At 50.7% G+C, this 55,646-nt stretch carries 58 protein-coding genes and 3 pseudogenes (2 of these 61 running past the window's edge); 24 read left to right on the forward strand and 37 right to left on the reverse strand.

The window, feature by feature from the left end; translation table 11 throughout:
• Positions 1-677, forward strand: partial view of a radical SAM protein gene (locus tag MV421_RS10230; RefSeq protein ID WP_297417955.1) — the 3' portion only. It extends 409 nt beyond the left edge of the window; 677 of the gene's 1,086 nt are visible here — the last part of the coding sequence; its start codon lies off the left edge, out of view; its stop codon occupies positions 675-677.
• Between the two features lie 54 nt (positions 678-731).
• On the opposite strand, the pseudogene MV421_RS10235 reads toward MV421_RS10230, so the two are convergent.
• Positions 732-1,783, reverse strand: a pseudogene (locus tag MV421_RS10235) (ATP-binding protein).
• Between the two features lie 94 nt (positions 1,784-1,877).
• Between MV421_RS10235 and MV421_RS10240 the strand changes: the two are divergent.
• The 6 genes from MV421_RS10240 to MV421_RS10265 all read left to right on the forward strand — a co-directional run bounded on the left by MV421_RS10240 (position 1,878) and on the right by MV421_RS10265 (position 5,355).
• Complete coding sequence (locus MV421_RS10240; protein WP_297417953.1) at positions 1,878-2,108, forward strand: antitoxin VapB family protein; 231 nt, start codon at positions 1,878-1,880, stop codon at positions 2,106-2,108.
• Positions 2,078-2,449: a type II toxin-antitoxin system VapC family toxin gene (locus tag MV421_RS10245; RefSeq protein WP_297417869.1), complete on the forward strand. Its 372-nt coding sequence runs from the start codon at positions 2,078-2,080 to the stop codon at positions 2,447-2,449. The genes MV421_RS10240 and MV421_RS10245 overlap by 31 nt, the downstream gene beginning before the upstream one ends.
• Before the next feature lie 554 nt (positions 2,450-3,003).
• A complete protein-coding gene (locus tag MV421_RS10250; RefSeq protein ID WP_297417866.1) occupies positions 3,004-3,447 on the forward strand; it encodes a hypothetical protein in 444 nt (147 codons plus the stop codon).
• A gap of 211 nt (positions 3,448-3,658) precedes the next feature.
• Complete coding sequence (locus MV421_RS10255) at positions 3,659-4,636, forward strand: halocin C8-like domain-containing protein (protein ID WP_297503143.1); 978 nt, start codon at positions 3,659-3,661, stop codon at positions 4,634-4,636.
• Positions 4,637-4,687: 51 nt separating this feature from the next.
• Positions 4,688-4,999: a hypothetical protein gene (locus MV421_RS10260; protein ID WP_297417860.1), complete on the forward strand. Its 312-nt coding sequence runs from the start codon at positions 4,688-4,690 to the stop codon at positions 4,997-4,999.
• 71 nt (positions 5,000-5,070) lie between these two features.
• Positions 5,071-5,355 (forward strand): hypothetical protein, encoded by a 285-nt coding sequence (locus MV421_RS10265; RefSeq protein ID WP_297417857.1) that lies wholly within the window; start codon positions 5,071-5,073, stop codon positions 5,353-5,355.
• On the opposite strand, the gene ileS is transcribed toward MV421_RS10265, so the two are convergent.
• On the reverse strand, positions 5,352-8,552 hold the full coding sequence (ileS, locus tag MV421_RS10270; protein ID WP_297417853.1) for an isoleucine--tRNA ligase: 3,201 nt from the start codon (positions 8,550-8,552) through the stop codon (positions 5,352-5,354). The genes MV421_RS10265 and ileS overlap by 4 nt on opposite strands.
• A 215-nt stretch (positions 8,553-8,767) precedes the next feature.
• Here ileS and MV421_RS10275 point away from each other — a divergent pair, with 215 nt between their 5' ends.
• Positions 8,768-9,841, forward strand: a complete 1,074-nt coding sequence (locus MV421_RS10275) for a DUF835 domain-containing protein (protein ID WP_297518317.1) — start codon at positions 8,768-8,770, stop codon at positions 9,839-9,841.
• On the opposite strand, the gene MV421_RS10280 is transcribed toward MV421_RS10275, so the two are convergent.
• Together MV421_RS10280 and MV421_RS10285 are read right to left on the reverse strand one after the other, a co-directional pair.
• Entirely contained in the window at positions 9,838-10,665 is an 828-nt protein-coding gene (locus tag MV421_RS10280) for a DMT family transporter (protein ID WP_297417847.1), read from the reverse strand. The genes MV421_RS10275 and MV421_RS10280 overlap by 4 nt on opposite strands.
• Positions 10,666-10,696: 31 nt before the next feature.
• Positions 10,697-11,002, reverse strand: coding sequence for a hypothetical protein (locus MV421_RS10285; RefSeq protein ID WP_297417844.1), 306 nt, complete (start codon positions 11,000-11,002; stop codon positions 10,697-10,699).
• 125 nt (positions 11,003-11,127) lie between these two features.
• On the opposite strand from MV421_RS10285, the gene MV421_RS10290 reads away from it, so the two are divergent.
• Entirely contained in the window at positions 11,128-12,867 is a 1,740-nt protein-coding gene (locus MV421_RS10290) for a glycoside hydrolase (RefSeq protein WP_297417841.1), read from the forward strand.
• A 244-nt stretch (positions 12,868-13,111) separates the two neighbouring features.
• Here MV421_RS10290 and cca read toward each other — a convergent pair whose 3' ends face one another.
• From cca to MV421_RS10350, 12 genes are all read right to left on the reverse strand, one after another.
• Positions 13,112-14,485, reverse strand: a complete 1,374-nt coding sequence (gene cca, locus MV421_RS10295; RefSeq protein WP_297417838.1) for a CCA tRNA nucleotidyltransferase — start codon at positions 14,483-14,485, stop codon at positions 13,112-13,114.
• A gap of 9 nt (positions 14,486-14,494) precedes the next feature.
• A complete protein-coding gene (gene thpR, locus MV421_RS10300; protein WP_297417835.1) occupies positions 14,495-15,049 on the reverse strand; it encodes an RNA 2',3'-cyclic phosphodiesterase in 555 nt (184 codons plus the stop codon).
• Between the two features lie 57 nt (positions 15,050-15,106).
• On the reverse strand, positions 15,107-15,424 hold the full coding sequence (locus MV421_RS10305) for a hypothetical protein (RefSeq protein ID WP_297417832.1): 318 nt from the start codon (positions 15,422-15,424) through the stop codon (positions 15,107-15,109).
• A 10-nt stretch (positions 15,425-15,434) separates the two neighbouring features.
• A complete protein-coding gene (locus MV421_RS10310; protein WP_297417829.1) occupies positions 15,435-15,920 on the reverse strand; it encodes a hypothetical protein in 486 nt (161 codons plus the stop codon).
• Positions 15,898-16,152, reverse strand: a complete 255-nt coding sequence (locus MV421_RS10315; protein WP_297417826.1) for a hypothetical protein — start codon at positions 16,150-16,152, stop codon at positions 15,898-15,900. The genes MV421_RS10310 and MV421_RS10315 overlap by 23 nt, the downstream gene beginning before the upstream one ends.
• Positions 16,142-16,474: a hypothetical protein gene (locus MV421_RS10320; protein ID WP_297417823.1), complete on the reverse strand. Its 333-nt coding sequence runs from the start codon at positions 16,472-16,474 to the stop codon at positions 16,142-16,144. Before MV421_RS10320 ends, MV421_RS10315 begins: the two co-directional genes overlap by 11 nt.
• A gap of 5 nt (positions 16,475-16,479) precedes the next feature.
• Complete coding sequence (locus tag MV421_RS10325) at positions 16,480-17,154, reverse strand: hypothetical protein (protein ID WP_297417819.1); 675 nt, start codon at positions 17,152-17,154, stop codon at positions 16,480-16,482.
• Between the two features lie 207 nt (positions 17,155-17,361).
• Positions 17,362-17,826 (reverse strand): phosphoribosyltransferase, encoded by a 465-nt coding sequence (locus tag MV421_RS10330; RefSeq protein ID WP_297417818.1) that lies wholly within the window; start codon positions 17,824-17,826, stop codon positions 17,362-17,364.
• A 152-nt stretch (positions 17,827-17,978) separates the two neighbouring features.
• The gene (locus MV421_RS10335) at positions 17,979-21,857 is read right to left on the reverse strand and encodes an adenosylcobalamin-dependent ribonucleoside-diphosphate reductase (RefSeq protein WP_297503141.1); all 3,879 of its coding nucleotides are present in this window, start codon (positions 21,855-21,857) and stop codon (positions 17,979-17,981) included.
• Between the two features lie 189 nt (positions 21,858-22,046).
• The gene (locus tag MV421_RS10340; RefSeq protein ID WP_297417812.1) at positions 22,047-22,481 is read right to left on the reverse strand and encodes a ferritin family protein; all 435 of its coding nucleotides are present in this window, start codon (positions 22,479-22,481) and stop codon (positions 22,047-22,049) included.
• Positions 22,459-23,286, reverse strand: coding sequence for an HAD-IIA family hydrolase (locus MV421_RS10345; protein WP_297417950.1), 828 nt, complete (start codon positions 23,284-23,286; stop codon positions 22,459-22,461). Before MV421_RS10345 ends, MV421_RS10340 begins: the two co-directional genes overlap by 23 nt.
• Positions 23,287-23,334: 48 nt before the next feature.
• Positions 23,335-23,934: a TasA family protein gene (locus MV421_RS10350; RefSeq protein ID WP_297417809.1), complete on the reverse strand. Its 600-nt coding sequence runs from the start codon at positions 23,932-23,934 to the stop codon at positions 23,335-23,337.
• Positions 23,935-24,116: 182 nt separating this feature from the next.
• On the opposite strand from MV421_RS10350, the pseudogene MV421_RS10355 reads away from it, so the two are divergent.
• From MV421_RS10355 to MV421_RS10365, 3 genes and pseudogenes are all read left to right on the forward strand, one after another.
• Positions 24,117-24,574: pseudogene (locus MV421_RS10355) on the forward strand (oligosaccharide flippase family protein); the annotation flags it as partial.
• Positions 24,575-24,979: 405 nt separating this feature from the next.
• On the forward strand, positions 24,980-26,050 hold the full coding sequence (locus tag MV421_RS10360) for a glycosyltransferase family 2 protein (RefSeq protein ID WP_297417947.1): 1,071 nt from the start codon (positions 24,980-24,982) through the stop codon (positions 26,048-26,050).
• Complete coding sequence (locus MV421_RS10365; protein ID WP_297417806.1) at positions 26,010-27,125, forward strand: glycosyltransferase; 1,116 nt, start codon at positions 26,010-26,012, stop codon at positions 27,123-27,125. The genes MV421_RS10360 and MV421_RS10365 overlap by 41 nt, the downstream gene beginning before the upstream one ends.
• Before the next feature lie 18 nt (positions 27,126-27,143).
• On the opposite strand, the gene MV421_RS10370 is transcribed toward MV421_RS10365, so the two are convergent.
• On the reverse strand, positions 27,144-28,115 hold the full coding sequence (locus MV421_RS10370) for a glycosyltransferase (RefSeq protein WP_297417803.1): 972 nt from the start codon (positions 28,113-28,115) through the stop codon (positions 27,144-27,146).
• Positions 28,116-29,231 (reverse strand): glycosyltransferase family 4 protein, encoded by a 1,116-nt coding sequence (locus tag MV421_RS10375; RefSeq protein ID WP_297417800.1) that lies wholly within the window; start codon positions 29,229-29,231, stop codon positions 28,116-28,118.
• Between the two features lie 73 nt (positions 29,232-29,304).
• Here MV421_RS10375 and MV421_RS10380 point away from each other — a divergent pair, with 73 nt between their 5' ends.
• Positions 29,305-30,438, forward strand: coding sequence for a site-2 protease family protein (locus MV421_RS10380; RefSeq protein ID WP_297417797.1), 1,134 nt, complete (start codon positions 29,305-29,307; stop codon positions 30,436-30,438).
• 25 nt (positions 30,439-30,463) lie between these two features.
• Here MV421_RS10380 and MV421_RS10385 read toward each other — a convergent pair whose 3' ends face one another.
• Positions 30,464-31,234, reverse strand: coding sequence for a hypothetical protein (locus MV421_RS10385; protein WP_297417793.1), 771 nt, complete (start codon positions 31,232-31,234; stop codon positions 30,464-30,466).
• A gap of 68 nt (positions 31,235-31,302) precedes the next feature.
• On the opposite strand from MV421_RS10385, the gene MV421_RS10390 reads away from it, so the two are divergent.
• The 3 genes and pseudogenes from MV421_RS10390 (at position 31,303) to MV421_RS10400 (ending at position 33,639) form a co-directional block, all read left to right on the forward strand.
• A complete protein-coding gene (locus MV421_RS10390; protein ID WP_297417943.1) occupies positions 31,303-32,274 on the forward strand; it encodes a TIGR00269 family protein in 972 nt (323 codons plus the stop codon).
• An 89-nt stretch (positions 32,275-32,363) separates the two neighbouring features.
• Positions 32,364-32,513 (forward strand): hypothetical protein, encoded by a 150-nt coding sequence (locus MV421_RS10395; RefSeq protein ID WP_297417790.1) that lies wholly within the window; start codon positions 32,364-32,366, stop codon positions 32,511-32,513.
• A gap of 4 nt (positions 32,514-32,517) precedes the next feature.
• Positions 32,518-33,639 (forward strand): annotated as a pseudogene (locus MV421_RS10400) (ATP-binding protein).
• 131 nt (positions 33,640-33,770) lie between these two features.
• On the opposite strand, the gene MV421_RS10405 reads toward MV421_RS10400, so the two are convergent.
• A complete protein-coding gene (locus tag MV421_RS10405) occupies positions 33,771-34,514 on the reverse strand; it encodes a hypothetical protein (RefSeq protein WP_297417787.1) in 744 nt (247 codons plus the stop codon).
• 116 nt (positions 34,515-34,630) lie between these two features.
• On the opposite strand from MV421_RS10405, the gene MV421_RS10410 reads away from it, so the two are divergent.
• Complete coding sequence (locus tag MV421_RS10410) at positions 34,631-35,248, forward strand: hypothetical protein (RefSeq protein ID WP_297417784.1); 618 nt, start codon at positions 34,631-34,633, stop codon at positions 35,246-35,248.
• Between the two features lie 4 nt (positions 35,249-35,252).
• Complete coding sequence (locus MV421_RS10415; RefSeq protein WP_297417782.1) at positions 35,253-35,549, forward strand: transcriptional regulator; 297 nt, start codon at positions 35,253-35,255, stop codon at positions 35,547-35,549.
• Here MV421_RS10415 and MV421_RS10420 read toward each other — a convergent pair.
• Positions 35,536-37,530, reverse strand: a complete 1,995-nt coding sequence (locus MV421_RS10420) for a DUF460 domain-containing protein (RefSeq protein WP_297417777.1) — start codon at positions 37,528-37,530, stop codon at positions 35,536-35,538. The genes MV421_RS10415 and MV421_RS10420 overlap by 14 nt on opposite strands.
• 90 nt (positions 37,531-37,620) lie before the next feature.
• On the opposite strand from MV421_RS10420, the gene MV421_RS10425 reads away from it, so the two are divergent.
• Entirely contained in the window at positions 37,621-37,947 is a 327-nt protein-coding gene (locus MV421_RS10425) for a hypothetical protein (protein WP_297417774.1), read from the forward strand.
• On the opposite strand, the gene pcp is transcribed toward MV421_RS10425, so the two are convergent.
• A complete protein-coding gene (gene pcp / locus MV421_RS10430; protein ID WP_297417771.1) occupies positions 37,920-38,555 on the reverse strand; it encodes a pyroglutamyl-peptidase I in 636 nt (211 codons plus the stop codon). The two genes, MV421_RS10425 and pcp, sit on opposite strands and share 28 nt — an antisense overlap.
• 62 nt (positions 38,556-38,617) lie before the next feature.
• On the opposite strand from pcp, the gene MV421_RS10435 reads away from it, so the two are divergent.
• Complete coding sequence (locus MV421_RS10435; RefSeq protein WP_297417940.1) at positions 38,618-39,730, forward strand: NAD(P)/FAD-dependent oxidoreductase; 1,113 nt, start codon at positions 38,618-38,620, stop codon at positions 39,728-39,730.
• 15 nt (positions 39,731-39,745) lie between these two features.
• Positions 39,746-40,099 carry an ASCH domain-containing protein gene (locus tag MV421_RS10440; protein ID WP_297417768.1) on the forward strand — a complete coding sequence of 118 codons (354 nt, stop codon included), beginning with the start codon at positions 39,746-39,748 and terminating at the stop codon, positions 40,097-40,099.
• Between the two features lie 80 nt (positions 40,100-40,179).
• Here MV421_RS10440 and MV421_RS10445 read toward each other — a convergent pair whose 3' ends face one another.
• The 4 genes from MV421_RS10445 to MV421_RS10460 all read right to left on the reverse strand — a co-directional run bounded on the left by MV421_RS10445 (position 40,180) and on the right by MV421_RS10460 (position 43,155).
• Entirely contained in the window at positions 40,180-41,679 is a 1,500-nt protein-coding gene (locus MV421_RS10445; protein ID WP_297417937.1) for a carboxypeptidase M32, read from the reverse strand.
• A 157-nt stretch (positions 41,680-41,836) separates the two neighbouring features.
• Positions 41,837-42,226 (reverse strand): CGP-CTERM sorting domain-containing protein, encoded by a 390-nt coding sequence (locus MV421_RS11095; RefSeq protein ID WP_367271146.1) that lies wholly within the window; start codon positions 42,224-42,226, stop codon positions 41,837-41,839.
• Positions 42,223-42,915: a hypothetical protein gene (locus MV421_RS10455; protein WP_297417762.1), complete on the reverse strand. Its 693-nt coding sequence runs from the start codon at positions 42,913-42,915 to the stop codon at positions 42,223-42,225. Before MV421_RS10455 ends, MV421_RS11095 begins: the two co-directional genes overlap by 4 nt.
• Positions 42,916-42,939: 24 nt before the next feature.
• Positions 42,940-43,155, reverse strand: coding sequence for a hypothetical protein (locus MV421_RS10460; RefSeq protein WP_297417760.1), 216 nt, complete (start codon positions 43,153-43,155; stop codon positions 42,940-42,942).
• A 183-nt stretch (positions 43,156-43,338) separates the two neighbouring features.
• On the opposite strand from MV421_RS10460, the gene MV421_RS10465 reads away from it, so the two are divergent.
• On the forward strand, positions 43,339-44,163 hold the full coding sequence (locus tag MV421_RS10465; protein WP_297417758.1) for a carbohydrate kinase family protein: 825 nt from the start codon (positions 43,339-43,341) through the stop codon (positions 44,161-44,163).
• Here MV421_RS10465 and MV421_RS10470 read toward each other — a convergent pair.
• The 5 genes from MV421_RS10470 to MV421_RS10490 form a co-directional block, all read right to left on the reverse strand.
• A complete protein-coding gene (locus MV421_RS10470) occupies positions 44,160-44,582 on the reverse strand; it encodes a hypothetical protein (protein WP_297417756.1) in 423 nt (140 codons plus the stop codon). The two genes, MV421_RS10465 and MV421_RS10470, sit on opposite strands and share 4 nt — an antisense overlap.
• The gene (locus MV421_RS10475) at positions 44,579-45,805 is read right to left on the reverse strand and encodes a DUF58 domain-containing protein (protein ID WP_297417934.1); all 1,227 of its coding nucleotides are present in this window, start codon (positions 45,803-45,805) and stop codon (positions 44,579-44,581) included. The genes MV421_RS10470 and MV421_RS10475 overlap by 4 nt, the downstream gene beginning before the upstream one ends.
• Before the next feature lie 88 nt (positions 45,806-45,893).
• Positions 45,894-46,847 carry a MoxR family ATPase gene (locus tag MV421_RS10480; protein WP_297417753.1) on the reverse strand — a complete coding sequence of 318 codons (954 nt, stop codon included), beginning with the start codon at positions 46,845-46,847 and terminating at the stop codon, positions 45,894-45,896.
• On the reverse strand, positions 46,837-47,268 hold the full coding sequence (locus MV421_RS10485) for a hypothetical protein (RefSeq protein ID WP_297417750.1): 432 nt from the start codon (positions 47,266-47,268) through the stop codon (positions 46,837-46,839). The genes MV421_RS10480 and MV421_RS10485 overlap by 11 nt, the downstream gene beginning before the upstream one ends.
• On the reverse strand, positions 47,258-48,118 hold the full coding sequence (locus MV421_RS10490; protein ID WP_297417748.1) for a DUF4129 domain-containing protein: 861 nt from the start codon (positions 48,116-48,118) through the stop codon (positions 47,258-47,260). Before MV421_RS10490 ends, MV421_RS10485 begins: the two co-directional genes overlap by 11 nt.
• Before the next feature lie 67 nt (positions 48,119-48,185).
• Here MV421_RS10490 and MV421_RS10495 point away from each other — a divergent pair, with 67 nt between their 5' ends.
• Positions 48,186-48,680, forward strand: coding sequence for a DUF2118 domain-containing protein (locus MV421_RS10495; RefSeq protein ID WP_297417932.1), 495 nt, complete (start codon positions 48,186-48,188; stop codon positions 48,678-48,680).
• On the opposite strand, the gene MV421_RS10500 is transcribed toward MV421_RS10495, so the two are convergent.
• A complete protein-coding gene (locus MV421_RS10500; RefSeq protein WP_297417746.1) occupies positions 48,681-48,971 on the reverse strand; it encodes a hypothetical protein in 291 nt (96 codons plus the stop codon). It lies immediately after the preceding gene.
• 132 nt (positions 48,972-49,103) lie between these two features.
• Here MV421_RS10500 and MV421_RS10505 point away from each other — a divergent pair, with 132 nt between their 5' ends.
• On the forward strand, positions 49,104-49,601 hold the full coding sequence (locus tag MV421_RS10505) for a peptidylprolyl isomerase (protein WP_297417929.1): 498 nt from the start codon (positions 49,104-49,106) through the stop codon (positions 49,599-49,601).
• Here the strand turns inward: MV421_RS10505 and MV421_RS10510 are convergent.
• The 5 genes in view from MV421_RS10510 to MV421_RS10530 are tightly spaced (at most 9 nt apart) and all read right to left on the reverse strand, a layout consistent with a single transcriptional unit that may run on beyond the window.
• Entirely contained in the window at positions 49,569-50,480 is a 912-nt protein-coding gene (locus MV421_RS10510) for a type II secretion system F family protein (protein WP_297417744.1), read from the reverse strand. The two genes, MV421_RS10505 and MV421_RS10510, sit on opposite strands and share 33 nt — an antisense overlap.
• Before the next feature lie 5 nt (positions 50,481-50,485).
• Positions 50,486-51,550: a type II secretion system F family protein gene (locus tag MV421_RS10515; protein ID WP_297417742.1), complete on the reverse strand. Its 1,065-nt coding sequence runs from the start codon at positions 51,548-51,550 to the stop codon at positions 50,486-50,488.
• Between the two features lie 9 nt (positions 51,551-51,559).
• Positions 51,560-53,563 carry a CpaF family protein gene (locus tag MV421_RS10520; RefSeq protein ID WP_297518322.1) on the reverse strand — a complete coding sequence of 668 codons (2,004 nt, stop codon included), beginning with the start codon at positions 53,561-53,563 and terminating at the stop codon, positions 51,560-51,562.
• Between the two features lie 3 nt (positions 53,564-53,566).
• Positions 53,567-54,574, reverse strand: a complete 1,008-nt coding sequence (locus MV421_RS10525) for a hypothetical protein (protein ID WP_297503432.1) — start codon at positions 54,572-54,574, stop codon at positions 53,567-53,569.
• A gap of 4 nt (positions 54,575-54,578) precedes the next feature.
• Positions 54,579-55,646, reverse strand: the 3' portion of a protein-coding gene (locus MV421_RS10530) for a DUF515 domain-containing protein (protein WP_297417737.1). The gene runs 387 nt beyond the window's last position; only the last 1,068 of its 1,455 coding nucleotides appear in the window; its start codon lies beyond the right edge, outside the window; its stop codon occupies positions 54,579-54,581.

The raw sequence follows: 55,646 nt of genomic DNA on the forward strand, positions 1-55,646 counted from the left end.
TCCATCCAGACCTATTTAATCCGAATTCAAAGTTTTTTAACATTGAAATAGAGAACATAAAGAACGCCTTCGATTTCAACTGGGACGTTGGGGGTGAGATTCCCTCGATTCCCGGTCAGTTCGAGAGGATGAGATGGTACGCGGAGTTTTTAGACGGTCTCGGCGCGAAGTTCCTCAACGTCAATGAGCTTGAGTACAGCGAGACGACCCTCAAGACGCTCCTGGAGAGGGGCTACCAGCCTGTCAGCGATGAGAGCGCGGCAATAAAAGGCTCCCTCGAACTCGGCCTTAAGCTACTCCAGTGGGGTGAGGAGAACACCTCCCTTAGTTACCACCTCTGCACGGCGAAGCTGAAGGACGCTGTCCAGCTCAAGAACCGCCTTAAGAGAATGGCAAGGAAGGTCGCAAGGCCCTACATGGGGATGACAGAGGAAGGAACACTCCGCTTCGGAATAGCTGAGTACGATGACCTGGATGAACTCTACAGCTTCCTCGTGGAGGAGGCAGAGGTTCCACCTGAGTGGCTCTACATCAACCGCGAGAGGGGCAGGATAGAGATGCCTGAAGAGGTTGCCGCTGAGCTGGCGGAGGCAATAGAAGGGAACGTTAAGTTCTTTATCATAGAGGAGTATCCCACTTGGGACCACCTTGAGGTGGAGAGGATTCCACTTCCGTAATTTTGATTTTCTAAGTTGTTTCTGGGGACGTAAGTAAACTTACGGGGGCATAAGTCAGTCGAGGAGGGCAGCCTTTGTCAGGGGATCCGTTAGCTTGTATACCCCTTTCTTTTCTGTAATCCAGCCATCTTTCCCAGGTTTTTGAGGAGTTCATAGAGCCTCAGCTCCGGGGTTCGCATGCCTTTTATATCAAGGTAGTCCCTTAGGATGCTCCACCTGTTGTATCCGAGAGCGATTGCCCTGAGGATCTCAACATAGCGGAGGGGTTCTCACCTCAAGTTCCCGAAGCTCCCCCAGGATTAACCCTCTGGCCGTCTCGAGGGTTCTATTGATGGCCTTTTCAAAGTCCCCCCTTCTTAAGTATTCAATCCCAAAAAACACGAGCCAGCCGGGGATACCGCCCAGTGTCTCAATGGCACGGTCTATGACTTCTTTCGGGACATCAACACCCGCTTCCGTAAACCCTGTCCTTAAGAATTCCTTCGATATCTCTGGCTCGAAGGGTTCAATGTAGACCTCCCCAGTCGCCCTTCCATAGAGGGGGCTCTCGTAGTTTCCTATGCCCAGAAAATCATGGAGAAGGCCAACCTCCGAGCCGGTGAGAACAATCCTGAGGTTCGGAAGGCTGTCGTATGCGTGGGCGAAGAGTGCCAGCAGTTCCCTTCCACCTCTGGAGCCGTAAAAACGGAGGTACTGAGCCTCATCAAAGGCGATGATAAATCTCCCTGTTTTTTCACCGATTTCGTTGGGCTCCCTGAAGATCTCTCTCAAGGACGCTTCCTTGGGTTCCATTTTGAGAAACTTCAGATCAAGGGGAACCTTAAACTTTGAGAGGATTCTCTGTAATAAGTTTCCTTTTGACTGAAGCTCCCTGATGAGGGCCTCCTTTGTGATGTGGCCGCTCTCCGCGTAGAGTTCCCTGCAGTCGATCAGTATTCCAGGGTTCCCGCTGAGATATGCCCTGAGAACCGAGCTTTTGCCAACCTTCTGATGCCAAGGAGGAGGGTCATCGGATAAGTACTAATGCTCCTTTCAAGCTCCTCAAATTCTTTCTTCCTGTCAAAGATGTCTTCCCGCCTCTGCTTGGGTCTCAGATCGAACAGCACTTACGCCACCGTAAGTAACTTACGGGGACATAAGTTACAAGGGTTTCGAAAGGTTTATCTATTTCGTGCATGCATGCATGAATAGGTGGTGTCCTTGGGCAAGACGATAACCATAGCCGATGACGTCTACTATGAACTCGTGAAGATGAAGGGCAAGAAGAGCTTTTCAGAACTCCTCAGGGAGCTGATAGGTAAGAAAAAGAAAGGCAACCTCGACGTGCTCATGATAGCCTTCGGAACAATGAGTGAGGAAGAAGCCAAGGAGTTCGAGAAGGAAATGAAGGAGGTTGAGGAATGGCTCAACTCCTGGACACCAGTGTCGTAATTGAACTGTTCAAGGGGAACATGAAGGTTTTCGCCCAACTCCCCTCAGAGGGGGAGTATGCTCTCCCCTCTATAGTCCTCTTTGAGCTCCTCTGTGGCAGACTTAAGCCCAGACAGAGACTTACCCTCGAAAAGATGCCCGTTGTAAACTTCGACAGAGCAAGCGCGGAAGTTGCAGGGGAGATATTTAAAGATTCGGCCTCAAAGGGGCAGAGGCCTCCAACGAAAGACCTGCTAATCGCGGCAACTGCAATAGCCCACAATATGACCCTTTATACCTGCGATAGGGGCTTTGAGAGGTTCAAGGAATACGGGCTCAGGGTGAAAACCTTGGAAAAGTAACCCCTGTGTTCCCGTTTGCATGATGATGAGTTTGGCCTTCCGAGGTGGTGGGGGTTGAGATTGGGGAAATTTCTCCTTCTTCTAAGCTTCTTTGTGGGGACGGTCTTTCTGGCAATGCTATTTGGCTATGCACTCTCACTTTCGCCGGAAGAAAGCCTCTCATTCGCGGTTATTCTGGCTCTTCTCTATACTCTGGCCCATGTTATTCGGGAGGAACCAGATAAATGGAGAAAGTCTAGCTCTTAAAATCCAAGGGTTTAAGGTATCTCATCTTTTTCCTAGGCTCGTTTGGGTTCAGTGTGCTCTTATTCGGGCTTATATATCTGGTCTTTGCAAAACCGGGAACTTCGTTCGTTTCCCTCGTCAAGGTGCTTGGCGCTCTCTTTGCAGTCGGTTCTTTTCTGATGTTCCTCGCCTCGGTGTTTTATAGCAAGAATAAGACGTCTGAGAAAATCACTTACTCCTAGCAGAACTTTCTGAGAGAACTTTCGGCGTCTCTCCTCCTCTTTACAGTTGCGTACCTCTCTGGTGTTGAGCTGGAGAAAAGCATCTCGATGGCGTTTTACGTTTTTGTTATGGCCGGGTGGTACTACTCCATGATGGCGCATAGATATATCATACCCGAGCGGATACTTAAAATCCGGACAGTTGTCAATTTCGTGGCCATCAGCTCGGGACTTTACCTTTTTGTAATCAAAAACGCGCTCATAAGTGTTTTAATGGGAGTGCTGTTTGCGTTTGCCTCAGAAAAAGGCTACAGGATAACCAAGAAGCTCGTGGAAACGGGACTGCTGGAGAGGAGATACGCCGAGAGCGGGGCGGGGAGCTTGTTTTACATCATCTCTTATGGGTTTGGAGCTATGGTAGCTTTGATTATGGTCACCGGAAATTATGACACCTCTTTCATCAGGGAATCCCTGTTAACGATGTTCAGGCTACTTTATCTGTTCACGGCGATTTTCCTTCCCTTTGGGACGCTTCTCGGGTGGGTTAGTTGAGGGTTCATGGGGAATGAACTGGAAAATAGACTTTTGTGTTCTTTTGTTCGCTCTTTTACTCTCCCTTCTTTTGGCCCGTTCTCATCGTGTTGATACGGTTGTAAATTGAAAATCCTACGAAAAAAAAACGTTAGTTAATCCAACTAGTAAAAAGAAAGATTTATATAGTTTCATATACTATTAAGAGTGACCAACTGGTCAGGTGGTAGCCATGAATTGGAGGAAGACTGCTTTCGGGGTTTTTCTTGTGGCCATGGTGTTGAGCCTGCAGTTGATTGTGGCTCCCCAAGCAATGGCGATGAGCACGAATAACGCCAGCATTACCTTCCGCAGGGCTGTTGTTGCCTGGTATGACGACAGGGGCAGGCTCCAGATGAACGTTACATGGGTGAATAAGGTCGTTAACTTCACTAACCTGACTAAGGGCTGTCCGCTCCACAAGTCCAACGTTACTCCCAAGGTCAACGTTTCAATAGTTACGCTTTACAACATGAGCGAAAAGCACGAGCAGTTGCTGTTCTTTAGACTGAACTTCTACAACAGCACGTTCAATTACACAATGTACGCGCTCGTTTACCGTGCCGAGCGGAGCCAGTACAACTTTACTCTCGTCACGAGGATATTTACTGACCTTAAGACTGGTGAGTACAGGGCTTACCTGACTGGAATGAACATTGCTCCTGATGATAAGAACAAGGCAGTTCCTGTTGGGGATGTTATACTCATTGCTAACAACTTGACTCTCTCGCAGTATTACTGGACTCTTAACAGGGTTCTCATGAAGCTTAGAAAGCACGATGAGACGAACTGGATTTGGGGCAGGAGTGCTTACGAGCTGAGGCACTTATCGCACTTGGTGAGGCTCAAACTGCCAGAGTACAACCAGGAAAAAGCAGTGGGAATGACAGCAACTATGGACCTTAACATCGGTTGTAGCGCTTGTGTCGCATTGGCTGGTTATTTATGTGGTGTTTTAGCATCAGGGGTATCAGGGTATGTAGCATGCACAGAAGCATGCGGAGAGTTTTGTGTAGTATTTATCGAGGCTGGAGGCATTGGGTATTTTATATGCTTGGGAACATGTGAAGTGACTTGTAACGCCCTGTTAAGAATTATTGTTGGAGCAGGGACATATACAGCATGCGCATTAGGAGGATATTACATATGTGAAAAAGCAGGTTTGTGTTAGAATAGTAGCTTTTTAAAATTTTTATTTCGACAAATTTCAGGGGGTGTTAACATGGTTTATTGTTTAGTAGTTTTCGCTTCCCTGCTAGGTCTCTCTTTGGCTTTGCTTACCATTGGGACATACAAGTACTACTCAAAACCAAGGATTCGTAGGAGTGAAGGAGTCATTATGTTAAACCCTAATAGTACAAACTTTGAGGGAATACATGAACTTCCAGAGGATTTCAAACGTACTGCTGATGTAGTGGAACATGAATTGGCTTTGAAATTCAAACAAAAACAACAAAAGAGTGCAATTTTGTTGATAAAAATTGCTCTTATCGGGATTATTATATCAATTATAGGATTGTTTTTGTTTGACTGAAGACTAAATTCAGGGAATAAAGAGAATGGTGAAACCATGGACATAATAACTAGATTTTTCCAATCCCATTCATGATCTCGGCGGTTGCATACGGCATATATGCAAAAGAGTTGTTACCTATTATTGCTGGGGTAGTGGGTATGGCGATTTATGTTCTAAGCCTTAGGAATGATAAAGAGGAGACCTTAATAAAACTAACAGGCCTTGTCGCTATGTTTTCCTCAATCTTCGCCCTCTGGGAGAATTCGATCAGATACCTCTCAATAGTGGGGGTCGTAGTAATGGCAATCCTTGAATTTTTAGCAGAAACGAGACGAAGAGAAATAAAAAGGGCGACAGGTGGAGTTCAAAATTAGCTATCAACCTTCTCAATCCCTATCTTCGCCCGAACCTCGGGCCACTCAACGACGTAGCCCTTGGCTTCGTCAAAGACCACATCCACAGCCCTTGTTTCTCCCTTTATGTAGTCGAGGTTCTCCCCGAGCAGCTCACGGTTTTCTTCGCTCGTCTCTATGGTAACCTTAATGCGGTCGTTGACGTCTAAATCCAGGCGCTTGCGCATCTCCTGTATTCTCCTCACGAATTCTCTGGCGAGGCCTTCCGCTAAAAGCTCCCTTGTTAGTGTCTTGTCGATAAAGACTTTTCCACCCTCGAACTCCTCAGCGACAAGGAAGTCTGGTAGTTTCTCCTCTACGCTCAGGTGCTCCCTCGTGAGGTGGAAAGTCTTGCCCTCAATTTCGACATCCCTCTCCCCGACCTCGTAGAGTTCCCTGCCATGTTCACCTATCCAGGCTATGACCTTCTTTGCGTCGCCCTTGAACTCCGGACCGACCTTGGCGAAGTTCGGCTTTATGACGAGTTCGCGCTCGACCTTGCCAACGGCCACTTCCTTGGCGTTGAGCTGGTCCTTCAGCAGGCGGTTAAGCCTCTCGACGGCCTTCGCGACGGTATCCCCCCCGGTCTCAATGATTATCTTCCTTACCGGGTAGCGGAGCTTTATCCTGGCCCTCTGCCTCGCTGATGAACCGGCCTCGACGATCCTCCTGACATACTCCATCTCGCGCTCAAGATCCACGTCTATGGCCTTCTCATCCGGCTCGGGCCAGTCGAGCATGTGGACGCTCTCCACTCCAAGGAAAGGTCTCAGAAGATTCTGGTATATCTCCTCGGATATGTAGGGTGTAAACGGTGCCATCAACCTCAGTAGCACGTCGAAGACCTTCCAGACGGTGTAGTAGGCCGCTAACTTGTCCGGGTCGTTACTTTCAACCCACATGCGCTTCCTGATGAGCCTCACGTACCACCTGCTGAGGTCTTCAACCACGAAGTTGTAGATTGCCCTCGTTGCCCTCGTGAGCCTGAAGGTCTCTACCCCCTCCGTGACCTCCCCTATGAGGCTGTTGGCCCTGCTGAGTATCCATTTGTCCTCCTCTCTGAACGGAAGTTCCTCTGGAACCTTCGTCGGGTCAAAGCTGTCGAGGCTCATGTAGGTGGAGGAGAGCACGTAGACGTTCCAGAGTATGTTCAACATGCGCTTGACCTGTTCAAGGCCCTTCCAGCTGAAGCGGAGGTTCTCCCAGGGGTTGGTGGCCCAGAGCATGTAGAACCTGAAGGGGTCGCGCCCTTCCTTCTGGACGACCTCCTCCGGGCGGATGATGTTGCCGAGGCTCTTACTCATCTTGTCGCCCTTTTCATCGAGGACGTAGCCGTGCATGGCAACCTTCCTGTAGGGGACGGTGTTGAAGGCTATAACCGAGGCGGCCTGCTGGGAGTAGAACCACTTGGTGACCTGGTCCTCACCCTCAACTATGAAGTCCGCCGGCCAGAGCTTTTTGAAGTTCTCCTCAGTCCTCGGATAATCAAGGGAGGCCCAGCTGGCTATTCCGCTGTCAAACCACACGTCCACGACGTCCTTAACACGGCGCATCTCCCTGCCGTTGACCTCTATTATGAACGCATCAACGTAGGGTCTGTGTAGATCTTCAGGACCGAGCTTCTCCTCGATGACCTTGAGCTTCTCTTCGTAATCTTCCGGGAGTTCAATGCGCTCGCTGCCCACCTCAATGGCGACGCTCTTCTCGACCAGCTCTCTGAAGGAACCAACGACGTATATTTCGCCGTCATCGGCCTGCCATATCGGGAGCGGGATTCCCCAGTAGCGCTGCCTGCTTATGACCCAGTCGCCGCTGTTCATGACACCGTTGTCATAGCGCACCTTGACCCAGTCAGGATACCAGGTGACCTTCTCGTCGTTCTCCTTTATGATATCCTCTTTGACCTTGCTTACCTTGAGGAACCACTGGTCTGTGGCGCGGAAGATGAGCGGGGTCTTGCAACGCCAGCAGTGGGGGTACTTGTGTTCTATCTCGCCGGCCTTGAGGAGGTAGCCCTTCCCGCGAAGGTGCTCTATTACCTCTCTATCGGCGTCTTTAACGTAGGTTCCCTTCCACTTCCCCTCAGTATACCTTCCAGCTTCGTCAACGGGGCTGTATATTGGCAGTCCGTAGCGCTTTCCGACCTCGAAGTCCTCCTCACCATGGCCCGGAGCGGTGTGGACGAGGCCAGTTCCATCCTCAAGCGTTACGTGCTCGCCGAGGATAACCCTGTGCGCCCATTCATACTTCTCGCGGAACTCCTTTTGAGCCGGATACTCGTCCATGAGGATATGAACGTAGCGGATTCCCTCAAGCTCTTTGCCCTTGAACTCCTCAATGATTTCACCCTTGACGCCTGCCTCACTGAGAACGCGCTCGATGAGGGCTTTCGCTATTATCCAGTACTCCTCACCGTTATTGGTCTTCACTCTAACCTTGGCATAGTCGTACTCCGGGTGGACTGCTACGGCCAAGTTCGCCGGGAGCGTCCAGGGTGTTGTTGTCCAGATGATGAGGTACTCGTTGGTTTTTCCTTCCACAGGGAACTTGACGTAGATGCTCGGGTCCTCCCTGAGCTTGTACTCGCCGCGGACCTCGTGCTCTGCCAAAGCCGTCTGACAGCGCGGACACCAGTGGAGGACGCGCTTGTCTTTTTTGAGTAGACCCTTCTCGTAGGCCCGCTTTAGAGTGAACCAGCCGGACTCGATGTACTCGTTCTTTATGGTCATGTAGGGGTTGTCCCAGTCCATCCATATGCCCAGTTGCTTGAACTGCTCTGTCATAACCTTGAGGTTGTTGAGGGCGAACTCCTTGCACTTCTTTATGAAGTTGTCCACTCCAATTTCGGTCTCTATGTCCCTCTTTGTCTTAAGGCCGAGGGCCTGCTCGACCTTAACCTCTATCGGAAGGCCGTGCATGTCGAAGCCCGGCTGTCTGCGCACGTTGTAACCCTGCATCGTCCTGAAGCGTATTATCATGTCCTTGATTATCTTGTTCCACGCGGTTCCAAGGTGTATCGCACCGCTGACGTAGGGCGGCCCATCAAGGAAGTAGTACTTCGGACCGTTGGTCCTACTGGCTTTGACCTTCTCGTAGGTGCCGTTCTCCTTCCAAAAGCGCTCTATCTTCTCCTCAAGCTTACCCGGGTCATACTCTCTGAACTCAGGCTCTTTAATCATTCAAATCCCTCCAGAAATGATAGTAAAGACTAACCCAGAACAGGGAAGACTAAGCCTCGAAACGGGCGAAGCGACGGATAAAACACTCCCCCCTCATGGGTATCGGGCCAAAGTTGGGGAGTAGGCTTATAAGGTTTTCCCCAGTTAACGATGAGAGAAAACGAAAGGATTTAATACCCAAAAAGATTTTAATTATTCAACCGTGGTGGAACTGAATGAACGGGGTTCTTTTGCTCACCGGTATGTCCCTCAGCCTCGGCGCCAAGCTGGCCGCGTTGGCTTACCTTACCCTTGTATACTCCCGAAGCAAAAGACGCTCTGCCCTCCTCTTCGGACTGACCTTCCTGTTCGCTTCCATCCAGGTCCTTGGGGACATGATTGAGGTAGACTGGCTGAGCGCCATCACTGAGGCCCTCATGGCATCGACGTTCTTCTACGCCTCCATCCACCTCGTTGAAGAGGAGTTCTCAACCCCCGCCCCCGTTAGGAACTACCTTGCCACCACTCCTTTTATACTGATCGCATACTTTCTCATCGCTGGTTACCTCGACCCTTCTCCATCATGGCTGGCAACAATTGGGGTGGCCTACGCGGTATCAGGGCTGTTCCTTGTTTTTTCTGGTGGACTAACGTGGAGCCTCCTGCGCATCTACCCCGGAACTGTACGCCTCCTCTCAATCTCCACCGTTCTTTACGGCCTTCATGAGATGGACTATCCCCTTCTGAGGCCCGTCCAGTGGTTTGCACCGATTGGATTCTTAATCAGCGCCCTGCTGACGGTTCTCATAGCCCATGCGATGGTGGCCTTCGTCAGAAGCGAGAGATTCCTAAGCCTCAGCATAAATGTGAATACGAAAGACGAGCAGTATGCAATACAACCGGGGATCACGTTTATGCCCCCCGAGCACTACGGGGTCTTCGTTTCTAACATGGCGGAATTCCCAGCACTAGCCTTCGTGAGGAACCCTCACGCCGTTCCCAAGGAATGGCAGTCTTACCTGCTCAGCAACACACCCACCGCAGGAAGCATATCCCCAACAAACCTCCCGAAGATAACCGAGCTGATAAACGTCTACCTGCACTCGCTCAAGGAGAGGGGCGCGCATGGAGTGGTTGTGCTCGACGGGATTGAGTACCTCCTCATCTACAACAGTTTTGAGACGATAATCAAGTTTCTCAACAACGTCCGTGATATAGCGATGCTTCACGGAGGAACTGTCGTCGTCTCCACCGACAGAAAAGTGTGGGATGAAAGACAGTGGGCACTCCTCGATCGCCTAATGGACTAACTCCCGCGGAGCTCGTACCAGATCGCCGCTAGGATGAGAAGCGCCCCAAGGTAGCCCGCTGGCGAGAGAACCTCTCCCAGCGCAATAAAAGAGCTTATGTAACCAAATATTGGCTCGGCGGAGTAAATAAGTGCCGCTCTGTGAGCCTTGGTGTACCTCTGAAACTTTGTCTGAAGGGTGAAAGTGAGGACAGTGGCGAAGACACCCGTGTAGATTATCCCTCCCCATGCGATGGCAGCCTTTGGAACATAGAATCCTTCCTTTACAGAAGCGTAGGCAAGGGCCAGGATAAAATTCCAGAATATCTGCCAGAAGGCAAGGCTGAGGTAATCCTCCCCCCTGAACTTCTCAACAAGGACTATCTGGAAGGCAAAACTGACGGCACAGAGGGAGGTGAGCAAATCCCCATAGCCGAAGTTCATACTGGTCCCGGAGATTAAATAAAGGCCTAACAGGGCAATAGAAAGAGCTGCAAAGTCCCTTCCCTTAACCCGACTACCCAAAACATAGTACGCTATGAACGGGGTGAAGACAACGTAGAGGGACGTTATGAAGGCAGAATTTGAAGCCGTTGTGTACTTCAAACCGATTATCTGAAGACCATTGCCGAAGAAGAGGGTCAGGCCGAGGAGGAAGCCTTCCAGGAGTGTTTCCCTCTGCAAAACTCTACCCCTAAAGAGGAGGAGCATTAAAGCGGAGGCTATCCCAAAGCGGTAAGCCAAAAAAAGAATTGGAGGAATATACTCAAGGCTAACCTTCATCACAGGAAAGGTGGTCCCCCATATAACGGTGATTCCGAGGAGCACTGCCTCCGAGCGGTTCATGAGCGGAGCTATCCGCCCGGATTTATAAACCTCACTCCCCAGGCCCGTTGACGCAGGACATGTTCATGGTTAGAAGCATCTCAACGTAGCCGCTCTCCAGATTACGCTTTATCTCCTTCGCCAGAAAGTGAAATTCCTCAGCTGTCAGGGGCCTCTTGGTTCTAAGCCACTTCACAAGGCCATCTCGCTTGTCCAGCACCACAATCTCTTCCCCTGTTACAAGCGGGACGTAGTTTATCTTGATCCCGTAAAGCTCCTCTGCAAAGGCCATCTTAGCCCTGAGGAGTTCGAGGTAATTAACTAGATCCCCCCCAAGGAGTTTCCTTACCTCCTTCATCTTCCCACCAAAAGTAATTCCATGTACACCCTTATTAACTTATCGGACATTTCTGTATAAAAGTGCTCAAATTTTTGGGACGAAACCGTGATAAGGGAAATTGATGTATCACCCATGGTGAGATTATGTTCATGAAGCATGCCCATCACTTTCACGCCTACCAGCCCGGTGATATAGTCTACATCAGGGATGGTAATGGCTCAAAACCCATAGAATATGAGGAAAGGAAAAGTCCGGTAGCGGTCAAAATCCGCGGGGAGGAAGTCAGGGGTGAGAACTGGACGAGGGCAATGCTCTATTCCTACAGGTATATATCCGATACCCTTTCGCGGATGAGAGGAGTGAGCGTCGATGTTGAGCCTTTCACCTTCCTCATGCTCCTCCGCTACCACAGAAAAGCTTTTGAGGACGCTGTGAATCTCTTCGGGAGTATTGATGCGGTTCCTACAACGCCTTTCCATCCAATAGTTCCCCACCTTAATGAGTTCGAGCAGCGGGTTCTAGCAAGGGTTTCCTTCGACTTTTATGCACCCCTGCTCGGTGAAAGAGATATTATCGGATACTGGCTTCCCGAGGCTGTGATAACGAGGGAGAGTGCCTCGATAGCTGAATCTTCGACGGACAAAAGGCTAATTTTTCTCCTCGATGGGAGGCAACTCCTCTACGATATTCCTCAGGCAAGGCACTCATGCAACCGTTATCTTAACTCCTTCGTTTTTGGGAGGGAGTGGTCTCTGAGTGATTCCTTTGCCTTTAACACCCTTGACGTTTCTGGCCTCGTTTCAGCCACTTTGAGCTACCGCGACGATTACAAAGAGGACGGGGGAATTCCGTACCTGGTCCTTACAGCAAGTGATCTGGAAAGCCTCCTCGGCAATCCGCAACAGCTCGACCGCTTCACCGCATGGATGAGGGATCTTGAGGGGAGGGGTATAGAGCGCGTCTCGGTGATGGACTTTGTTCAGAAAAAGCTCTCTGGAGAGTTCAGAAGCATTGATGGAGAGTGTTACTTTGAGATCGGCGTCAAGGATTATTCCTCCTGGAGCGATTACTTTGATTTGAGCACGGGCGGTAAGACGAGCGACTCTCGGTGGCTTGGATACCGCAGGTCTGATGGAAGGGTCTTCGCGAGGGAAGTCAACGGGCAAAAAATCTCACAGATATGGAAAGTGACCTTCACGCGCCTGTTTACCGAGCTTAACCGTGTGGTGAGGCTCGGCGTGCTGAGGGGCCTTGGAGACCTTGGCGTTGAACCTTTAGAAGCTGAAGAGTTCCTCGTTCGCTACGCAAGGATCTTCTTCAAGGATTACTATGATCACTTTGGGACGGAGACCTCACTGGACTACGTTCTTGAGCCGGCTAATGGTGAGAGGGATGCCCTGAGGCTTGGGAGGGCCTATTACCTCATGCTCCTCGCCAACCACTCCTGCCCGCGCTTCTGGGAGAACCTTGACACGAGGGTTGCCTTCGGCAATGTCTCGGTCATAGCCAAAGCCCTTATTGAGCTCATAAACTACTTCAACGGAAGCGAGCTTAGAAGCCTCTTCATCGAGACTTATTTAAAGCTCCTCAATTTTAAAGAACTCTATCACACTTGGAACCTCGGCTCGATGGAGGGTCTTGAGGGTTGGGAGACGACCGAGAAGGCCTGGAAGGAAGCGCTTAAGCCGGAGGTCCCCAACAGCGGCTACAACGTGGTTGCTAGGGCGGCCCTCTACGTCGGAAAGCGCAATTTGAGGGGTGAACTAAGCTACCTTCTTGAACCCTATCGCCTCGAATGGGCCGTCGCGGATACCGGCCATATCCCCGGGGAAGTTCATGGACTCTGGGACAATCCGAAATGGTGTGAGCACAGAGAGTTGTAAATCTCCTAGAAATTTTCCTCTCTGTTAACAAACTGTAAGCTTTTTTGGCAGTCCGAAAAAACTTAAAAATATCAAGCTGAAAACCATCATAAAGGGTTAGTGGGTGGTGTAGATGGAACCTGAGAAAGCAGGAAGCAAGGATAAAGCCATCACAGAACCACTGGTTGAGAAGCTCGGCTGGAAGGGGTACATAGAGCTCAAATCCACCTTGAAAAAGCTTAACGCGGGGAAGAAAAAGGGGTTCTTATTGCTGCTTCTTGAGATTCCACTCCTCTTTGCTCAGGAAGAGATAAGCCCTCTGCTCCAGCTCTTTGGGTACATAGTCCACTAAAACGTCGGTGTTCCTCACCGAATCCGTGATGCTTTTTCCGAGTGAGATTTGGTCCCGTCCGATAAGCCCTATAAGCACATTCATAACGTTTTCTTCAATGGTCTTTTCTGCGTAGAGTCTCTTCCCTTTAATCCAAACTCTCTCGTTCTTCCGATAGAAGTCAAGCCCGTTCCGGGTGAAGAACTCGGGGCCTTCCTTAATGGTAACCTTCTCCCTCTCCAGCCTGTCGAGTTCGAGCATTATGAAGGCCCAATCGCGGGCATAACCAACGTCCCAACCGAAGACTCTAAAGTTCTCTCTCTCAAGGACTTTCTCTATTCCCCTCGCGCTCCTCTCAAGCTGAGGCAGTAGAAGGTCGTCCACGAGGTTTGGTTTATTGAAAATCAGTGTAAGGATGTGGCTTCCTTTTCTACGGAGTTCTAGTCTGTAATCACCGTTATTGGATCTCCTTGGAAAGAAGAAGTTTATAGACGGTTCCTCTAGGAAGTTCATGGAGCCGAAGTAGAAAACCCCATAGCGCTCCCAGCTTAGGTTCGCGGAAACGTTCCTCCTCGGGTCAACGGGGTCAATGACAATGAGGGGTTTATCCCCTTCGGTCTCTCTTTTTATCGTTTTCATGGCAGACTCTGGCTCCTTTCTCAACCACCCCTCTGGATCTATTACCCTCTGCTTTAGCATGAGGTCAGCGTTCTTCACTACTTCTAGAAATGAACCGTATTTAATGATCAAGATCTCGGCCAGATATCCGGAAAAACCCCTAACGTAAATCTCACTGCCGTAGGCGTTTATCCCCTTCAGAAAGCGCTTGAGGAGCCTGACCTCGTCGTTTCTCCCATTGAGGTGTTCGTTCACCCACTTGGTGTGGAGTATAGAGCGGTCAACGGCTGTTTTCACGTCCTTCCAGCCCTTCACGTTGTAGCAGGGCACTAGGTCTACCTTCACCCCCCGATAAGTTGCCCTCACATACGGATGTTCGGCATAGGCTACCTCATGGGAGTCGAGCTTTTTCGCTATGGCTTTTCCAAGTTCAAGTCCCCTCTCCCTAAGCTCTTCCAATGGTGTCTCGAGGGGAAACGCCAAGAAGAGGTCAACGTCGTGGTCGCCGGCAAGGTAAGTGTCCTTTGCTAGGGAGCCGACGAAGTGGGGGTTGGCGTTAAGACCGAGTTCCTCGATGGTTTCTTTTGAAAGGTCCTCAAGCTCCCTCATCAGCTCGTTGAGGAAGGCCCTCTCTCCCTCGGTTGGTCGTATTTTCTGGAGGATTCCCTCAATGACGGAATTAATGTCCATGTTCACCCCTCATTCTGCCAGCTCAAACCTCGCGACCGTCTCGTAAATAGGTCCCTTTGGCGTCAGCGTGCTCTTCTTCAGCTCTATTGCCTCAACGTTGAACTCCCCAAAGTCTTCGTTGGCGAGGTCTTTTAATGCCATCGCCAGCTCAAGCTTGTCGCGGACGAACTTGACGCGGCCAATGGTTATGTGTGCCACGAAGTCCTTCTCCTTCTTGAAGCCCAGGCGGCGCATCTCCCTCTCCACGTCGGTCGCTATCGCCTTTATGCCCTCATCGTTCTCTACTCCAGCCCAGATGACGCGGACGTAGTTAGGGTTTGGGAAGACGCCTATCCCCTTAACCCTAACGCGGTGCTTTTTGTGCCTTTTCGCTATCTCCGCAAGGGCTTTCTTGACCTCTTCAACGGTTGCATCGTCTATCTCCCCGAGGAACTTGAGTGTTACGTGAAGGTTCTCCCGCTCCACGAACTTTATCTTCGCTGATTTAGTCCCTATCCTCTCTTGGGCCTTCAGGAGGTTGCTCCTGACCTCGTCGCCAACCTCTATCGCTATGAACGCCCTCATAGCACCACCGGAAAAAGTTGGGGGAAGGGGTTAAAGGGGTTTTCGGGGGTCCATTCATTAGTATCCACTGAGAAACCGTTCGACGATGATCACTATGCCCAGCTCGATAATTAGGCCTAAGAGTGCAAAGTACTCTTCTTTGAGTGGGATGAGGAATGCCAAAGCAAGCCACAGGAGAGTGAAGGCTCCTATCACTGTTAATCCTGCTGTTGGAATGTTTCTGTCGAGGTAGTCCCCAAGCACTATCATGAATACTAACCCTCCAATTTGGATCCACATCCACTGGCGATTAATATATCTCGGAAAGTCCATGAATGCCAGTGCAAAAAGGAAGAGGAAATAAACGAATGGAAGAATGAAAGTCCAGCGCCTCATGATTTTCACCTCAAAGGGGTACGGGAATTAGTACCCAAAACGCTAATGTTGCCAAGATGGGTGTAGTAATGTATGCGATCAATTTTCTTTTCCTTACCTCCAAATTTTTGGAGTAGTACATGATCAATCCAACGACAAGAAGGACGAATCCTAAGATCAACAACAGTTGCTCTAAAAGAGTCCTAATCCCTATTCTCTGCAAAAGGCTCAATCGGAGTACTGCACTTCCGATTCCCGCAATAGTCAAAGGGGTTGAATAAACAGCGTAAAGCTTGAGGGAAGGCGTCCTCTTTGAGACTAAGGCTAAAACTCCGAGTAGGATTAGGGACTGAAGGGTAAACCTGAGTCCGTTAATCAGTAGGGGTAACCACAAACGGGACATAGAAGCGTTGAAAACCCTGAGCATGTAATAAAAGCCCACCAGCTGGTAAGAGTATATAACCTCCCCCAGCGCCCAAAGAGCCAGCATCCATTTAATCACTCTTTTCAGCCTCATCTTTAGGCCCCCTGAGGTTCCACCATTGAAGATACTCTTTTCCAAACCCAATAAGGCCAAAGAGGATACCACTTATTGCACCAATTATAAAGATAATACTCGTTCTCTTTTCTGAATAATACCTATTCTCTCGTTTGGTTATGTACACTATAGCGCCAGCTATAATTGCAAGCCAGGGGTTGAAAGTTACTGAAAGTCCCTCAATGAAGGAAAATGCTTTCTTAACTTCCATTTTCCAGGTCACCTTTTGATTGATATATTGATATAATTATACCCGCCAGTGACCCGACAAACCATAGCATGGGTATCCACCAGAGTGAGTGCCACTGGCGTATGTAAGGATCTGTGCCATAAACTATTAAGCCAGCCACCGTGCCAAATGCAAGGCCAATAATGGAGTTGATGGCATCTTTAGTCCTGAAGTGGTTTTTAATACTCTTCGAGTATGCAAATGATAGAACAAATGCAACTATGACTCCAACTATTGCGGTGGGTGGGCTGAAGGATATTAAAAAACCTATTGAAATAGAAAATAGAGAGAAAAGCATTTGCATCACCTCTAAACTTCATCAAACATAGCGGCATCTATGTCAAGGCCGCTTAGGAGTAGACTAAGTGCATCTGCTAGGGCATCTGTGCTTCCATCGTAGACAAAGTCAAGGAGTTTCTTGCCAGCGTTTGTAAGTTTTCCTTTAACCCCAATTTTCTCGAGTAAGCTATCTAATATCGGCCATTCTGTCATCCCAACTGATATTATCCCATGGTGTCCATAACCAGCATTAAATTTAACCTTCTGCTCCCACCATCCTCCAAGACTAAGCCAACTGTCATAGTGGGCTACTAACACCTTGAATCTGCGACCGGCAACTCCATAGGAGTGAATGTAATCCTTCTTGAAGTGATCTCCATAGAAGCTGTACGTTGTCATGTCAGGCATTACTGTCATTGTGACGTAGCCTCCAAGTGGTATCCATTTGAAAACCGAAACATGAATAGCGCCATATCCTTTGTGCTTAACTTTATATGTCTTAATGTACGCTGATGCACCCGGAACCCAAATTTTCCCCTCACTTATAATGGCATCCCCTTTGAGCCATGTAAACACGACTGTCCCAAGTCCTACATGGTGCTGTGGGGCCGGCTGGTTGGGGATGGGCGCTGCCGCCGCGCTCCCAGCTGTCACTCCGATCATCAGCAGTCCCAACAGGACTGCGAACAACGGCTTCCACTTCACGAGGTTCACCTCTTCACGATTTCTGCGTTACTCTATGGCCAACTTCTCCTTATAAGTTTTTCCTTTTATTTTTAGTAAAAATTCTTCCTTATTTTTTTCGAGTATAAATTCATTTCGAGTTGTATTTTCCTTTTAGAATGAGTCAAAAGAAGCCTGAGTAAAAGAGTTGCATGGAGTTGCAAGTGGGAGAGTCAAAAAGTTAAAACCTCACTCCCTCATCGCGACCGGGAACTCCTCCCAGGGGAAGACGATCCACTTGTCGGTTCTGAAGACGTAGAAGTCCGGAACGACCTTCGTCCAGGGCTTCATGCTGAGGCACACCACCTTAACCTCGCTCGCCCCGGCCTTCTTCACCTCGTCTATGACCACTTCGAGGGTCTTCCCAGTGTCGCTAACGTCGTCGACTATAACCACCTTCTTGTCATTCAGTGAGCCGTGGAGGGGTATGGTTATGACCGGTTTCTCCATCCTCTCGTTTATGTCCTTGTAGAACTTGACGTCGATGACTTTTACCTCGATGTCACCGAGGATGTGGCTTAACCTGACCGCTGGAATGAGTCCTCCCCTCGCGATTCCGACTATGAGATCTGGCGTGAAATGCTTCTTCATCTCATTTGCCAGCGCGAACATTGCTCTGTCAACCTGCCACCAAGTGAGATAAACTTTATCCATCTCAACACCTCCGAATATCCTGGATTGGTACCTCCCTACCTTGGGGCTTTTTATAAGTACTAAAAGTTAAAATGTGGTCCTTAAAAAGAATGCTTTGACATAGAAATGTTAATATCCTAGGAAAGGTGGAGAAATAGGGAAAAGAGTTGGACTCAGCTTATGACGCACTTTGACCAGCCGCAGCGCGGGCAGGTAGCACAGCCGCTCTCCATCCTTAGCTCCACCAGCTCACCGTCTTTCTCATAGCAGACGGGACAGTATACAACGCCGAGGAGCTCCTTTATCTTCTCCTCTGGTATATTGGGCTTACCTGTGTTGTGTGGGTGTTCGCTGGTGGTTTTTGGGGCCGCGACGTGTGAGACAGAGAACGTCAGTGCTCCTGACTGCCCCTCATTTTTCTTCCCGTTCGTTCCGTTGAGTATTGCCTCGACGTTGATGAAGCGCGCCAGCCACGGCTCAGCCTCAACGATGGCCTTGAGCTTCTCCACGGCGTAGGCACTCGGTTTGGCTTTGACGCGCTGTTTCTTCTCACCCTCAACGCTGTATACCTGAACCGAGAGCGAGCCGTCGCGGTAGACCGTTACACCTTTGCAGCCGAGCTTGTAGGCGAGGAGGTAGGCCGCTTTAACGTCCTCGACGGTGGCGTCGTTTGGCATGTTTATTGTTTTACTCGCGCTGTCGGTGAGCCAGAGCTGGATGTTGGCTTGAGCGAGAATGTGATCTAGCCAGTGGATGTCCATGGATGTTAGGAAAACCCTCTGAAGCTCCTCCGGAACCTCTTCAAGACCCTGTATTGAGCCGTAGTTGTCGCTTATCTTTCTGAGCAGTTCATCGCTGTAGAGTCCGCGGCTCTTGAGTTCGGCCTCGAAGACAGGGTCAACGTAGTAGAACTCTCCGACGGTGACGCTCTTCTTGTAGACGAGGGCGAATATTGGTTCTATTCCGCTGGAAGTGTCTGATATCATGCTGACCGAGCCGGTCGGTGGGCAGGTGGTCACCATTCCGTTTCTTACTCCGTGCTCCTTTATCTCCTCGACCAGTTCGCCCCAGGGCAAGTTCCATATTTCCTCGTGGTAGAATCCCTCGACCGGCAACTCGCCGTTTTTATATCTGGTCTTCTCGTAGAGCGGGAAGCTTCCTCTCTTCTTCGCCATCTCAACGCTCTGCTTATATGAGTAAAATGTGAGATATTCCGTCGCCTTCCTCATGAATGCAAAGCCTTCCTCGCTGTTGTATGGAATACCGAGCTTGAAGAGTGCATCAGCTAAACCCATCATCCCAACGCCTATCCTCCTGCTGAGCTTCGTGTTGCGGTCTATCTCCGGGAGTGGGAACCTGTTGACGTCGATTGCGTTGTCGAGGTACTTAGCCACCTTCCGAATCACGTAGGCATACTCGTCCCAGTCAAAGTAGGGCTTTCCTTCATCGTCGTACTTGACGAACTTTGCGAGGTTTATCGAGGCGAGGTTGCACGATTCGTATTCGTAGAGGGGCTCTTCTCCACAGTTGTGGCTCATGAAGCCGTTGCTTACGTAGGAGTGGTGCTCAGGCACTGTGAAGTCGTAGACGATTTCCTCCCCGAGGACCTCAACACTTTCAACTGTCACAACCGGTTCGTCAATCTTTGTCTTCTTGAGGCTGAGCTTCCCCATCTTGTAGCCTTCAAAGCCTATCTTATCTGCGAAGAGCTTCCTGCTGTAGTTCGCTATGACGAGCTCGTGGTAGCCCTCGCCCCTGTAAGTCCTCTCTTCTCCGTCCTTTGTGGTGTAGTGGAACTCGCTCTCATAGGGCCTCTCGTAGATTTTAGAGAGAATTCCAAAGATCAGGAGCAGGTCCTGAACCTCCCTCAGGAGTTTTCTGTCCCTTGAGGTAAGCATTACCGCCATGTCGTTGTCCACGTAGCCGTCGGCACTGAATAGACCCTTCAGGAAAGTCGCAATTTCGACTGGTTTGAGCCTGTAAACTACCTCAGGGACTCTCTTCTCGTTGCTCTTTACAATACTCTCCAGCCACCTATAAGCTTCTCCACAAACGCCGAGCTTTATTTGGTTGCCGTAGCGATGGGGTTCCGCCTTGATTCCAAAATGCTTCACGAGTATCTCTCTAATCTTCCAGGCGGTTTCTTCTTCCTTCTCTGCGTTGAAGTAGAACCAGGCCCTCTTGTCGTTCACGTTGAGGTAGCCGTCCCCGATAAACCAGCCGAGGACGAACGCCAAATCCTCCCCTATGCTCTCGCTTCCGAATTCTTCCTCCACTTCAAAGCGCGGCAGGAGTATTTTGTCTCCTTCATTAAGCTCACTGACCTCTCTCCAGCCCTCCGGGGTCATGACTCTGTGGTCGAGGGTTGCGGTTATCTCGTAGCCCTCTTTCGTTCTGACCCTTGCGACCTTCTTCCTTCCGACCTTCCATACGTAAGCGGGGACTGCAACTGGATCGGCGACAGCGAGAGCTTTTCCGTGGACGGTCTCATACTTGGTCTCTTCCTTTCCTGGAAGGAGAACCTCGACCGAGTATGCGTACGACTCTCCATCCTCCACTATTCCCTCTACTGCCACGGCCTCCTTCTTACCCCTCTCCTTTGCGAGGCTGAAGAGCTCCTCCGCCTTCAGATAACCTTCTGGTGTCAGAACCCTCGTGTCCCCAACGACGCACGGGTTGGTGGCCCTTATCTTCTCGCCCTTTGCGGGCTCTAGAACGTTTCTTCTGTTTATTACATCGAAGAACACAACACCGGGGTCAGCTTTGGCCCATGCCATATATGCTAACTCCTCGAAGAGGCTCTTGGGGTCGATTTCTTTGACTTTCTCTCCCGTCCTCGGGTTTACCAGTGGGTAGCGCTTTCCCCCTTTTAAAGCCTCCCAGAAGTCCTCCCAGAGGCCAACGCTTATGTTAAAGTTGCTGAGCACGTTTGTTCCAGTGTTCCTTTCCTTTGCGTGGACGAACTTCTCAACGTCCGGGTGCCAGACCTCAAGGATGCCCATGTTAGCTCCCCTCCTAACGCCGCCCTGTTTTATGACGTCGCTAACTGCATCGATGAGGTGCATGAAGGAGACCGGGCCTGAGGCTGCCCCTGTGGTGGTTCCGACCATGTCTCCCTCTGGGCGGAGTTTTGAGAAATTAAGCCCAGTACCACCACCCATTTTTTGTATCATGGCCACGTCGTGTGCCGCCTTCATTATGCTCTCCATATCATCCTCTATTGGCACGACGAAGCACGCCGAGAGCATTCCAAGGGGTCTTCCAGAGTTGATAAGAGCAGGGGTATTGGGCATGAATATCTGGCTTGTCATTAGCCTGAAGTACTCCTCAACCTCATCCTCGTATTTGTCAAATGCCCCGTTCTCGAGCATCTTGACAACATCATCTATGGAAACCTTCATCTGTCCCCTCTCGGCCAGCTCGCGGTAGAGGTTGAGGAGCCTTTCAAAGTGGTACTTGTTAAGCTTGAAACGGCCTATCGAGAGTTTTCCGTCATACTCGTCGAGTTTTGAGAGGTACCTCTCAATTGCCTTGGGGTTCTGCTCGTAATTCCCATTCTTATCGAAGATCCTCTCGTCGTAGAGGAGGTCTGGGATAACCGCTAGGGCTGAAACGCGCTCGTAGAGCTCGCGTGGACTCTCTATGATCTCGCCCCGCTCGTTTTTCATGAGGTATCTGCTTGCCAGGACGCGGAGAGCGTTGATTGAGAAGCGCTTGTCTATCTCATCAAGCTTGTCCTTGTTGAGGATCTTCTTTTTTTCCTCCCTTATCTCGGCCTTTCTCTTTCTGTACAGGATGTAAACCTTCGCCACATCGAAGAGACCAACGCGCATGAGTTCAAGCTCGACTATGTCCTGTATGTTCTCGATATTCGGGACTTGACCGTCGTAAAGCTCGTTTACCCTTCTGACAACGCGCCTGACGACCCTGTTGAGAAGCCTGTCATCGTGAACCCCTACCTCAAGCATTGCCCTGTGGACGGCCCACCTTATACGGTCCTTATCAAATGGCACTATTCTACCGTCTCTTTTCATCACTTTTTCAACTGCCATATAAACACCCCTGACTTACACCTGTTCATCATAGCCTTCCCCGGTAAAAATATCAACTAGCCGATAGTGGCCCACTCCTAAATATACCTTGCCCCATCGAAAGTTGCCGGGGTGACGAATTTGCACTTTCAAATCCGCCCCTTTAAAGAGGGGGTAGAAAAAGGGAATGTCGGATAATTTATCCATCTATCAAAGCCCCTCATAGACCAGTTTGAGCCTATATGCATGCTTAAGCTCCTCTTCAGCCATCATCCTAAATATCTGGCCCAGAGAACCCCCCAAGATGCTGGAAAGTTTCATATAAAGCTCGTAGGAATGCTTCTCGCGTATGATCGCACCCACTATAAGCTCCTCTAGGGATTCGGGCGTTATCCTCTCATCAGTGAGGAGAGATTCAATGGACAGGGAGTCGAGATAGTCTATGATCTTGGTTCCCCCTAAGCTCCCGTTGGACAGCATATCATCAAGTGTCCGTCGATGCCTCAGCTCCTCCTCGGCGAGGAGCTGGAAGGTGTCGACAAACTCGGGCCTCTCGTAGGTGGCAAATGTCTCCCCGAGCTTATAAAGGTTGTAAAGCTCGTTCTCCTGCCATATCATCTTTTCAAGGAGTTCGTTGAGTATCATTTTGCTTCCTCCAGCCGGCCTCGATGTATCCTTTAAGCTCCCTTACGCTTGGGAGAACTATATCCGGACGCAGTTTACTCTTTTCAAGGTCCTCGAGCGTGCTAACGCCCGTTAGAACCATTATTGCCTTCATTCTAAATCGTTTCGCAAAGGCTATGTCAGTGTCCAGTCTGTCTCCTACCATCCAGACCTCGTCAATCCCCTGGAGACGCTCCACGGCCACCTCATAGGCAGGTTCATTTGGCTTTCCAATGACAAGGGGTTCTTCCCCTGTTGCTGCGGTTAATGCTGCCGCTATCGCCCCAGCCCCGGGGTAGAATCCATCCTCCGCGGGGTAGGTTGTGTCGGGGTTCGTGGCTATGAACTCTGCCCCGTTCTCGATGGCCAGTGCGGCGTACTTCAACTTCTCATAGGTTAAACAGGGGTCAAGGCCAACGACGACATACTTCGCGTCTTTCCAGCAACCCCTCCGAGCGTCATCAATGCTCACAATGCCCCACCCAAACTTTTCCATCTCCTCATGTAAGCCTCTTCCCCCCACCACGAATATTTTGCCCGGCTCCATGTGTTCTTTCATATAAACCCTCGTCGCAACCCCCGAGGTTACTATCCGGTCTTCAGAAACGTCGATACCCATCGACAGAAGGGTCTTCCGGTAACTCGCCGGGGTCTTTGTGGAGTTGTTAGTCAGGAAGAGAAACGGGATCCCCTCTTTTTTGATGAATTCAATGGTCTCTTCTGCACCTTCAACTGGCAGGTCACCGCGGTAGATTACACCGTCCATATCAAATACGATCCCAAACATGAAAGACACCGGTAATGAAATTGAGGAGGGAGTTTAAAAGGCCACCCCTCACTGCTGGGCATCAAGGGTCATGTTGACCGAGACGCTGTCGGTTTGACACTCATTTCCCGCATTCTTTGAGAACCACACCCTCATCATCACCTTGGCAGTTTCTCCAGGAGCAAGCTTTCCACCGAGGGGAATAGATACGGGTTTTCCGTTTAAATCCTTCAGCGTTTTTCCAACCGCACTGCTCACGTTGATGGCCTTTCCCCCAACTTCCACTGTCATCGATGTCACTACCAAATTGTCACTCAGCTCCCCAACGTCCGGAGTGTGATCCACCTTTGCTTCCGCCGGTGAGAGCGGACCGTCTTCAAGATCATTAATGGTGAAGGCAATGGTTAACTTGGAGACGGCTACGTCACCGCGGTTTTTAACGTGGAACACTATCTCACGGCTGTCTCCAGGCTTCAAGTCAGAGAAATCGAACAGATGAAGGTCGTTGTAGAACCGGGAGCCATCCTTGCTTATCCCTATGTCAAACTCCCCAGAACTAATCGTGTTTTTGTTTGACGTCGCTCTGTCAGTGAAGATGGACCAGGCCGGTAAAACCAGCATCAGAACCATCAAAGTCGATGTAATTAGTACGACAGCCCATCGTCTCATGCTAACCACCAACTAAAGTCTTCGATAAAATTCAAACTCAATGCCTTATAAATTTTTCTATATTAGATAATAAAGATCAGCCGAAGGCATAAAAAGAGTTGGATGTACCTACAAGGAGGTTAGGAAGGGATGGATTCATGGGGGATAACCTTAAGCTAAAGCTCATCAAAAACGCGGGCTAGCTGTTCGAGGCCGAGATAGTTTCAAAGCTCTTCGCCTACGGCATAATCATTATTCTCAGCAGAACGCTTGAGCCGGACGGGCTGGGACAGTATTCATTCATATTCTACTACGTTGGCCTCCTCGGAATATTCTCAGATCTAGGGGTTGGTTACTACTTCATGCGCGAGGTCGCAAGGGACAAGAGCAGGGCCGGAGAGCTTTTGCCAGACGTTCTGGGGTTTAAGATAATTCTAGCCCTGTTTAATTTCCTCGTGATCGTTGCCCTAACTTTACCCCTTCCAAAGCCAGGATGGATGAAGACCCTTATACTACTGGCCGGAGCAGAGGCCATGCTTACGTGGATCGCATACGTTTTTGTCAACATCATGCATGCCCATGAAGTCACCAAGTATGAGGCCCTGGCCCGAACGATCGAGAGAACTAGGCGTTTTTTGTTGGCGGTGTGGTCTTCTACGTTTATCCCTCTGATGAGCATCCGCCACAGAAAAAGCCCCCCAAGATAGGGCTGTACCAACGGCCTCCGTTGGTTATAGACACAACAAGAAGGTCTGTATCAGAAACAAATTCAAATCCATCTGCGCCTCGGAAGATAGTATTAAATGGTGGTTTAACCCCAAAAAAAGGCCCCGCAAATATGGGAGCCAATAACAGATGAGAAAGCGGTTAAAGTTCTTAGGGACAAGTTAAAGGGGACTCCTGTTCATTTAGTTGGATGAGGTTCACTAAGATTCTGAGAATAAATTCATCACAGTCCATCCATCATTTCTCTCTTTCTAAACTTCATTCTCCAGCTGGAACGAACTAAGCAGGATAGAATAATCTTTTAAGGTATGCCATATCGAAGAATCAAGTGGTGCATCCCATGGATCTTCCAAGGGTCTCTATAATTATACTCAACTGGAACGGCTGGAAGGACACAGTGGAATGTTTGGAATCACTTTATAGAATCACTTATCCCAACTATGATGTTATCGTGATCGACAACGGATCAAAAGATGATTCAGTTCAAAAGATTAAAGAATATGCGCTGGGAAAAATCCAGATTAGTTCAAAGTTCTTCGATTACACCTCACGCAATAAGCCGATTCGGATCTTTGAAATCGGAGAGGAAGATGCAAAGAGGGGCAGATTCCAAAAGCCCTTCTATGAGAAAACTGACCCGGAAAGGAGAATGATTCTAATCCGAAACAGGGACAACTACGGCTTTGCTGGCGGGAATAATGTGGGCATAAAGTTTGCACTAAGTAGCTTAAATTCAGAGTATATACTACTTTTAAACAATGATACTGTTGTCCACCCGGACTTTTTAATGGAACTAGTTCGGATAGCCGAGATTGATAAAAGGATTGGAGTTGTAGGACCTAAGATATTATATTATAAGAATCCAAAGACTATCAACTCGGTTGGTGCTAGAGTAAATTGGATATTTGGGTCTAGTGAAAATATTGGGGAAGGTGCAGAAGATCATGGACAATATGACTTAGTAGGAGAGAGAAATGCCATTTTAGGAGCATGCATGCTTATAAGAAAAACATCCTTGTTTGATGCCAAACTTTTTGACGAGAATTTTTTCATTTTATTAGAAGAGACAGATCTTTGTATTAGAATAAAGAATCATAAATACAGAGTGATGTATACTCCCTCAGCAAAAGTATACCACAAGGGGGAGCAAAGTAGAAAAAAAATGTCTTCACGTAGTTTATATTATAGTTATAGAAACAGGATGTTATTCATAAAGAATCACTTTACCAGCATCCGGAAAATAATAGGATTTAGCAGCAACTTTTTTCTAGTATTATTCAAGGGAATAACTCTTGCTCTAGAATCAAAGATCGATTATTCAATTATTGTACTAAAAGCATATTTTGACGGAATTCTTGCTAGGTCACAAGATGACTGGAGGAGAGGCTATGAAAGTATGCCTAATTGCTAGATATTTTAACTTGAAGAACGGGGGCATTGGGAGATACTCTCTTGAAATACTTAAAGGGCTAAAACAAAAAGGAGTTCATGTAGTCCCCATAAGTGAGGATAATATGCCCCTGCCGGTAGTAGATATTCCTTCCCTTGTATTCGTGAGATATGTTCTATATTATACGTTTTATGTACCTATTAGTACTCCAAAAAATTGTAGTATATACCATATAACACATTTGCCTGAGAGTACAAATATAAACTTTAAAAATAAAAATATCATCATTACAGTGCATGATTTGATCCCCATGTATTTTAAAAAATCTAATAACGTACATGAAGTTTTAAGTAGATTATTTATTCAAAAAACATTCATAAAAACATTAAAGAAAATAGAAAATGCAGGAAACAATGTGAAAATTATCTCAGTAAGCCATCAAACTAGGGATGAGATTCTATCCTTAGTAAACATTGACCCGGAGAGGATTACTGTAATTCCAAATGGAATCCCTGATTACCTATCTCCTTGTAAAAAAAGTAACCCCATTCCTAGGGTTGGAACTCTTTCCTATTTGGGGCCTCGTAAGAGAATCGACCTATTAATTAAAGCATATAAAGAGTCATCTCATAAAGGAGAACTATGGATAGGAGGCACAACGCAGAATAAATCTTATAAGAATTACCTGACATCTTTAGTTGGCGAAGATTCGAGAGTTAAATTTTTAGGTTTTATTCCTGAGAGCTCAATATTGAACTTTTTTACCAACATAGATGTCTTTGTATTTCCTTCAAAGATTGAAGGGTATGGTCTTCCAATTGTAGAAGCACTGGCTTGTGGAAAACCTGTAATAACATTAGAAGATGCTCGAATTCCAATTGAAGTTAAAGAACACACCTATGTTATCTCAAAAGAAGACTTGCCAGCTGTACTGGAAGATCCTCCCCAGAAAATCAGAAAGAGAGACATTAAGTGGGCACAGGAGCATAAATGGAGCAAGGTGGTCGATAAGGTTATGGGGGTATATAAACAGACAATGGAAGAAAGCCGACTTATCCCCGCCCCGAAGGGTGAGGTGTTCAAAAGGAGAAGATAACATTCCCGAAATAAAAAATCAGCGAAAGAGATTTTTACCAGCTTTCGAATTTAAAATGGAGAATTTCTTAACGAGCTTTCGGTTTTTAAAAAGTTCATTAAGTTCCAAACAGGAATTCTTGGAAGGAAGACCCAAACACAGCCCCTTGACTTCCCCCGGTATTTCAGCATCCTCAAACACAACAACTGGCTTTCCCCTTGCGATTGCCTCCACAATCGGCAACCCCCACCCCTCGTATTTAGAGGCGTGAACGTAGACATCGAGGGAGTCGTAGAATTCTATCAGCTCCTCATCCCGGATAAAGCCGAGGAGCTTTATTCTGTCATCACCTTCAGCCAGCCTTTTGACTCTCTCAAACTCCTCTCCAGTTCCAGCTAAAAGTAGCCTCGCGTTCGGGTTGTCCCAGCGCTTGAAGAGTTCAACGAGGAGTGTGTGTCTCTTATGGTAGTCCATCCTCGAAATGTAGCCAAGGATAAACCTCCCGGGTTCCCTGAACTTTCCGGCTTTAGGTGGCTCTCTAAGAAAGCGCTCGTCTATCGGCTGGCGAACGACCTTTATCTTGTCCTCCGGAACACCAAACCTCACAAGATCAACCTTCGTCAAGTGTGAAACCGCGTAAATTACATCACATTTTCTAGCCGAGAGAAGTCCGAGACGGATGAAAAGACGCTCAAAGAGTCCCTTGAGTCCATTCCTTGGGTGTTTCAGCGGGATGAGGTCGTGAACCGTTATCCTTTTCTCTGGTTGTGGCTTGAAAAGCGGAAGAGTTATGCCCTCAATAACTCCAACGGCATGGTAAGTGTCACACCCTGAGCGAACAAGCCAGAGGGGGACTTTAAAGAACTGCCAGAGAAGGTAGGAAACCCCCTCACATGGAGAGAGCTCAACTTCGTGCCCCCCCCTCTCAAGCGTTCTAATGAGGTTTCGGGTGTAGACCGCTATTCCACCGGCCTTTGTGTTCAACCGCCGAACGATTAGACAAACCTTCATTCAATCCCCCCTGTAAACCCTGATGAGGACTTTAACAATCCGGTCCCAGTCGTAGCGCTCTGCCCTTTTCTGCGCAAAGGTTCCGAGTTTTTTGGAGTTATGATATGCAGTTAGAAGCGCCTCGGCAAATCCCTCCAAGCTGACATCAGCGACAAAGCCATCTCTTCCACTCTCCATCAAGTACCTCGAGGCATTCATTGGGTGATTCATAGTAACCACCGGGATTCCCGAGGCCATTGCCTCAAGGACAACCATGCCAAAGCCCTCCCTTCTAGAAGGAAAAGCAAAGACCTTCGATGCTTTCATGAGAGCTAGGACGTCCCGATAATCGCCTAGGAATCCTGTAAAAGTTGTGTTTTTCTCAATCCCCAATTTCCGCGCGAGGAGTTCGAGCTTTGCCTTCTCTGGACCATCTCCAACTATGATAACCCTAAAATCGGGTAGCTCCCGTTTGAGTAATGCCAGGGAGTGGAGGAGAAAGTCAACCCCCTTCTCAGGGATAAGTCTGCCAACGAAGAGGAAATCAGATTCAAGGGGTGACGGTTTAAGGGAATGAATCAGGTTGGTATCTATGCCGTTCGGAACGAGGTGAATTAGCTTTCTAAGGCCGGAGTTGAATAGATCAGTTCTCGTTTTCTGAGAGACAGAGATGTGCCTCTCGAAGGAGAAGAGGCCTCTCTCGGCGATCTTCCCTATAATACCCACCTTACCAAGGTAGTCAAACCAGTAATCCCCCCAGAACTCATGCCATGTTATGAGGACATTCTCCAACCCGGCTAGCCTGAGTGAATGGGCCGGGAGATATGGACTCGCTTGGCAGTCGATCACATCAAACCGCTCCCCTCTGAACTCAGAAAGAAGAGCGATAGAATGAATAAGAGGGGGGGTTACTGAGCGTCTTGAACCATAGTAAAGCCTGTTAACTCTGACTGTCCCATGATAGTGAATCCCCTCACGCTCTATCTCTGACTTTCCTTTCCAGAGTTTGTAGCCGTAAACATGAACCTCGTGATTAACAGATAACCTCCTTGCAAGTTCATAGATTCTCCTTTCAACTCCACCCTTCACCCATGGATAGATCACGTCATAGACGAACGCTATTCTGAGGGTCTCCATCACTCAGGATTGTCCGCTAACGTTTATAAGACCATCCAATGAAGTCAGCCCAGTGGAAAAGGGGTGTCGAACCATGGTTAGCACACTTATTGCAGTCACCGCTATCATCATTGCCTTCTGGGCCGTCATATACGCCCTCTTCAAAGACAGGAGCAACGAGGAGGAAGGGCTATCTGTTGATTTCTTCATTGCAATGTGGCGCACCAAGAGACTACTGGGCTTCATAGACAGGCTGGCCCGGAAAAACGGGAAATTCTGGAAGGTTTACGCGGATATAGGAATTGCCCTCGGCTTTATGGGAATGGCCTACGTCTTCTACGCCCTCTTTAAAACGGCTATGGCCACACTCCAAACCCACGGGAAGCAGGCCGGTGTCCAGCTCGTCATTCCAGGTCTCACCATACCCCTCTGGTACGGCTTGGTGGGCCTTGCCGTGGTCATGGTGGTCCACGAGCTGAGCCACGGTGTCACAGCAAGGGCCGACGGCCTCCCGCTGAAATCAGTTGGACTCGTTCTCCTCGCCGTCATCCCCGGTGCCTTCGTCGAGCCGGATGAAGAGGCACTGTCAAAGGCATCGCTGAGGACCAGGCTCAGGGTTTACGGTGCAGGTTCCCTGGCCAACATCGCGACAGCCTTAATAACACTCCTTATAATCAACTTCGCCGTCTCCCCCCTCCTCCAACCATCCGGGGTTCTGGTGTCAGGGGTCTTAGAAAACGGTCCGTCCCACGGGATCCTCCAGAAAGGGGATGTAATAACGGCCATGGACGGAATGCACGTCAAAACCCTCGACCAGTTCATCGAATTTATGAACAAAACGAAGCCGGGCCAGGTGGTCATACTGACGGTCCTGAGGGATGGAAAGATGATAAATATCAACGTGAAGCTTGGAAAACATCCAGATAAACCCGGGGAGGGCTTCCTTGGAATATACCCAGCGCAGAACGTCGTGTCGAAGATTGGGATGGAGTGGCTTATACTGCCCCTGTTCTTCTCGCTCTACTGGATATACGTGCTCAACATCGGCATAGGCCTGATGAACCTCTTCCCGCTCGTCCCACTCGACGGGGGCAGGATGCTCGACGACGTATTCAAGCGCTATCTGCCGGAAGGGATAGCGAACCCCGTGCGGTATTTAACAATAGGAATAGGACTCTTCCTGCTTGCCCTGAACCTCTGGCCGGCACTGGCGAACCTCGCGGGATGAGAAGGGTTAACGGAAAGAACGCCAATCAAAGGGGGCGTATCTCAATATTTCCGTGCTCAAAGCGGAACTCCGCCTCCGACGGGGTGAAACTGGGAAGAAGTGATTTCCTTGCTATCATCCTCTCCACACCGGAGATGCTGGTGGACCTGAACTCCACGATGTGCTCCGCGTACTGCGAGAGCCACTCTATAAAGCGCCGGCTGGCCCGCTCCCTATTGAGCAAGAGGATGTTTATGGGCCGCTCCCGCTCCTCCCGCATGAGGGCCAGCTCCTTCATAAGGAGGTTTCTCCTGAGGATTCTCATGGCAACGTCCTCACCAAACAGGTCGGGAAGTGCATCTACGGTCACAGATATGCCCACGGGCTTTCTACTATCAGCACGCTCCTTCATTATTCTGCGGTAGACCGCTTCCATCTTAGCCAAGAAAGTCTCCGAGTCAATTGAACCCGGGTAGTAAACAAAGGGCAGGTTGACGTTGAGGTTGTAGATGGAGCCTATGACGTCGACTATGGCTAGGTTTCCTTCAGCCCCATCCCTAAGAAAGTCGTACTGCATTGTCAGCGCGTACTTTTCAAGGAGGCTGATGGGGAAGGAGTAGCTCGTGATGACCCCAAAGCCGCCCAACTCTATCATGCGCCTAAAGACCTGAACGCCAATGGTCCATCCGAATGATGAAGCATCGTAGATAACGAGCAGGGTGCTGTCATCAAGCAGTCCGCTACCCATCATCTCATCCAGCTCTTTGATACCTGTGCTGACTACGCGGGGCTTGAACTTCTTTAGAACTTCTTCCATCACTCTCACCTGCGGTATTTTGGGGGCAATCCTTTTTAAACGCATCCACCGTCATGCCAACCATGGCAATGAAGTGCTCGAAGTGCGGCAGACCCGCAGTCTACCACGCGCGCTACAGTGGCCTTTATTACTGTCACAAGCATTTCAACGAGATGGTGGAGAAGAAGTTCAAGGAGACTGTCAAGAAGTACCGCCTCATTGAAAGGGGCGAGAGGATAGCGGTTGGTGTCTCCGGAGGAAAGGACAGCGTAGTCCTGATGCACCTCCTGGCGAAGCTCCGCGAGAAGTTCCCCTTCGAGCTTGTCGCGATAACGATTGACGAAGGCATAGCCGGCTACCGCCCGCCGAGCGTTGAAATAGCGAAGAGAAACGCAAAGAAGCTCGGGATAGAGCACAGGGTTTATTCCTTCAAAGAGTACACAGGCTTCACCCTCGACGAAACCGTCGAGATAATGGGGAGCTTTGAGAAGGGCGAGAGAGTCGGAGCCTGCTCCTACTGCGGCGTCTGGAGGCGCTGGCTTTTGAACTACGCGGCCAAAGATGTGGAGGCAGACAAATTGGCAGTGGGCCACAATTTGGATGATGAGGTCCAGATGTTCATAATGAACATCATGCGGGGCGACATAGCGCGCCTCGGGAGGACCGGCCCCTACTACGAGGAGATACACCCAGACCTGGTTCCGAGGATAAAACCCCTCCGCGAGATTCCGGAGAAGGAAACGGTGCTCTATGCGGTTTTGAACAACATCGAGGTCGACCTGAGTGAGTGCCCCTACGCGGTCGAAGCCTTCCGCGCCGAAATTCGCGACTGGCTCAACGAGATGGAGGAGAGGCATCCCGGGACAAAGTACCAGATTCTCAGGAGCTACGACAAGCTGTTTCCCCTCATCGCGAAGGCCTACACCAAAAAAACGGGCGAGCTTAATCGCTGTAAAATATGCGGCCAGCCAACGACTGGCGAGATATGCAAGGCCTGCCAGTTCCGCCTCCAGGTGGAGAGGAAGGCAAGAGAGAAGGGGCTGACCTTCAGGATCGAATGATGAAGGGCCAGTACACTAAACAGGAATTTATAAAAAGCTGTTTAGTATACTGAACAACCCTTATAACCTATGAACACATATTACCGACCATGAAGAAGGAACTCGCGAAAGTGTTAACAGAATGGCAGGAAACCTGGACACCCGAACTCATTGGGAGGGACTTTGACCTCTCCCTCCTTCCACGGGAGCTCAACAAGGTTGTAACCTTCGCGGGATGCAGGAGGACGGGAAAGACCTAACCTGATGTTCCAGCTCATTAACGAGCTTAAGAAGACCACCGAAAGGAAATCGATATTCTACATCAACTTCGAGGATGAGAGGCTCGAAAAGAGCAGTGAAACCCTGACCGAGCTCATACCTTCGATTGAAGAACTCTACGGGAAGAAGGAGAGGCTTTACCTTTTCCTCGACGAGATTCAGAACATTGAAAACTGGGACTCCTAGGCGAGGCGGGTAAACGATTCCAGAAGGGACGTGAGGCTCTTTCTAAGCGGTTCCTCCTCAAAGCTCTCCAGTCGGGAAATTCCAACGTCCTTACGGGGGAGGGTACTAACCTTCGAGGTTTTTCCGCTGAGCTTCCGGGAGTTTCTGAGGTTCAGGGAATTCGAAGTTCCCAAGAGAGTTGAGTTCAGCAGGAAAAAGCCAGAACTCCTGAACCTGATGAGAGAATACGTTCTCTTCGGGGGCTTTCCGGAGGTCGCCCTGACCAATGACGTTAGAATAAAGAGGATGCTCGTTAGGGATTACTTCAACACGATAATAGCCCTTGACGTGGTGGAACGCTACGGCATCAGAAACCCGGAGGAACTCAGGGCATTCATTAGGCTTCTCCTGAATTCCGAATACTTCAGCCTCAGCAAGCTGGAGCGCACTATGCGGAGCCTCGGATACTCCATAAGTAAAGCGACGCTCTCAAACTATCTACGCTATCTCCAGGAGTGCTACTTCGCGTTTCCAGTGGAAGTTTACTCCCCCAAAGTCAAGCTGAAGCTCCAGCATCCAAAAAAGGTGTACTTTGTTGACAGCTCCTTCATAACGTTCCTCAGCGTAAAGTTCAGCGAGAACTTTGGAAGGCTGATGAAGAACACCGTATTTATCGAACTCCTTAGGAGGGAAAAGGAGGTGAACTACGTCCTTGGTGACAACTGGGAGGTTAGCTTTGTCCTGCCGGATGAGGAGACACTGATTCAGGTAAGCTACGACGTTTCAAACCCCGAGACGATAGAACGTGAGCTGAAAGCCCTGAAAAAAGCAAAGAAACTTTTCCATTGGGAAAAAGCGGTGTTGATAACGTGGGACACGGAGAAGAAGGTCGATGGAATCGAAATCGTCCCGCTGTGGAGGTTCCTCCTCGGGGATTATTGAGGCACCGGTTTCCATCGAAGAATCCCGAAGAAATCCACGAGAAGAGCGAGGCGAGGACTGAGCTGGTTCCCACCGGAAGATTCAGGGAATAGAGTGCTTCATAGAGTTTCTCATGCGTTCAAGGGTCGGGGCTATTCTATAACGATATTCCCGTGTTCCACCCTGAAGGTGTAACCGCCATCACGGGGGCTGAACTCCGGAAGTGGCGACTTCCTGACTATCATTTTCTCAACCGTGGAATCCGGGGAGGAGAAGAACTCGATTACATACTGACTGTAGAGGGCTATCCAAGAGATAACCCCACTCGATATCCTGTCCCTGTTGAGGAGGAATATGTTGATGGGCCTCTTACGCTTCTCAACGAGCCTGGCCTTCTCTTTCGAAGCCATGAGGTTCTGAAATACCTTTATGAAGTTCCTTTCACCAAGGAGAAAGGCCATGCCGTCGATTGTGAAGTCTATGCCAATTGGCCTCCGGTCTTTAATCTTCTCGGTCAAAACACGCCTGTAGAGGTGGGAGTACTTGGGGAGGAAAGTGGCGGCGTCCATCGTCTCGTCGGTGTAGATAAAGCCCGCATCGTACTCTACCCTGTAAAACGAGGCAAACATATCGATTATCGCCAAGTTACCCCTCCTGCCCTCCTCCGTGGGATCAAAACCAATGGAATTGATTTCGACCCTGAGCGAGGAGAAAGGAAGGACGGAGTTTATCATGACTCCAAAGTCCCCCTCGGCTATTCGGTTGCGCAGTATCTCAAAGGCCAGTGCCCAGCCGGATGAGTATGTATCATAAATTATCAGGAGGTTTGTGTCCTCGAGGATGCCGCCTCCGAGGGCGTTATCGAGAACCCGAATCCCAGTCTTTAAGATTCCCACAACTCTTCACCACATTACAGTCGTGCCCAACGTATTTAACTTTAACCCGGCTCTGAGATTCAGAAAGACTCCACGGTATAAATAGGTTGGGAGTATAACTATTCTGAGGTGAGAGCATGGAGGACGTGAAGGCCCTTCGGGAGACGCTCGAGAGGGTTGAGGGCAGGCTTATAGCGGCAGGCAAAGTTTACTCCGCTATGAATTTCGCCTTCTGGCTAACCGTGATGGCGATTTACTACGCGCTGGAAGGAGTCGTAAACATGAGGGGTGCGGCATCCACCGTTTATTGGAGCGGTGCCATACTCATCGGAATCCCCCTGACCATACGAATATGGAGAAGGTTTGAGAGGCTCTGTGCAACATCCCATCCCGGAGCAGGGAGGGCTGGAAGGGGAACCGCAATTCAGATAGCCCTCGCCTGGGTCCTTGGGAGTGTAATCGGGTTCTTCGTCATACCATCGATGACCGCCATAGGCGTAAACGCCGATGTCAGGTTCGCCACAGGATTGCTCAGTTTTATCGGAATTGCCCTCCTCAGTCAGTGGCTCATAACAACAGGGGGCCGGAGTGAGTTCGAGATGATCCCGGCCTTCCTCCTCCCGGCAATTGCGATACCCGTTGTGTGGAACATGGAGTCCGGGGCGATTACCTGGGCTGGCTTCGTGATAGTGACGGGCTTCAGCATCACCATCTTATGGTACCTCTACTCAGCGTTTAAAGCGATAGTGCGGTGATAAGATGGAATCCCTGCGGGAGCTGGCCAAGAACCACATCCTGGGCAACCCCACACGGCTGGCGATAATGCTCTACCTCCTGCCGAGGGACAGGGTTCTATTCAAAGACCTCTTGGGGGTTCTTGAGCTGACCCCCGGGAACCTCGACTCCCACCTAAGGGCACTCCAGACGGCCGGCTATGTGGAGGTTTACAAGGTGATAGCGGACAGACCAAGGACCGCCGTGAGGATAACGGAGAAAGGTGCAGAAGAGACCGGAAAATACCTCCGAACGCTGAAGGGAATCCTCAGCTCCCTTTAGACTCCTCCTCAGCTTTTCTCCTAAGCTCCTTAACCCTCTCAATTCTGTATTCATCCACCAGTCTAAGCAACCTCTCCGCCTCCCTCTCCTCGTCCTCTTTTGTCCACCTCTCAAGCAACCCCTCAATGGCCTTCTCAAGGGTCTCACGCTCCACAACAGCGAACTCGTCAACCCTTTTAACGTCCAGCTCTTCGGAAAAGAAGAACGGAACGTGGGCCTCGCGGAGGACCTCCGCAACTGGATGAGGGAGGGGGCCTTCGGTTATAACTGCCCGGATTCCATTCGCAACAAGCTCCTCGGCGATTGCCTTCCCCGCCCCTGCGGGATTGAGAACAAAGAGCACGTCACCTTTCCTGAGGCCAACCTCGCGCTCGATTCTCTCAAGCTCGCGCCAGCTGAGAACCCTTAGGACTTTCAGCGGAACCGCACTACCACGAACCTCGACCACGTTCATTCTCTTGACCTTCACAAGGTCCCTACCCAGCCTCTCTATGACCGCCTTGGCTTCCCTCAGCTGTTTCTCGAGGGTTTCAATGCGCTTCACCTTCGCCTCAAGCTCCCTCTCGCGGAGGACCTTCCTCCTGACCTCGTCATCGTAATCAACCAGCCTCCGCTCCAGCCTCTCTATAGTTTTCCTCTGTTGCCGTATGGTCTCCCTCAGCTCGCGGTTCTCGCTCTCAAGCATCTCAACGCGCTTTTCAAGCTCCCTTATACGCTTAATGAAAGGGGAAAAGTCAACGTTCTCCCTAGCCTGCTCCACGGGTTTCTCTTCCACCTTTCTCTCCCGAAAGGAAACCCTCTGCATCGCCTCGCCGAGGTTGTATCCACCTATCACTAGGGCCTTCACTTCCTCGGACTTTTTTGTTAGACCTGCCTCCCTGAGGCGCGCATCTATGTGCTCCAGCTTCGGCTTGAGCCGGAGGTAGGCCTTATACGCGGCCGCCAAAGCGTCACGCTGGTGGTCATCCTCGACCGAAATCCCAAGATTTCGCAGGAGTTCGTTCTTCTCCTCTATCCTCAGGTTCTCCCTTGGGGCGAAAAGGTTTGCCTTAAATGAGCGGGCTATCTTTTCTACGAAGCCCGGGGCAGGGGTAACGTCGGTCGCAACTACAACCGGATGTCCAATCTCACTCACGAAGCGGAAGACCTCACCGATGGGCATGTTCCTCTCGCTGTGGAGGCCAACGATTCTCCCGTTCAAATCAACGGCCGCTATCCCAACCGTTATCCCCGGGTCGATACCCACTATGATGCTCCTCCTCGCTCTGACTGCCTCTTCGCCATTGAGTGGGGCGAAACCAAGTTCAGACCTCTCAACCGGCTGAATCCTGACCTCGACGTCCCCACCGCGCATCGGCCTTATTAACCCTGCCAGCTCTTCCCGTGAAGCGTAAACCCTAAACTCCCCCCTAGAGAGACCATAGTCCCTCTCCTCAGTCTCCAGGTCAAAGGGTACCTCCGCCCGTTTCAGCCTTTCCTCTATCTCCCTCACCTTGTCGCGAACGAGGTTGTGCACCCTCTTTCTGTAGCGATCCTGGCTCCAACCGCCCTTGCCATGACTCCTCCCCCGGGTCACCTTGACGATGACCTCGTCCTCGAAGGCTAAAACCTCGTAACCGACCCCCCTGCTCGCGAGCAAAGCAGAGAGTTTAGCCTCCTCGTAGGGGTCGAAACGGTCAACCGTCCTTATTCCATGCTCCTTGGCGAGGCTCTGAAGGCTTCTCTGCTCGCCCGGCCTCCCGGTGACCTGGACGAGCTTCGTTTCAGGTGGAAGTGAGCGGAGGAACTTCCTGAGGTCTCCCCCAAGCTCGGTAACGCTGTCGATTGCAACGATATCCGGCCTCCTACTCTGGATGAAGCGAATCAGCCGATAGAGTGTAAACTCACCCTTTCGCTCCAGTATACCGTTGAACCAGCCCACCACCGCGAACCTCTTAGGGTTCTCCCCGACTACATCAACCCCCACTATCAGAATAGGCATCAACCCAGCTAAGCTCGCACCGTGACTTTAAAAACCTCACCATGCCAAAACCGTTATTTACCCTCAGAACGTAAAACCCCCGGTGATGGGATGAAGATGCGGCTCGTTTTTGACAAGGAGTACGACATAGTGACTGGGAAGTATAGGGTCAGGGTAAGGGAGCTTGACCTTGACGACGAGCTAAAGGCCGTTGTTGACGGCTTTGAACCCACGGTGAAGATAAGGGGCGAGGAGATTGGACTGAGTGAGCTTTTGGACAGGTCCTTCGAATCTCCCACGAGGGAAGATGCGGAGAAAACAATGGGAGAGATAAGGGGAGCACTGATAGAGGCCCTGAGTGCACTGATAGCAAGATTCAAGGAGGCCCAGAACTTCAACGGCTCTGTAGTTTACGAGATAGACTTCAATGAGCTGTGACCCAAATCCCCTCCAATTGAAACCTCCACCACTCTCTTGATGGCCTCGTCTATTGTTTCCTGCGCCATCGAAGGCCTCGGTTTGTCTAGGGCCTGGGCGTGGCTGAAGGGCACGTGTACAAAGCCCGCCCTCGCTTCCATCCCCGCGACGGCTATCGTATGGAGTGCTGTGAACATCGCAGTATTGCAGACGTAGGTTCCTGCAGTATTGGAGACAGAGGCAGGTATTCCCGCGTTTCTTAAGGCCCTTACAATGGCCTTTATCGGAAGCGTTGCAAAGTAAGCGGCCGGGGCACCATCGAAGACCGGCTCATCCTCCTGCGTAACCCCCTCGTTGTCGGGCATCTTGCTGTCCATGACGTTTATTGCAACGCGCTCGACTGTGATGTTCGGCCTTCCGCCGGCTTGACCAGTCAGAACCACCACGTCTGGCTTTTCCTCAACGATCAACCTCGGGAGGATCTTCCTGACACCGTTGAACGTCACGGGGAGCCGGTGTTTTACTACTTCAGCACCGCTAATCTCCCCGGGGAGCGCTTTAACAGCCTCCCAAGAGGGGTTGATTTTCTCACCGCCGAAGGGTTCAAAACCCGTAACCAGTACCTTCATGGAACCACCGGAAAGGTTAGGTTTTTAGGCTTTAAAAACCACTTCCACCGAGAGGGGTGAGGATGAAGTACGACGTTCTTATAATCGGCGGGGGCCCTGCCGGCAACTACCTGGCGAACCTGCTCGCAAGGGACTTCAGCGTCGCGATCGTCGAGAAGAAAGGCTCTTTTGGTGGAAAAGCCTGCACTGGTATAATCGGGACGAAGAACTACGAGAGACTCGGCTTTCCGGAGGAGGCGATACTTAACCAACTCCGTGGTGCGGTCTTCTACTCGCGAATACAGAGCTTCGAAATCGAGAGAAAGAAGCCGCAGGCTTATCTGGTCGACAGAAAAGTCCTAGAAAAGGCCTTGGCGGAGAGGGCCGTGAGTAGGGGCGTGGAATACTATATGGCCACCGCGTTCCAGGGCTTCAAAGGGGGGAAGGCAATCCTCCAGCACCTTGGAGAGAGGATCGAGGTGGAGGCTGACTTCTACGTTGGGGCCGATGGGGTTTCGAGCACGGTTGCGAAGGAGATGGGTGCAAAGACAAACGCGGAATTCCTGAGCGGCTATGAGGTCGAAGTCGTCGGCGATTTTAAGAAAGATTTCGTCGAGGTGTGGATCAACAAGGAGATAAATGGAGACTTCTTCATGTGGGTGGCGCCCGTGAATAAAGGTCTCGCGAGGGTTGGAACACTGGGGAGCATTGAAGCCCTGAACAGGTTCCTGAGGTTAAGGCGGCTCAAACCGACCTCCGTTGTTGAGTTCAAAGCAGGTTCAGTTGGCTTGGGCTGGAGGAAGCCCTGGGTTAGGGGAAACGTGGCCCTACTGGGAGACGCCGCACTCCAGATAAAGCCAACGACCGCCGGGGGGATAGTCTTCGGAGGAATATGCGCCCACGCGCTGAGGGAGGCACTCCTCTCGGGAAGGTTCAGTGATTACGAGAAGGTCTGTGGAGAAATAAGGAGGCAGATAAGCTTTGGCATGCGCTTCAGGAGAATATTCCTGGGAATGAGTCAGGGCGATGTGGAGAAGGTTTTCGAGGTTCTGGGGAGCAGGGAGGCCAGGGAGATCATAGAGGAACAGGCTGACTTCGATGACCACATTAAGACCGCCAAGGCACTCCTGAAGAGACCGAAGCTCCTCGCAAAGCTCATAAGGATAAGCCCATCGATAGTCCGCTACCTCGTGTGAACCGGGGGTAATAGAATGGGAACGTGGAGAATGGGCCTCCAAGGGGAGTACCTGAGGGCGATAGCCGAAGGAGGGAAGAAGATAGAAGGTCGCCTATACGACGAGAAGAGACAGAAAATAAGGCCGGGCGACACGATAATCTTTGAGAACAGGCTGATGTGCGTTGTCAAGGATATCCGCGTCTACTCGTCGTTCGGGGAGATGCTTGAAAAGGAGGGTCTGGAGAACGTTCTGCCCGGAGTAGAAAGCATTGAAGAGGGCGTTAGAGTTTACAGGCGCTTTTATAGTGAGGAGAGGGAGAGGAAGTACGGTGTTGCTGCCATAGAGGTCGAGCCTGTTGGGTGGGTTGGGAACCAGGCTACTGAATAATCCCTCAGCTCTTTAAAGTTCACAGGATTATCCTAAGTACGCATCCACGAGGACAAAATAAGAATAGCAAAAATGTAAAATCACAGGTACTTCTCTTTCACCCACTTTACGAAGTAGTCCGGGTTCAGTTCCTCGCCGATGGCCTTCTTCAGGAGTTCCTTCGGCGGGTAGATGCTTCCCCAGCGGTGGATCCTCTCGCGGAGCCAGGCCTTTATCGGCTCGAACTCGGCTTTAGCAACCTTCTCCTCGAAGTCTGGGATGTCGCGCTTGATGTGGTAGTAATACTGGGCCGCGAGGAGGGTTCCGATGCTGTAGGTCGGGAAGTAACCAATGGTTCCGTGCGCCCAGTGGATGTCCTGGAGGATTCCTTCTGCGTAGGTCTTTGGCCTTATGCCCAAAAGACGCTCCATCTCCTCGTTCCAGAGTTCTGGCAGGTCTTTCGCCTTAACGCCCTCATTGAGCATCATCCTCTCCAGCTTGAAGCGGAGGAGTATGTGGAAGTTGTAGGTAACGACATCTGCCTCCGTCCTAATGAAGTCGGGTCTGACTATGTTGAAGTAGAGGTAAACGTCCTCGGGTGTGTAGTTCCCCATGAACGGGAGGTTCTCCTTAAGCGTCGGGTAGATAAGCCCAGCGAACTCCCTTGACCTCCCTATGATGTTCTCCCAGAAGCGGCTCTGGCTCTCGTGGATTCCGAGGGAAACGCCACCCACTATCGGGCTGAACATGAAGCGTTCATCCTGCTGGAGTTCGTAGAGTGAATGCCCGAACTCGTGAACCGTGCTGAGTATCGTCCTCCTGAAGTCGTAGCCCTCGTATCTGGTGGTTATCCTGACGTCGCGGATGCCAAACTCGGTCGTGAATGGGTGGGCTGAAACATCTAAGCGAGAGCGGACTCCGAGCGGGAAGCCGAACTTCTGGAGAATCCAGAGGTTTACACGCTCCATCTGCTCTTTCTCGTACTTCTCCTTCTCGAGCGGGTGCTCCCTGGGAACCTTACCCTCTTCCATTATCTTCTCGACGAGGGGCTTGAGTTCCTTTTCAAGCTTGTCGAACATCCTCTCGACTTCTTTGGTGGTAGTTCCTTCCTCGAACATGTCGAGAAGGGCATCGTAAGGCTCCTCTTCATAGCCGAGATAATCAGCGGCCCGCTTGGCCAAATCAATGATTCTGTCGAGCCAAGGTTCGAACTTGGAGTAGTCGTTACTCTTCTTCGCCTCCTCCCAAGCCTTAGTTGCCTGGCTGGTTACCTCGCTCATCTCCCTAAGGAACTCCGGCGGGAATGATCTGCTTATCCTTATGTCCCTGTCAAGGACGCGAACAACGCCGTGCTCGTACTCGTTGAGACCTTCGATTCCCTTTGCCTTCTCCACAAGCTCGACGAACTCGGGCCTAAGGAGAAACTCCTGACCCATAACCGAAAGCTCGCCCTGGGCAACGCTCCTCTCAAGGATGCCCTCCTTTGGCATGTTAACCTCCATATCCCAGCCAAGGACACTCTGGGCGTGGTTTATTGCCCATATCCTCCTGTACTTCTCAAGAATCGTTTTAATGGTCTCGTTCTGGAAAACCTGCTCCATTTCCATCACGCTCCTTTCCTTGGGTAACTCCGTTTTCTATTCGCAGAGAAACTTTTAAACCTTTTCGATGGACATCTAAACGGAGGATTAGAAACTTTTTACTACACCCTCAATCCGGGCAGTAGTTGGAAATGGGACAAAAGACTGCAATCAACCGTTACATTAATCTTTTCCTCAAGAGAAGGGCACTGAGAGTTATCAGAACTATAAACGCAGGTCCGCAGATGCTCTTTTTGGTGGGTATTGAAGTCGTGGTTGTGTTCGCGTGGAGTGAAGTGGTATTCCCTCCAGCAGTGCGTGATGACCATGTCGTGTTCACTAACCTAATTGAAGTGACCGTTTCATTCGTTTTCTCGCTGGTGTTCGTGATGTTAAGCGTGGCGTTCTCCGGAATGGTTGTTTGGGCTATAGTCTCATTCGAGGTGGCGTTTTCTGGAGTAACAACCGGTTTGCAGAACGTTACGTTAACGATTTTAACGCTACTCGGAAACCAGAAGCCGGTTAAGTTCTCAGTCGCGTTGATGTAGAAGAGCGTCACGTTTTTCACTTGGCCATCCTTTTCAAGGAGGAAGTAAACCGGGAGCTTTGAGTGGGGGGTATTGCCAGGAACGGTGGAACGCTCGTGGGTTTCGTGACGCTTGAATTAACCCCAACGAAGAAGTAGGCTTTAAAAGGCCCGTAGTCAGGAGAAGGCAAAAACTCCTTCGGAACTACGATTTTCCAACCGTTTATTGTCCCGCGGGTTCTCATTATCGGAATGTTGGGGGATGTGACGTTAGTCTGTTCAACGCAGGAGGTATTCAGATTGAGGTGGTAAACGTATTTTTTGTTAAAACTTTCAACGGTTTCTGGAGAGTATGCGGAAAAGCTTACGTTAACGAACCAAGAACCGTTGGCGTAGTAAACCCAGTTGAAGTAAACGTAAGTTATGTTTTTGGGGGCGTAAGGCGGCAGGGATGCCTCCAACGCGGGAGTAAAGTTGAGGAGGTAGAACACAGAGCCGGTGTAATAGAATAAGTAATCATATACTTCATAAACTGACATCCAGCAGTTTCCTTTCATGTCGCAGGTGGTTCCCGTGTTGTCGATTTCGGCATTGATTAATGCCGCTGTCCCGTTGGAGTAAACCTTGTAGCTGACAACGTAGAAGTAACCGTTGAGCTTTACAGAGTAAACCGCCGAAGCAACCGGGGCAAAAAGAAGGAGGATTAAAAGAGGAATCACCATTCGGGACATCTCCCCCTCACCACGTCCACAACCTTAGCGACCATCCTCGTACCCGTCCCCGGTGTAGTTGATTCTTTTACCTTCACCACCAAGGAAAACAACCCTGTCAAAACCCCTGTCCTTGAACCACTGAACTACCTCGTAGTAAGAAGTTGGCCCCCTTCCCCCAAGGGTCATCCTCGATTCATACCCCCAAGAGACCCATCCCACCGAACCCACCACAAACCAAACTTCGACATAAGGAATCATCAATTCTCAATAGTTAATTAGTGTATAAAAACCTATTGGTTAAACAAATAGGTTTAAATCTGACTAAAAGTTCCAAAACAATCGAATTCAAGGAGAGTAAAGAATTACAATAGTCTAAACAACAACCGCTTGACTTAAAACTTGAAAGAACGTAAAGGCTGCAATTAATGGAGGGGCGATAAAATGATCGAGCTAGTTGTCCTCGGTCACGTTTCGATAGATACAATAGTTTTTCCTGATGGAAGAAAACTAGACATGCCCGGCGGTGCCGCTGCGGCCGTTGCTACTTCCGCTTCACTGGCCGGTGCAAAGGTGGGATTGGTTACAAAGGTGGGCGAGGATTTCCCGAGGGAGTGGCTGGAGAAACTCGCCCAGTACGTTGACATAAGGGGCTTTCAAATCCTGTCTGGAAGGACGATACACATCTGGGTGATCTATAGAGAAGATGGGAGCGTCGAGTCGCCCGTTGAGATGGGCGTTGCCGAGAGGATGGGTGAGACGCCGATTCCGGAGGAATACCTGAACGCGAAGATCTTTCACATAGCTCCGATTCCACCGGAGGAACAGCTGAAGGTTATTAAGAGGCTCGAGGGGAAGAGGGTAAGCCTCGACTTCAACCCGACGTACATAGACGACTACCGGAGCAGGACGGACCTCGTGAGGGAGATCGTTTCCCGCGTTGAGGTGCTCTTCCCAAACGAGAGGGAGGCATTGATCATAACCGGAGCGGAGACGGTTGAGGAAGCCGCGGAGGTTCTCCACGAGTGGGGGGCAAAGCTCGTCGTGATAACGCGCGGTGAGAAGGGGGTTCTGCTCTACGATGGCGACTTTCACAACTTCTCCGCTCTCCCCGTAGAGGGCGACGTAGACCCCACCGGAGCTGGGGACGCCTTTGCAGGCGGCTTCCTCGCCGGTTACTCGCGCGGGAACCCGCTGGAGGAGTGTGTGAGGCTCGGTCTCGAAAGGGCGAGGGAGGTTCTAAAAAAGGAGGGCAGTTGGAGCATCTAATCCGTCGTCATCCTTAGGAAGAGGTAGAGGACGACGAGGAAGAGCGCCGCAACCCCCGTGACCTCCAGGCGGGGGGTAAAGCGGGCGAGAAAGACCATCAGAGTGTAGATGGGGAACGCCAGAAGTACCGCACCCAAGAGGATTAGGTAGTGCTCCTTGGGGGCACCCTTCCTGTCGAGGTATGCCATTTCAGCGGTCAACAGCGCCAGTGAGATAACACTCAAACCGTAGATGCCCCCTATTCTGTGGTAGATGAGGTAGAGCGAAACCGACAGGAAGAGAGCGAGACCCATCGAGTACCACCGGAGGGCCAACAGGCCTATCGGGAGGAGGATGAGGGTCCAGAGGTTCAGCCCGGCCAGTATAGCAAAGAGCAGCGCAAGTGGAATAAGCGAGTAGAGGCGCCTTTTGAGCTTCATGGGCCAACCACCTCCGCCATGGCAACCTTGAGGGGCTTCCCCACGTCCCAGTCAACCACCACCCCATAGGAAGACATTTTCCTGAGAAGGGCCTTCCGCTCCAGTTTGAGGAGCCTTAATGCAATCTCTTCCTCACGGCTCTTCGGCTCAACGGCGGTGTAGGGATTCGGGCTTATCACGACGACGTTGTAGCCGAAGGAAGCCATTGTCTTGAGGGCCTTCCTGCTTTCCTCCGTCAGAAGGGGTGAGAGGTAAACCAGCTGCGCCCTCGGTGGGAAGTGGGAGCGTATGAGGTGCTCAACCTGGTAGGCTATCATGTTGTTCTTATCGGGTTTTGCAGTGCTCAGGAAGTCTATGCACTTGAAGAAGTGTCTCTTGCCGTAGTCAGGCCTTACCCAGAGGGGAACATCTTCAGCCAAGAGAAGGCCGAAGCTCGTGCCGTCGTTCAGGGCGTTGAGCATCAACGATGCCGCGGCCCTTATGAGGTGGTCGAACACAAGCTCCCCACGGTAGGACGCGTCGACGATGAAGACGACGTCCACCTTTCTCTCACTTTCGTACTCATTGACCATTACCCTCCCGGTTCTCGCGGTCGCCTTCCAGTTGATTATCCTGAGCGGATCACCCGGTTGATACTCCCTTATCGCGTGGAACTCAACGCCCTCACCGACCCTCGGTGATGGAAGGGCACCAACGGTTATCTTGGTTCCCCTTGTAGAGTAGGGAGTGGGAACATCCTCTATAGCGGGAACGCCGATCACCTCGGTGTAAAGGTCAATCCGTTCCGTAAAGTGGAAGAGGCCGAAGGGGTCGAGGTAGCTTAGCTCGACCCAGTTAAACTCGTGAACCCCGCGCTTCACCCTGATCGTGTAGCGAAGGCTCTTGGATTCACCCTTGGAGAGCGAGATGAGCCACTCCCTCCTTCCGGAGGTGAGGCCAAGGCCTTCCGGAAGGTCGTCTCTTACCCTAAGACCCACGATGCGCTCTTCAGAGCTTATCCTCAGGATTACCTCGACCTCGCTCCCCTCAAGGAAGCGGTTGTGGGGAAGAATTCTCTCAACCTCGACCCTGATCCGCGGCTTGAAGAAGAAGACCGCCGTGAAGAGGGGCAGGAGGAGGGGAAGAACCAGGTAGGCGAGAGACCAGCGGACCATGAGGAAATCCACGACTACGATTCCCCATATCGTAACGAGCAGGCCCCACGCTTTTCCGGTGGGAACCATCCTGCCTTCAAGCTCGACCTTTTTCTCGCGGCGGTTGGGGTCGTAAGGAAAGGTGATGGAAAGCTGCTGCACTCAACCTCACCTGATCTCACTCGAATTTGGGAACAGGAACCTTTTCGAGGAGTTTCTCCATTATCCTCTCGGGGCTGACCTTTGTGTACCAGAGCTCCCTCTTTAGGATGAGCCTGTGGCTCAAAGCCGGAACTGCAACGGCCTTGACGTCGTCCGGGATAATGTAGTCCCTGCCCTCGAGTGCCGCGTACGCCCGGGAGAGCTTCAAAAGGGCCAGGGAACCCCTCGGAGAGGCACCTATCTCGACCTCCCTCTTGTCCTCCCTCGTGGCTGTCACGATATCGGTTATGTACTCCAGTATGGCGTCGCTGACGTAGACGTCCTCTATCGTTTGCTGCATCTCAACGACCTCTTCCTCGCTCAACATCCTTTTAACGTCCGCTTCCTCCTTCTTCCTCGCCATTCTCCTGCGGAGTATCTCCACCTCCTCACCCTTAGTGGGGTAGCCAACGCGGAGCCTGACGAGAAAGCGATCGAGCTGGGCTTCCGGCAGGGGATATGTCCCCTCCTGCTCTATGGGGTTCTGGGTGGCTATGACGATGAAAGGCGTTGGAAGGGCGTAGGTGTTTCCCTCAACCGTTACCTGCCTCTCCTGCATGGCCTCAAGCAGGGCCGACTGCGTCTTCGGCGGGGCACGGTTTATCTCGTCCGCGAGGAGGAAGTTGGTGAAGACAGGCCCCCGTCTGAACTCAAACTCCAGCGATTTCTGGTTGAAGACCGAAACGCCGAGGATGTCGCTTGGCAGGAGGTCGGGCGTGAACTGGACGCGCGTGAACCGCACTCCCATTGCGCTCGCAAAGCTCTTTGCCATCAGCGTCTTGGCCAGCCCAGGCAGGTCCTCAAGCAGGATGTGGCCGTTGGCCAGGATCGTCGTCAGCATGAGCTTCAGCACGTTCTCCTTTCCGACTATCACTTTGCTAACCTCGTTCAAGACGGCGGTTCCCTTCTCGTGTATCTCCTCAATCTTCATTCAGATCATCCTCCACAATCTTAAGTGCCCTCTCAAGGTTGTCCAGGAAGTCCCCCTCAGAGAGGAGGGCCTTTAAAGCCCCGTTAGGCTCGTTCATTAGGGATTGAAAAGTTGAACCGTAATCGTCCGAGAGAGTGGCATATATCCCCGCTATCTGCTCCGCAACGAGGGAGCGGGCCACCTTCCCGGTTTTGGCTTTCTTTATCAGCGTCACGGTGCGTTCAATGTCCGTCTTTACTTCAGTCTGAGCCGAGCGGCCCAGCCGAGGGATAACCCCAGCCATATCCATGTTGAAGAGGATAACGCCAAACAGGATGCCAATTGAAAGTACAGCAAGCCAGCGGGCAACGTAGGGGGCGGGGAATATCGCAAGTGCTACAAGGAGAGCCACTATGACCGCTATGCCCAGGTTAGTCCTCATCGATAACACCCCTCATCCTCCGGTACACTTCAAGTGCTCTCTTCGCGTCCTCCCAGGTGACTCTCTCGGGCGCGTACTTCGCCTTCTCGAAGAGCCTCGTTAGAGTTGTGAAAGCCTTTCTGAAGATGTTAACGTGCTCAACGTGCTCCCAGTGAGTCCAGCTCTCACTATAGGGGATTCCAAGCACCTCAAGCCAGAGAACGGCGTTCTTGTATATCCCAACCACAGCCTCCTTCGGGTCGGAGAAGGCATCCAAACCGAGTTCTTCGACTTTCCTGTCGAACTTCAGGGCTTTTTCGCGCATCTCCTTTCTCTTCCGCTTTTTGAGTGCATCGCGGTAGTATACCACACCGAAGTAGATGAAACCCAGCGCTATAATGATGAAACCTGTGTAGAGCAGGTAGTCCGGTGGAATAGAACCCGTAGCGGTGGTGTTCGTAACATTCCCGAAACCGTGGGCGTTCAGGGGGTGATAGTTGGCTAGAGCAGTTCCGTTTGTGATGTTGGAGGTGTTGTTCAGGATTATGGTTATGTGCTCCCCTTTCTGACGGGAGGCAAAGAAGTAAAGCGCAACTATTCCTCCAACCAGCATCAGGAGCCAGCCAAGGGTATAGTTCCCATCAGTGTTTACGATGCGCTTGTGGGGAATGTCGCGCCAGCTCATAAGAACGAGCGCGGCCACGATGAGGCCTATGACATCGAGGACGAAAAGCCCCTTGGTGATCGTCCACATAGATGTTCCAAGAGGATGCTTCTCAAGCTGCCCAGTCTCCGCACTGTAATTCATCAGGAGAGTCATGAATGCGATAACAAGTCCGAACAGTGTTGCTATCTTAACCCTGATGGACATTTCTACCGAGTGATGTACTCAGGTCAGCTTTAAAAGCTTTTACCCCTAAGTAAAAGAGGTGATAAAAATGGAGAGGATGCCGAGGCTTTACGTTGAGGGAAGCGCGGAGGAGTGTGTTGAAGGCGGGAAGGCCAAAAGTGAGTGCGTCATTCTCCAGGGAAACGTCGAGGTATGGCTTGAGAGTGGAGGGGACGTTCCCGAGTGTATAAACCTTGAGACTGCGGAGTTCCTTGTGAAGGAAGTCTACGACCGCTTTTACCAGTACGTTGACGGTTCAACGGGCAGAATGAAGGCCGACGCGGTTCTCGTCCTCCCGGATGGAAGAACCAGGATATATCTCAGAAAAGGCGATGGGCTTCTCCTCCTCCCGGTAGAAGGTTACACCAAGACGATAATAGCGAACGTTGGCAACCGCGTCAGGAAAGGGGATGCCTTCGCGGCAGTAACAACCAAGAAGGGGGAAGTCCACTACCTCAAGCCGCCAAAGAGCGGAACGGTGGTGTTCATAGACGAGATAACCCAGAGACCGCACTACGTTTATTACATCCTCCCCGAGGAGTGATCACTCCATCCCCTCCATCATGGCGTCTATACTCGATCGTATGGCCAGTTTTATCCCCTTTTCCTTATCCATGCCTTTAAGAGTTCGAGTGTTGTTGGGGCTCGTTATTATAAGCGACCACCGGTACACGTCGTCCTTCAGCGGGCTACTCTGGAACATCGCTATAAACCTCTTTTTCCCCGCTGACACTTCCACTATCTCAACGTCCGTTTCCCCGAGCTTCGACCGGTAGACTTCCTTAACATCGAGGTTTCCGTACTCCCCTTGGAGCATCTCAGAAAAATATCCCATATTATCACCCACATCAACTTGAACTTTATAGTATATTAACTTTTCCGCTCTTCCCACGTATGTTTCACGATGGCCAAAACTTTATAAGAGGGCCGGGCAACTCCAACCGAGGAAGTTTTGGAGTTGAAGAAAATGAAGGTTGAAGCTGGAGATTTTGTAAAGTTCCACTACGTTGGAAGGTTTGAGAACGGTGAGGTTTTTGACACCAGTTACGAGGACATCGCAAAGGAGAACGGCATATTGGTTGAGGATAGAGAATACGGGCCCCTTGGGGTGAACATAGGAGCGGGAGAAATAATCCCCGGACTCGACGAGGCTATAATTGGAATGGAACCCGGCGAGAAGAAGACCGTAACGGTCCCCCCAGAAAAGGCCTATGGAATGCCCAACCCGGAGCTTGTGGTCACGGTGCCCGTATCCGAGTTCACGCAGGTCGGCCTTGAACCGGTTGAAGGTATGTACGTCATGACCGACTCGGGAATAGCCAAGATAGTGAAGGTGGCAGAGGACGGTGTTGAACTCGACTTCAACCACCCGCTGGCTGGGAAAATCCTCTTCTTTGAGGTTGAGGTGGTGGAAGTCAAAAAAGAAGGGGCATCAGATGCCCATTCCGCTGAAGTTGAGGGTTAAAGTACCCTTGAATATAGCGACTCCCATAAGGACGAGCAGCAGGCTGTACTTTATGCCCGCTGTGTATTTTCCCTCTCTTATTATCCCGATTCCAAGACCAGAGATTACGGCCTGAGCCACAACAAACCCCAAGATAATCGTGTTTATTGTGTCTACTGGAAAGGTAATTGAAGCCGAACTGACGTTCTTCATGACCTGAGCCACGATGCCAAGGATTAACGGTCCGATAAAACCGCTGGTGATTATGAAGAACATCATCTGCATACCAGTCGAGGCTTTTCTCTCCTGCTTTATCCTGAGTACCTCCCTGACATCATTTCCAACGTAAACTAGGACCTCGCTCATTGGAGCGCCCCTTTCGAGTGCCTCTATGATAATCATCATTGAACGATAAAGAACGGTGGACTTCCTGTTCCTGAGGGCAAAGGCTCTGAGAGCCTCAACGGTGGGACGACCCTTCTTTATCTCCGAGACGGTCTTCTTGAATTCCTCCGTCAGGGCACCGAATTTCGCGGTGGTAAGCTCCTCAAGGGCCTCTGAGAAGGAAATCCCGGCCCGGAGTGAGCTGGCCAGGTAAAAGAAGGCATCAGGAAGGTTCCTTTCCATCTCCTCGGTGCGCTTCATCACGCGCCAATAGGGATAGCCGAAGACCATGCCAAGGAAAACCACAATGAAAGTTCCGAGGGTGTAGAGCCAGCTGCTGAACATGGCGACCATAACAGCAAATATAACCCCCAAGAGCAGGGATACTACCAGATACTCTGCGGCGAGGAAGTTAATCCCCGAGGAGTATATAAAAAGCTCGTAACGTTTCATCCATTTGGACGGAACGAGCTTGTTGACGAGTGAGATGAGAGACAATGATAATCCGCTCGCCATGTTTATCACCTGGGCTCTCCCTTCTTTATCATGTTGATTATTATGAGCGAGAGGGCAGGGAAAGCAAGCAAGAGCATTATGGCTATCGTTGATGGTGGCATGATGAGGCCCTGCGCCATCACCGAACCGGCGAGGATTCCTACGACAAACATCGTGGGCGTGACTATTGTAAGGAACATGTAGATGAAGGATACACCATTGACCTTCTGGACGTACTCAACAAGCTTCATCCTGTACTCAAAGGAGAAGTCCTCCGCCATCTTGTACATTATGTCCGCGAGGTTTCCCCCGAACTTAACCGCCCTGAGCATCTGCTTAACGACCCTGCTAACGCTCTCGGAATCCATCTTCTGCTCGAACCTCGTCATCGCATCCTCAAAGGAGGAACCTGTTCTCATGTCCATCAGGACGAGTTCAAACTCCTCAGATATGGGACCGTAGTCCGCCTTTGCAACGGAGAGCATTGACTCCGCGACACCAACGCCGGCACTGAGGAGCGACGCCATATGCCTGAGGGCGTAGGGAAGAGCCCTCTCAACCTCCATAACACGCCTCCTCCACACCATCTTTGGGTACTGACGCATGTACATGAAGCCACCCACGAAGCCGAGGAAGCCGAGTAGCAGTATGTTTTCAAAGGACAAAAAAAGGAGGTAGCCAGTTATCATCAGGAAGAACGCCGCGAAGACCGAAACCACAACCATCGTAGCCACGTACTTCTCCTTGGGGGTGTTTATGTTGGCGCGGTAGAGGTCCTGGTCAAGACCCTTAAGGGAGTTGGTGAGCGATGTTATCGGCCCTTTGAAGTAGCGGAGGAGGGCCTCAGCGAGCCTATCTGAGAACGAGGACTGCATCTCTCTCTTTCTCCACTCCAGCATCTCTTCCATCTGCTTCTCCCGCTCGTCCTCGAAGCTCTCCTTCTCTACTTCTTTCTGGAGCTGTTTGAGTGCTCTAAGCCTCTCCTGAACGCTCTTTCCCTGAGGAATTCTCCTCATCGGCTTCTCAGTTACCTCTATCGTCTTACCGCCGAGCCTCTCGAGGAAGTTCATGAATCCATCGACCACTCCCATGCTACCACCTCACATCACGGTCTTTATCTGCTTGCTGGCCTCGGTGTTGCCCTCCGCCTCTATCTTCCTGAGAAGTGCATCTTCATCGATGTAGAACTGACTTATGTAGTAACCGACCTTCTCTATATTCCTTATGCCCCTCTCTATCATCCAGTCAAGGATTATCTTTCTCTTCTCCTTTTCAAGCTCAATCTCAGCGATGCTCATGCCGGTATGATGGGCAAGGTTGTTGAGGGTTCTGCTCGGGACGCCTGTCGGGACAAGCTCGTCCTTTGCCGGGTCGTACTTGTAGAGTTTGTTGAGCTGGATGCTCTCACCTTCCATTCCGGAAATCTCCGCTATCTCCGTTATGCGCCTTATAGTACCCTTCTTTCTGCTATGGAAACGGATCTGCATTAGGATTATGTCCAATGCAGGGATCATTATCCTTGGAACGTTCATTGGGGGACTTTCAAGCCTGATTATAGTCTCACGGGCACTGTTGGAGTGAATTGTGCTCATACAGCCGTCATGTCCCGTGTTCATTGCGGTGAACATCGTTCTTGCCTCCGAGCCACGAACCTCACCGACGATGATTCTATCCGGACGCATACGGAGGGTGTTCCTCACGAGGTCGTCCATGGTTATCTCACCCTTGCCCTCAAGGTTCGGCGGCCTCGTCTCAAGCCGTACCCAGTGCTCAACGGGGAGCTGAAGCTCAGCGGTGTCCTCTATGCTTATGACGCGCTCACTCGGAGGGATAAACATGCCAAGTGAGTTTAGGGTGGTCGTTTTTCCGGAACCGGTTCCTCCAGCTACGAGAATGTTGGCGGGCTTAACACCAAGACCGTCGACGAGGATCCATAGAAAGGCCGCTATCTCGGTGTTCATAGTGCCGTACTTTATGAGGTCGATTATGGTGAGGGGATCACGCTTGAACTTACGGATTGTTATCGTAGGCCCATCAAGGCTTATCGGGGATATCGTGGCGTTGACACGGCTCCCATCCGGAAGGCGAGCATCGAGGAGTGGACTCTGCTGATCAATCCTCCTGCCGACTTCCCTCGCTATTCTCTCTATAATGTTGAGTATTCCCCTGTCCTCCCGGAAGACGATGTTTGTTTTACACATGCTGAAGCGCCTGTGCCACACGTAGACGGGCTTGTTGGTTCCGATCACCATTATCTCCTCAAGGTTGTCGTCGCGAACCAGCGGGTCGAGCTTGTCGTAGCCTATCATGGCCTGAACTATCATATCTGCAAGAACCTCAACCCTGCCCTCCGAGAACTGGGGGGCCTCTGCCTTTATCATCTTCCTGACCGCGTTCATGAAGACCCTTCTGCGCTCTTCAGAGTCAGGGAAAGCAGTGGGGTCGATTTGAAGTTCAGTTATCGCCCTGTCTCTTATCTTCCCGAGAAGCTCTTCCTCCTCGCGGCTGAGCTTGGGCATGCGAATCTCATAGACAGGAACTGGTTCACCCTTGACCTTGAGGATGCGAACGTTGCCGTAAGCGTCGAGAACCTCGGCCCTGCCAGCGTAGTTCATCTCCTCAGGGCGGGTCGAGGAGCCCAGTATGTCCTGAAGGGTAGAGACGGGTTTCGGCTTGGGCTGGGGGGTGGGGGATGGTTTTGTAGGGAGTGAAGAGCCGCCGAGTATTCCACTGAGCAGGTCAGAACCCGTTGGTCTATCTTTGGTTGCTTCCTCAGGCATCGTCGGCTTGCTCAGTATATTCTGAAGATCCAGCCCCCCTCCACCACTCGGGGAAGGAAGCTCTGAGGATTCAGATTGTTTGGGAGACTTGCTTTCAGACTTCTTCTCCGGCTTTTTGGATTCTTCTCCACCACCAAGGATTGACAGCAGAGGGTTCTCAGAGGAGGTCTCACTAGGGGAGCTAGATCCAATGGTCGAGTCGGAGGGTTTGGACTTTGAGCCACCCTTGAGCATGTTCTCAAGTAGGTCATCCTCCCCACTAAGTATTTCATCTATCCATGAGGTGGGCTTCTTTTTCTTCCTCTCATCTTCGTCGAAGAGCAAAACTCAGCCCCCCGCATTCCATTCAACATGATATCTTATTTCAACGCTGTTTCCAAGGAATATTATCCAGACCGGGAAATTGATGCCGGCCTCTTTCGGGGGTTTCACTACGGGAGACCCAACCTTAACCCCAGTTAGGAGGGTGTTTGACAACTGGAACAAGTTCGAGGTGGCCAGAAGGGACTGAGTCTGGACCTGGTGCCTCTCCGGCGGCTTAAGTCCCCTGTACTTCCAAACGAATTCGTCCATGTACTCCCTGTAGGTCATTGTGTAGTTTGGGGTAAAGCCATACATCTTTGCGCCTTGGAATATGATGGGGATGGACACCGCGAAGAACGTGTTAAAGACACCCGCCTTGTTGGGAGCGTTTGTGAGACGGAATGTGACGGTTCCCCGATAGCTAAGAACCCGGATGTATCCGTCATCAAGGGGGAACATCGACTTGACCGAGAGTATCAGGGGGGTGTTCACGAGCTGGGGGTAGATGACGCCGCACCCGAGGGGTGAAAGCTTGTCCGCTGTCACAATGTGGCCGGTGTAGTTATCACTCCCGTTGTATGTTATATCGGTCAACCTAGAAGAGTCCCCGCAGGCGGACTTGTAGTCCCTCATCCGCAGGAGGTAGGAGTTGTTGTAGGGGATGCGGAAGTTCACGACAACGGTCTCATAGGGCATGAGCCAGAAACCGATGTAGTAATTCAGGGAAGTCATCTCCAAGTTGGAGGGGATATGATAGGAAGTGCCGTTGGAGCGGTAGGAGGTCATCCCCTCATTGCCGGAGAGTCTTATAACGTGAAAGTCATACCTAGGGTTAACGACGACGAACTTGGGGAAGGGGGCGGTGTTGACGACGGTGACGTTTAGATCAACCATGACCTCCCCGAGAATGCCTATGTTGTTGTATGGCTTCCCATCCGGGGTTGTGCCTGGGAGGGTGTAAGTCTCTGCACTAACCAGAGAAGAGACTAACAAAAGGATAAAGAAAGTTGCTAAGAGGCGCTTCACTTCCACCACCTCACGTTGAAACCTTGGCTATGTACACGTAGTTCTGGTTCTGGAGTATATCTGGCACGAATATTGAGGGAACCTTGATGATAACGAGCATTGGGGTGTTTGAGTCAAAGGTCTCAAGGGCCGTGCTCTTCTCGAGATCGAGAACCTTCCAACCGTAGGCGTTGAGTTCGGCTTTCACTTGGTCGCTCGACTGTATCTTTCCAGCGGCTATGGCCTTAAGTATCTCGGCGAGGTTGACGTTGTAGGAGTAGCTTGCGGAGGAACTCTGACTACTGCTCTGGCTGTTGGAGTAGGTGTTCTGTGAAGAGGAGCTGTCAGACATGGTGTTCCCTCCCGGCGAAACGGAGCTTGACTGGGTCTCACCGTAGGTGGTAGATGAGGAGGTGGAGCTTGAACCAGACTGGCTCTGGGATTCACTAACGGAGATCGTGCCTTCCTGAACCGGGAGGAGGACGAGTTCAAAGTAGCCATCGATTGAGGTAGTATTCCTGCCCTGGATGTAAATCTCTATCTTGTCACCAGGGGACAAGAACGCGCCGTCTATATTCTTCCTTGGAAGGACGAGCGAAAGCTCAACCCACTGAACCTTGAGAACTCTATACTTCATAAGTTCCTTGTAGTCGAGTATTCCACCGAGGATTGCCTTGGCGTCAGCCGCGGAAACTAACTCCCTGACCCCATTGTATTCAAGGATAACACTACCATGGCCCTGCTCCGCGAGCTGATCTATGCGCCAGAACTTGTAATCCCTCCAAAGCTCAAGGAGGTACGGGTCTGGGTTAACCGCGTTAACCTCCCCTGGGGTCGTGGCGGAGTTAACCCTGTCTTCAAGGGAATTCATGTACGTTACAGCTTTGTTCTTTATGGCATCCGGCAGTGGCATCGAGAGAAACGGCTGGAAGGAGGCCTCAATCTCCGTAATCTTCTGCGCTTTGGTTATGTTAAGCTGCTTCTCAGACTCGACCTGCTGAATGTGCTCAATGCAGGCGTTATACTTCTTCAGCGCGAAGTCGTAGTAGTCCCTAACGTCTATAGCGTTAAGCTCCCCCAGGGTCTTGGCGTTGACGAT

The sequence above is a fragment of the Thermococcus sp. genome, from assembly GCF_027023865.1.
GTDB lineage: Archaea > Methanobacteriota_B > Thermococci > Thermococcales > Thermococcaceae > Thermococcus.

Bases quoted from the DNA above. Each gene is read 5' to 3' on its own strand.
- MV421_RS10500 (WP_297417746.1), bottom strand. From the start codon at position 48,971: ATGGGATATTTTTCTGAGATGCTCCAAGGGGAGTACGGAAACCTCGAT.
- cca (WP_297417838.1), bottom strand. From the start codon at position 14,485: ATGGACATTAATTCCGTCATTGAGGGAATCCTCCAGAAAATACGACCA.
- MV421_RS10390 (WP_297417943.1), top strand. From the start codon at position 31,303: ATGAAGTGCTCGAAGTGCGGCAGACCCGCAGTCTACCACGCGCGCTAC.
- MV421_RS10255 (WP_297503143.1), top strand. From the start codon at position 3,659: ATGAATTGGAGGAAGACTGCTTTCGGGGTTTTTCTTGTGGCCATGGTG.
- MV421_RS10410 (WP_297417784.1), top strand. From the start codon at position 34,631: ATGGAGGACGTGAAGGCCCTTCGGGAGACGCTCGAGAGGGTTGAGGGC.
- MV421_RS10260 (WP_297417860.1), top strand. From the start codon at position 4,688: ATGGTTTATTGTTTAGTAGTTTTCGCTTCCCTGCTAGGTCTCTCTTTG.
- MV421_RS10470 (WP_297417756.1), bottom strand. From the start codon at position 44,582: ATGAAGCTCAAAAGGCGCCTCTACTCGCTTATTCCACTTGCGCTGCTC.
- MV421_RS10315 (WP_297417826.1), bottom strand. From the start codon at position 16,152: ATGGAAGTTAAGAAAGCATTTTCCTTCATTGAGGGACTTTCAGTAACT.
- MV421_RS10445 (WP_297417937.1), bottom strand. From the start codon at position 41,679: ATGGAGCAGGTTTTCCAGAACGAGACCATTAAAACGATTCTTGAGAAG.
- MV421_RS10490 (WP_297417748.1), bottom strand. From the start codon at position 48,118: ATGTCCATCAGGGTTAAGATAGCAACACTGTTCGGACTTGTTATCGCA.
- MV421_RS10455 (WP_297417762.1), bottom strand. From the start codon at position 42,915: ATGTCCCGAATGGTGATTCCTCTTTTAATCCTCCTTCTTTTTGCCCCG.
- MV421_RS10365 (WP_297417806.1), top strand. From the start codon at position 26,010: ATGACTGGAGGAGAGGCTATGAAAGTATGCCTAATTGCTAGATATTTT.
- ileS (WP_297417853.1), bottom strand. From the start codon at position 8,552: ATGATTAAAGAGCCTGAGTTCAGAGAGTATGACCCGGGTAAGCTTGAG.
- MV421_RS10290 (WP_297417841.1), top strand. From the start codon at position 11,128: ATGTTCATGAAGCATGCCCATCACTTTCACGCCTACCAGCCCGGTGAT.
- MV421_RS10370 (WP_297417803.1), bottom strand. From the start codon at position 28,115: ATGAAGGTTTGTCTAATCGTTCGGCGGTTGAACACAAAGGCCGGTGGA.
- MV421_RS10380 (WP_297417797.1), top strand. From the start codon at position 29,305: ATGGTTAGCACACTTATTGCAGTCACCGCTATCATCATTGCCTTCTGG.
- MV421_RS10495 (WP_297417932.1), top strand. From the start codon at position 48,186: ATGGAGAGGATGCCGAGGCTTTACGTTGAGGGAAGCGCGGAGGAGTGT.
- MV421_RS10310 (WP_297417829.1), bottom strand. From the start codon at position 15,920: ATGAGGCTGAAAAGAGTGATTAAATGGATGCTGGCTCTTTGGGCGCTG.
- MV421_RS10480 (WP_297417753.1), bottom strand. From the start codon at position 46,847: ATGAAGATTGAGGAGATACACGAGAAGGGAACCGCCGTCTTGAACGAG.
- MV421_RS10280 (WP_297417847.1), bottom strand. From the start codon at position 10,665: ATGAACCGCTCGGAGGCAGTGCTCCTCGGAATCACCGTTATATGGGGG.
- MV421_RS10250 (WP_297417866.1), top strand. From the start codon at position 3,004: ATGGCGTTTTACGTTTTTGTTATGGCCGGGTGGTACTACTCCATGATG.
- thpR (WP_297417835.1), bottom strand. From the start codon at position 15,049: ATGAGGGCGTTCATAGCGATAGAGGTTGGCGACGAGGTCAGGAGCAAC.
- MV421_RS10385 (WP_297417793.1), bottom strand. From the start codon at position 31,234: ATGGAAGAAGTTCTAAAGAAGTTCAAGCCCCGCGTAGTCAGCACAGGT.
- MV421_RS10265 (WP_297417857.1), top strand. From the start codon at position 5,071: ATGATCTCGGCGGTTGCATACGGCATATATGCAAAAGAGTTGTTACCT.
- MV421_RS10335 (WP_297503141.1), bottom strand. From the start codon at position 21,857: ATGGCAGTTGAAAAAGTGATGAAAAGAGACGGTAGAATAGTGCCATTT.
- MV421_RS10460 (WP_297417760.1), bottom strand. From the start codon at position 43,155: ATGATTCCTTATGTCGAAGTTTGGTTTGTGGTGGGTTCGGTGGGATGG.
- MV421_RS10505 (WP_297417929.1), top strand. From the start codon at position 49,104: ATGAAGGTTGAAGCTGGAGATTTTGTAAAGTTCCACTACGTTGGAAGG.
- MV421_RS10285 (WP_297417844.1), bottom strand. From the start codon at position 11,002: ATGAAGGAGGTAAGGAAACTCCTTGGGGGGGATCTAGTTAATTACCTC.
- MV421_RS10360 (WP_297417947.1), top strand. From the start codon at position 24,980: ATGGATCTTCCAAGGGTCTCTATAATTATACTCAACTGGAACGGCTGG.
- MV421_RS10305 (WP_297417832.1), bottom strand. From the start codon at position 15,424: ATGAGGCGCTGGACTTTCATTCTTCCATTCGTTTATTTCCTCTTCCTT.
- MV421_RS10440 (WP_297417768.1), top strand. From the start codon at position 39,746: ATGGGAACGTGGAGAATGGGCCTCCAAGGGGAGTACCTGAGGGCGATA.
- MV421_RS10245 (WP_297417869.1), top strand. From the start codon at position 2,078: ATGGCTCAACTCCTGGACACCAGTGTCGTAATTGAACTGTTCAAGGGG.
- MV421_RS10475 (WP_297417934.1), bottom strand. From the start codon at position 45,805: ATGGTTCCCACCGGAAAAGCGTGGGGCCTGCTCGTTACGATATGGGGA.
- MV421_RS10465 (WP_297417758.1), top strand. From the start codon at position 43,339: ATGATCGAGCTAGTTGTCCTCGGTCACGTTTCGATAGATACAATAGTT.
- MV421_RS10485 (WP_297417750.1), bottom strand. From the start codon at position 47,268: ATGAGGACTAACCTGGGCATAGCGGTCATAGTGGCTCTCCTTGTAGCA.
- MV421_RS10330 (WP_297417818.1), bottom strand. From the start codon at position 17,826: ATGGATAAAGTTTATCTCACTTGGTGGCAGGTTGACAGAGCAATGTTC.
- MV421_RS10375 (WP_297417800.1), bottom strand. From the start codon at position 29,231: ATGGAGACCCTCAGAATAGCGTTCGTCTATGACGTGATCTATCCATGG.
- MV421_RS10510 (WP_297417744.1), bottom strand. From the start codon at position 50,480: ATGGCGAGCGGATTATCATTGTCTCTCATCTCACTCGTCAACAAGCTC.
- pcp (WP_297417771.1), bottom strand. From the start codon at position 38,555: ATGAAGGTACTGGTTACGGGTTTTGAACCCTTCGGCGGTGAGAAAATC.
- MV421_RS10350 (WP_297417809.1), bottom strand. From the start codon at position 23,934: ATGAGACGATGGGCTGTCGTACTAATTACATCGACTTTGATGGTTCTG.
- MV421_RS10515 (WP_297417742.1), bottom strand. From the start codon at position 51,550: ATGGGAGTGGTCGATGGATTCATGAACTTCCTCGAGAGGCTCGGCGGT.
- MV421_RS10415 (WP_297417782.1), top strand. From the start codon at position 35,253: ATGGAATCCCTGCGGGAGCTGGCCAAGAACCACATCCTGGGCAACCCC.
- MV421_RS10420 (WP_297417777.1), bottom strand. From the start codon at position 37,530: ATGCCTATTCTGATAGTGGGGGTTGATGTAGTCGGGGAGAACCCTAAG.
- MV421_RS10345 (WP_297417950.1), bottom strand. From the start codon at position 23,286: ATGTTTGGGATCGTATTTGATATGGACGGTGTAATCTACCGCGGTGAC.
- MV421_RS10340 (WP_297417812.1), bottom strand. From the start codon at position 22,481: ATGATACTCAACGAACTCCTTGAAAAGATGATATGGCAGGAGAACGAG.
- MV421_RS10320 (WP_297417823.1), bottom strand. From the start codon at position 16,474: ATGCAAATGCTTTTCTCTCTATTTTCTATTTCAATAGGTTTTTTAATA.
- MV421_RS10425 (WP_297417774.1), top strand. From the start codon at position 37,621: ATGAAGATGCGGCTCGTTTTTGACAAGGAGTACGACATAGTGACTGGG.
- MV421_RS10435 (WP_297417940.1), top strand. From the start codon at position 38,618: ATGAAGTACGACGTTCTTATAATCGGCGGGGGCCCTGCCGGCAACTAC.
- MV421_RS10395 (WP_297417790.1), top strand. From the start codon at position 32,364: ATGAAGAAGGAACTCGCGAAAGTGTTAACAGAATGGCAGGAAACCTGG.
- MV421_RS10275 (WP_297518317.1), top strand. From the start codon at position 8,768: ATGAACGGGGTTCTTTTGCTCACCGGTATGTCCCTCAGCCTCGGCGCC.